The sequence below is a fragment of the Paenibacillus sp. B46(2026) genome (assembly GCF_056786355.1).
Map to the genome: position 1 here is coordinate 3,460,291 of NZ_CM165907.1, position 57,671 is coordinate 3,517,961.

General features: G+C 45.2%; 44 protein-coding genes and 1 riboswitch (1 of these 45 running past the window's edge). Of the genes, 35 read left to right on the forward strand and 9 right to left on the reverse strand.

Annotation, left to right across the window (positions count from 1 at the left end; translation table 11 throughout):
* The first annotated feature begins 370 nt into the window (after positions 1-370).
* Together AC1S8V_RS15590 and AC1S8V_RS15595 are read left to right on the forward strand one after the other, a co-directional pair.
* The gene (locus AC1S8V_RS15590) at positions 371-1,957 is read left to right on the forward strand and encodes a glycoside hydrolase family 32 protein (RefSeq protein ID WP_482069795.1); all 1,587 of its coding nucleotides are present in this window, start codon (positions 371-373) and stop codon (positions 1,955-1,957) included.
* A 154-nt stretch (positions 1,958-2,111) separates the two neighbouring features.
* Complete coding sequence (locus tag AC1S8V_RS15595) at positions 2,112-5,915, forward strand: GH32 C-terminal domain-containing protein (RefSeq protein ID WP_482069796.1); 3,804 nt, start codon at positions 2,112-2,114, stop codon at positions 5,913-5,915.
* Positions 5,916-6,197: 282 nt separating this feature from the next.
* Here AC1S8V_RS15595 and AC1S8V_RS15600 read toward each other — a convergent pair whose 3' ends face one another.
* Positions 6,198-6,749, reverse strand: a complete 552-nt coding sequence (locus AC1S8V_RS15600) for a TetR/AcrR family transcriptional regulator (RefSeq protein ID WP_482069797.1) — start codon at positions 6,747-6,749, stop codon at positions 6,198-6,200.
* Between the two features lie 148 nt (positions 6,750-6,897).
* On the opposite strand from AC1S8V_RS15600, the gene AC1S8V_RS15605 reads away from it, so the two are divergent.
* The 4 genes from AC1S8V_RS15605 (at position 6,898) to licT (ending at position 12,335) form a co-directional block, all read left to right on the forward strand.
* Positions 6,898-7,803, forward strand: a complete 906-nt coding sequence (locus AC1S8V_RS15605; RefSeq protein ID WP_482069798.1) for a ketopantoate reductase family protein — start codon at positions 6,898-6,900, stop codon at positions 7,801-7,803.
* A 208-nt stretch (positions 7,804-8,011) separates the two neighbouring features.
* Positions 8,012-9,970, forward strand: a complete 1,959-nt coding sequence (locus AC1S8V_RS15610) for a beta-glucoside-specific PTS transporter subunit IIABC (protein WP_482069799.1) — start codon at positions 8,012-8,014, stop codon at positions 9,968-9,970.
* Between the two features lie 59 nt (positions 9,971-10,029).
* Positions 10,030-11,472 carry a glycoside hydrolase family 1 protein gene (locus AC1S8V_RS15615; RefSeq protein WP_482069800.1) on the forward strand — a complete coding sequence of 481 codons (1,443 nt, stop codon included), beginning with the start codon at positions 10,030-10,032 and terminating at the stop codon, positions 11,470-11,472.
* Positions 11,473-11,489: 17 nt separating this feature from the next.
* Positions 11,490-12,335 (forward strand): BglG family transcription antiterminator LicT, encoded by an 846-nt coding sequence (gene licT, locus AC1S8V_RS15620; protein WP_482069801.1) that lies wholly within the window; start codon positions 11,490-11,492, stop codon positions 12,333-12,335.
* A 347-nt stretch (positions 12,336-12,682) separates the two neighbouring features.
* On the opposite strand, the gene AC1S8V_RS15625 is transcribed toward licT, so the two are convergent.
* The 4 genes from AC1S8V_RS15625 to AC1S8V_RS15640 form a co-directional block, all read right to left on the reverse strand.
* Positions 12,683-13,204 (reverse strand): NUDIX domain-containing protein, encoded by a 522-nt coding sequence (locus AC1S8V_RS15625; protein ID WP_482069802.1) that lies wholly within the window; start codon positions 13,202-13,204, stop codon positions 12,683-12,685.
* A 3-nt stretch (positions 13,205-13,207) separates the two neighbouring features.
* On the reverse strand, positions 13,208-14,941 hold the full coding sequence (locus AC1S8V_RS15630) for a ribonuclease J (protein WP_482069803.1): 1,734 nt from the start codon (positions 14,939-14,941) through the stop codon (positions 13,208-13,210).
* Positions 14,942-15,048: 107 nt separating this feature from the next.
* On the reverse strand, positions 15,049-15,468 hold the full coding sequence (locus tag AC1S8V_RS15635) for a universal stress protein (protein ID WP_482069804.1): 420 nt from the start codon (positions 15,466-15,468) through the stop codon (positions 15,049-15,051).
* Between the two features lie 16 nt (positions 15,469-15,484).
* Entirely contained in the window at positions 15,485-16,948 is a 1,464-nt protein-coding gene (locus AC1S8V_RS15640; RefSeq protein ID WP_482069805.1) for a SulP family inorganic anion transporter, read from the reverse strand.
* Between the two features lie 178 nt (positions 16,949-17,126).
* Here AC1S8V_RS15640 and AC1S8V_RS15645 point away from each other — a divergent pair, with 178 nt between their 5' ends.
* Together AC1S8V_RS15645 and AC1S8V_RS15650 are read left to right on the forward strand one after the other, a co-directional pair.
* Entirely contained in the window at positions 17,127-17,654 is a 528-nt protein-coding gene (locus AC1S8V_RS15645) for a recombinase family protein (RefSeq protein ID WP_482074495.1), read from the forward strand.
* A 56-nt stretch (positions 17,655-17,710) separates the two neighbouring features.
* Positions 17,711-17,770: riboswitch (Fluoride riboswitch) on the forward strand.
* A 112-nt stretch (positions 17,771-17,882) separates the two neighbouring features.
* Positions 17,883-19,193: a voltage-gated chloride channel family protein gene (locus AC1S8V_RS15650; protein WP_482074496.1), complete on the forward strand. Its 1,311-nt coding sequence runs from the start codon at positions 17,883-17,885 to the stop codon at positions 19,191-19,193.
* Between the two features lie 344 nt (positions 19,194-19,537).
* On the opposite strand, the gene AC1S8V_RS15655 is transcribed toward AC1S8V_RS15650, so the two are convergent.
* Positions 19,538-20,077 (reverse strand): cupin domain-containing protein, encoded by a 540-nt coding sequence (locus AC1S8V_RS15655; protein WP_482069806.1) that lies wholly within the window; start codon positions 20,075-20,077, stop codon positions 19,538-19,540.
* Positions 20,078-20,306: 229 nt separating this feature from the next.
* The gene (locus AC1S8V_RS15660) at positions 20,307-21,209 is read right to left on the reverse strand and encodes a LysR substrate-binding domain-containing protein (protein WP_482069807.1); all 903 of its coding nucleotides are present in this window, start codon (positions 21,207-21,209) and stop codon (positions 20,307-20,309) included.
* Between the two features lie 160 nt (positions 21,210-21,369).
* Here AC1S8V_RS15660 and AC1S8V_RS15665 point away from each other — a divergent pair, with 160 nt between their 5' ends.
* From AC1S8V_RS15665 to AC1S8V_RS15730, 14 genes are all read left to right on the forward strand, one after another.
* Entirely contained in the window at positions 21,370-22,464 is a 1,095-nt protein-coding gene (locus AC1S8V_RS15665) for an extracellular solute-binding protein (RefSeq protein WP_482069808.1), read from the forward strand.
* Positions 22,465-22,476: 12 nt separating this feature from the next.
* Positions 22,477-24,264, forward strand: a complete 1,788-nt coding sequence (locus AC1S8V_RS15670) for an ABC transporter permease (RefSeq protein WP_482069809.1) — start codon at positions 22,477-22,479, stop codon at positions 24,262-24,264.
* A complete protein-coding gene (locus AC1S8V_RS15675) occupies positions 24,248-25,333 on the forward strand; it encodes an ABC transporter ATP-binding protein (RefSeq protein WP_482069810.1) in 1,086 nt (361 codons plus the stop codon). Before AC1S8V_RS15670 ends, AC1S8V_RS15675 begins: the two co-directional genes overlap by 17 nt.
* On the forward strand, positions 25,326-25,958 hold the full coding sequence (locus AC1S8V_RS15680; RefSeq protein ID WP_482069811.1) for a metallophosphoesterase: 633 nt from the start codon (positions 25,326-25,328) through the stop codon (positions 25,956-25,958). Before AC1S8V_RS15675 ends, AC1S8V_RS15680 begins: the two co-directional genes overlap by 8 nt.
* A 379-nt stretch (positions 25,959-26,337) precedes the next feature.
* Complete coding sequence (locus AC1S8V_RS15685) at positions 26,338-27,405, forward strand: flavin-containing monooxygenase (protein ID WP_482069812.1); 1,068 nt, start codon at positions 26,338-26,340, stop codon at positions 27,403-27,405.
* Between the two features lie 47 nt (positions 27,406-27,452).
* A complete protein-coding gene (locus tag AC1S8V_RS15690; RefSeq protein ID WP_482069813.1) occupies positions 27,453-27,911 on the forward strand; it encodes a MarR family winged helix-turn-helix transcriptional regulator in 459 nt (152 codons plus the stop codon).
* Positions 27,912-27,993: 82 nt separating this feature from the next.
* On the forward strand, positions 27,994-29,397 hold the full coding sequence (locus tag AC1S8V_RS15695; RefSeq protein ID WP_482069814.1) for an NAD(P)-binding domain-containing protein: 1,404 nt from the start codon (positions 27,994-27,996) through the stop codon (positions 29,395-29,397).
* A gap of 133 nt (positions 29,398-29,530) precedes the next feature.
* Complete coding sequence (locus AC1S8V_RS15700; protein ID WP_482069815.1) at positions 29,531-29,857, forward strand: ArsR/SmtB family transcription factor; 327 nt, start codon at positions 29,531-29,533, stop codon at positions 29,855-29,857.
* A gap of 65 nt (positions 29,858-29,922) precedes the next feature.
* The gene (locus tag AC1S8V_RS15705; protein ID WP_482069816.1) at positions 29,923-31,224 is read left to right on the forward strand and encodes an arsenic transporter; all 1,302 of its coding nucleotides are present in this window, start codon (positions 29,923-29,925) and stop codon (positions 31,222-31,224) included.
* 38 nt (positions 31,225-31,262) lie between these two features.
* Positions 31,263-31,682, forward strand: a complete 420-nt coding sequence (gene arsC, locus AC1S8V_RS15710) for an arsenate reductase (thioredoxin) (RefSeq protein ID WP_076215280.1) — start codon at positions 31,263-31,265, stop codon at positions 31,680-31,682.
* Positions 31,683-31,739: 57 nt separating this feature from the next.
* On the forward strand, positions 31,740-32,105 hold the full coding sequence (gene arsD, locus AC1S8V_RS15715) for an arsenite efflux transporter metallochaperone ArsD (protein ID WP_482069817.1): 366 nt from the start codon (positions 31,740-31,742) through the stop codon (positions 32,103-32,105).
* Positions 32,106-32,124: 19 nt separating this feature from the next.
* Positions 32,125-33,906: an arsenical pump-driving ATPase gene (gene arsA, locus AC1S8V_RS15720; RefSeq protein ID WP_482069818.1), complete on the forward strand. Its 1,782-nt coding sequence runs from the start codon at positions 32,125-32,127 to the stop codon at positions 33,904-33,906.
* Between the two features lie 17 nt (positions 33,907-33,923).
* Positions 33,924-34,205: an adhesin gene (locus AC1S8V_RS15725; RefSeq protein WP_482069819.1), complete on the forward strand. Its 282-nt coding sequence runs from the start codon at positions 33,924-33,926 to the stop codon at positions 34,203-34,205.
* A gap of 27 nt (positions 34,206-34,232) precedes the next feature.
* Complete coding sequence (locus AC1S8V_RS15730; RefSeq protein WP_482069820.1) at positions 34,233-34,670, forward strand: protein-tyrosine phosphatase family protein; 438 nt, start codon at positions 34,233-34,235, stop codon at positions 34,668-34,670.
* A gap of 113 nt (positions 34,671-34,783) precedes the next feature.
* Here AC1S8V_RS15730 and AC1S8V_RS15735 read toward each other — a convergent pair whose 3' ends face one another.
* Complete coding sequence (locus AC1S8V_RS15735) at positions 34,784-35,287, reverse strand: arsinothricin resistance N-acetyltransferase ArsN1 family A (RefSeq protein ID WP_482069821.1); 504 nt, start codon at positions 35,285-35,287, stop codon at positions 34,784-34,786.
* A 383-nt stretch (positions 35,288-35,670) separates the two neighbouring features.
* Between AC1S8V_RS15735 and AC1S8V_RS15740 the strand changes: the two genes are divergently transcribed.
* From AC1S8V_RS15740 to vcpD, 8 genes are read left to right on the forward strand one after another with little or no spacing between them, the layout of a single operon-like run.
* Positions 35,671-35,976 (forward strand): carboxymuconolactone decarboxylase family protein, encoded by a 306-nt coding sequence (locus AC1S8V_RS15740; protein ID WP_482069822.1) that lies wholly within the window; start codon positions 35,671-35,673, stop codon positions 35,974-35,976.
* A gap of 12 nt (positions 35,977-35,988) precedes the next feature.
* The gene (locus AC1S8V_RS15745; protein ID WP_482069823.1) at positions 35,989-37,257 is read left to right on the forward strand and encodes an ATP-grasp domain-containing protein; all 1,269 of its coding nucleotides are present in this window, start codon (positions 35,989-35,991) and stop codon (positions 37,255-37,257) included.
* Positions 37,254-38,468, forward strand: a complete 1,215-nt coding sequence (locus AC1S8V_RS15750; protein WP_482069824.1) for an MFS transporter — start codon at positions 37,254-37,256, stop codon at positions 38,466-38,468. The genes AC1S8V_RS15745 and AC1S8V_RS15750 overlap by 4 nt, the downstream gene beginning before the upstream one ends.
* Positions 38,461-39,285 (forward strand): putative arsinothricin biosynthesis methyltransferase ArsM, encoded by an 825-nt coding sequence (gene arsM, locus AC1S8V_RS15755; RefSeq protein ID WP_482069825.1) that lies wholly within the window; start codon positions 38,461-38,463, stop codon positions 39,283-39,285. Before AC1S8V_RS15750 ends, arsM begins: the two co-directional genes overlap by 8 nt.
* A gap of 36 nt (positions 39,286-39,321) precedes the next feature.
* Positions 39,322-40,596, forward strand: a complete 1,275-nt coding sequence (arsL, locus tag AC1S8V_RS15760) for an arsinothricin biosynthesis radical SAM protein ArsL (protein ID WP_482069826.1) — start codon at positions 39,322-39,324, stop codon at positions 40,594-40,596.
* A 15-nt stretch (positions 40,597-40,611) separates the two neighbouring features.
* On the forward strand, positions 40,612-41,325 hold the full coding sequence (locus tag AC1S8V_RS15765) for an MIP/aquaporin family protein (RefSeq protein WP_482069827.1): 714 nt from the start codon (positions 40,612-40,614) through the stop codon (positions 41,323-41,325).
* A gap of 32 nt (positions 41,326-41,357) precedes the next feature.
* Positions 41,358-42,473 (forward strand): GTP-binding protein, encoded by a 1,116-nt coding sequence (locus AC1S8V_RS15770; protein WP_482069828.1) that lies wholly within the window; start codon positions 41,358-41,360, stop codon positions 42,471-42,473.
* Between the two features lie 15 nt (positions 42,474-42,488).
* The gene (gene vcpD, locus AC1S8V_RS15775) at positions 42,489-42,893 is read left to right on the forward strand and encodes an ArsD-related vicinal cysteine protein VcpD (protein ID WP_482069829.1); all 405 of its coding nucleotides are present in this window, start codon (positions 42,489-42,491) and stop codon (positions 42,891-42,893) included.
* A gap of 122 nt (positions 42,894-43,015) precedes the next feature.
* Here the strand turns inward: vcpD and AC1S8V_RS15780 are convergent, their stop codons facing one another.
* Positions 43,016-43,465 carry a MarR family winged helix-turn-helix transcriptional regulator gene (locus tag AC1S8V_RS15780; protein WP_482069830.1) on the reverse strand — a complete coding sequence of 150 codons (450 nt, stop codon included), beginning with the start codon at positions 43,463-43,465 and terminating at the stop codon, positions 43,016-43,018.
* 377 nt (positions 43,466-43,842) lie between these two features.
* On the opposite strand from AC1S8V_RS15780, the gene AC1S8V_RS15785 reads away from it, so the two are divergent.
* From AC1S8V_RS15785 to AC1S8V_RS15805, 5 genes are all read left to right on the forward strand, one after another.
* The gene (locus AC1S8V_RS15785; RefSeq protein ID WP_482069831.1) at positions 43,843-44,124 is read left to right on the forward strand and encodes a hypothetical protein; all 282 of its coding nucleotides are present in this window, start codon (positions 43,843-43,845) and stop codon (positions 44,122-44,124) included.
* 470 nt (positions 44,125-44,594) lie between these two features.
* Positions 44,595-47,876 (forward strand): ACP S-malonyltransferase, encoded by a 3,282-nt coding sequence (fabD, locus tag AC1S8V_RS15790; RefSeq protein ID WP_482069832.1) that lies wholly within the window; start codon positions 44,595-44,597, stop codon positions 47,874-47,876.
* A 54-nt stretch (positions 47,877-47,930) separates the two neighbouring features.
* Positions 47,931-49,172: an FAD-dependent oxidoreductase gene (locus AC1S8V_RS15795; protein WP_482069833.1), complete on the forward strand. Its 1,242-nt coding sequence runs from the start codon at positions 47,931-47,933 to the stop codon at positions 49,170-49,172.
* Between the two features lie 43 nt (positions 49,173-49,215).
* The gene (locus tag AC1S8V_RS15800; protein ID WP_482069834.1) at positions 49,216-54,486 is read left to right on the forward strand and encodes an SDR family NAD(P)-dependent oxidoreductase; all 5,271 of its coding nucleotides are present in this window, start codon (positions 49,216-49,218) and stop codon (positions 54,484-54,486) included.
* 35 nt (positions 54,487-54,521) lie between these two features.
* Positions 54,522-57,671, forward strand: the 5' portion of a protein-coding gene (locus AC1S8V_RS15805; RefSeq protein WP_482069835.1) for an SDR family NAD(P)-dependent oxidoreductase. Its footprint extends 2,646 nt past the window's final position; 3,150 of the gene's 5,796 nt are visible here — the first part of the coding sequence; it begins with the start codon at positions 54,522-54,524; its stop codon lies beyond the right edge, outside the window.

Here is a 57,671-nt window from a genome sequence, read left to right on the forward strand (position 1 = left end):
AAATATGATTGCTGTGAATATGAGCGCTAGATAATGCAGGCTCGCTAATTTGGATCAACGCTTATAAACTATATTTTCAATGTGCATTTGTAAACCATCTGGTTGTCCAATAAAGAAGTAAGAGTTGATAAACTTAATAAAAAGCTGTCATCTCCAATTAATTTATAAAAAAATGTGCAAATGTAAAGTTTAAAAGTTAAAAAACAAAAAAATATGTGCATTAAACAGAAAATACTTTGACAAATGCACTTCGTAGGATTATTTTGTTAATAGAGATGAGTTTTATAACTCTTCTAAGCAATTATCTTCCAATCTGGTTGTTAAGTTAGTTGAAATACTTCTATTCAGATTTCAGAAAATTAGATGGAGAGTGATTAACATTAAAGAATTACATTTATCAGGAGATATGAGCAGTAGAAAAGAATCAGAGAATATTTTTTTCAAGAATAGATACAGGCCGCAATTACATTATTCGCCTAAGAAAAATTGGATGAACGACCCCAACGGTATGGTTTACTATGAAGGAGAATATCACCTTTTCTACCAACATACGCCTCATGATACTAAACCTGATTTTGGCAGCATGCATTGGGGGCATGCGGTAAGCAAGGATTTAGTGCATTGGGAGGAACTTCCTCCGGCCATTCTTCCTGGTGAAGATGGAGCAATCTTCTCGGGAAGTGCGGTGGTCGATAAAAACAATACAAGCGGATTTTTCAACGAAAACGGATCAGGATTGGTTACCATTTATACTAATGATGGCAACAATGCTCAGAACGGAAAACCGCAGGTGCAAAGCATTGCTTATAGCAGGGATAAGGGACGAACCTGGACAAAATATGAAGGTAACCCCGTATTATTCCCAACGAAAACGCTAGATTTCCGTGATCCGAAGGTATTTTGGCATGATGAATCCTCAATGTGGGTAATGGTTCTTGCTGTAAAGAACCGTGTCGAATTTTACATCTCACCGAATCTGAAGGAATGGTCTTATGCAAGCGAATTCGGTTCCGACATTGCTGGTATTCACCGAGGAGTATTTGAGTGTCCTGAGGTATTTCAAATTCAAGTAGATGAGGAACCTGATGTTACTAAGTGGATTCTGATACTAAGCGTCGGGGACAGAAATGGTGTGAATCCAAAGGATCCAGAACCACCGGCTGGCGGTTCCGGTATGATGTATTTCATAGGGAACTTTGATGGCAGGTCATTCACACCAGATGATACGTTGGAATCTAAAGATGCTATCAGATGGATAGATTATGGATCTGACTTTTACGCGGCTGTTACATGGGACGGCATTCCGAAAGAAGACGGGCGAAAGATTTGGGTCGGCTGGATGAACAACTGGCGTTATGCCTCGACTCTTCCTTCAAAGGAATGGCGTGGCCACATGTCCATCCCTCGAGAGATTCAGCTTAAGACATATCCGGAAGGAATTCGCTTAATTCAAGTACCTATAGATGAGCTAAGTCAACTTAGAAGACCGATTATGTCTCTGCAAGATTTAACGATTAAGCCAGGTATCAACGTCTTATCTGATATTTCTACTGCAAAGGCCGAAATTATTGCGGAATTTGAAATCGGTACTGCAGAAGAATTTGGGTTCAAGGTAAGAACATCTGCCAATCAGGAGACAATCATCGGATACAGTATCTTGAAAAAGGAGTTGTTTGTTGATCGGACAAAGTCGAACGACACGGATTTCCATCCTGACTTTGCTGCAAAACACAAGGCCCCCATGAAGCCAGAGCATGAACGAATACAATTGAGCATTTACGTTGATTGGTCCAGTGTCGAGGTCTTCGGCAATAAAGGAAAAGTAATCGTTTCAGACATGATTTTCCCCGACTTGGAAAGTAGAGGATTAGAACTCTATACTCTGGGCGGAGAACTAAAGGTCGTTTCGCTTCAAATCAATGAGCTTGTAAGCATTTGGGGAAATGAATGCGTTTAGAGTAAAGGCAAAGCTGTGGATTATCATACATCTCATTCCGCTCCAGCTCGCTCACCTTAACGTGAAGGAAGTTCCTACGTGGGCTTCTTTCGCACTCCTACCTATGATTTTGTCCTCAGTTGCTTCACCAACTCATTAGAAAAGAGGGTAAGGAATGAAAGATAAATCTAAATTGTCAATATGTCTTCTGATGGCAATGGGATTAGCTCTGACTTCAAACGGTATTTTTACATCTAAATCAAATGCGGCTAAGGCTATGTTCGCTGATTGGGAAACAAGTAAACAGACAAAGGAGGAGCTTGATATTTTTGAAAGCGCAACCAAATCCAACGCCAATGTTACAGGCTGGCAAGTGAAAGGAAAAGGGGTATTAAAGGAGACTTCAGAAGGAATCTTACTGACTTCACAGCCTAAAGAAAATGTGACAGCTATCTCCGAGACGGTATCCGATGATTTTATCTATGAAGCTGATGTCATGATCATGGATACGAGGTCAGATGCAACATTGTTGTTCCGTTCTAATGAGGACGGCTATAGCTCGTACATGCTCCAAATCATTCCGGACACAGGTCTGATTCGGTTAAGAGATTCAAGGAGTGGAGATGGGAGATTAAAGGAGGAGCGTAAAGTTTCTGTTGAAATGGGGCAGATCTATCATCTCAAAGTGAAGGCAGTGGGTTCCTCGCTAAAAGTATATTGGGGCAATCAGTATAAACCATTGATTGATGTTCAGGACAACTCGTATCAAAGAGGGAAACTGGGACTCCATGTATGGGATGGATCCGCCTTGTTTTCGAACATCATGGTGAGCGATCTGAATGGTAATCTGGGTACGGTAGTCGCAAGTAAGGGAAGTTGGCAGCCTGATATTAGCGGTAAAAGAGGGACGATAGCGCATGAGAGCAAAGCACAGCAAATCTATAATAAACAGGCAGCCGACATGGTGTATGAAGGGAATATTATCCTTCGTCCTAATTCTGTTGCAGCTCTTGCATTTCGTTCTTCCACTGATGGAGCTGAAGGATATGAAGCTACTCTTACGAAGGAAGGAGATCAGGTCCGTGTAAGTTTGACGAATACAAAAGGAACAGTAATTGCGAGTTCTCTACGTACTTATCCGAGTCAGATGGGAGCCAAACATCATGTGGAAATCAAGGCAAAGGGAGATCGAATTCAGGTCTTCCTGGACGGATACACTACGGCCGCAATTGACGTGAAAGATTCAACCTACCCGAATGGAAATACCGGAATCATCGTCAAAAAGGGGACGGCTTATTTCCAGGATACTTATGTGACGGAATTGGACCAATATTATAACGAAATATATCGCCCTCAGTATCACTACACACCAATACGTGGTTCAGCAAGTGATCCGAATGGACTTGTCTACTTCGAAGGAGAATATCATCTCTTCCATCAGGATGGAGGCACATGGGCGCATGCTGTCAGTAAAGATATGCTGAACTGGAAGCGGCTTCCGATTGCACTTCCGTGGAATGATCATGGACATATCTGGTCTGGATCGGCTGTTGCGGATATGACGAATGCATCCGGTTTATTCGGGGATTCAGGAGGCAAGGGCCTTATTGCATACTACACTTCCTTTAATCCGGATAGCCCGAATGGGAACCAGCGTATAGGTCTGGCTTACAGCAAAGACCAAGGTCGTACTTGGGAATATTCGAAGGATCGCCCGATCGTGATCGAAAACCCAGGTAAGAGCGGAGAAGACGCTGGGGATTGGGATTTCCGCGATCCGAAAGTAATCCATGATGACGAGAATAACCGATGGGTTATGGTTGTGTCCGGAGGAGATAATATTCATTTCTATACATCAACGAATTTACTTGACTGGACATTGACAGATCATTGGGGATACGGGGATTACGTCCGCGGAGGAGTATGGGAATGCCCTGATTTGTTCCAGCTTCCGGTAGACGGAACGTCACAAAAGAAGTGGGTTATGATGATCAGTACGGGAGCGAATCCAAAAACAGGCGGATCAGATGCCGAGTATTTTATCGGTGATTTAACAGCTGATGGTAAATTCGTGAACGATAATCCGGCGGGTAAAGTGCTAAGAACAGATTTTGGTAAAGAATTTTACGCTTCGATGTCTTTCGCTAACATGCCTGATCATTGCACAGTGATGATGGCGTGGATGACGAATTGGGATTATCCGTTCGCTTTCCCAACGTCGAATTGGAAAGGTGAACTAACCATTCCGAGAGAAGTATCATTGGTAACGACCAAAGATGGAATTCGGATGGTGCAAAGTCCAATTAAAGAATTGGAATCACTGCGTAAACCTTTGTATTCTGCTTCTAACAAGTCGGTGAGTCCTTCTTCCGGGAATCTGCTAAAAGGTATTATTTCTGGTGCTTACGAAATTGAAGCTGAAATTGAAATCCCTGAAGCCAGCACAGTGACCGAGTTTGGCTTTAACATTCGTGAGGGTGCAAATCAGAAGACGGTCGTGGGTTATAAGGCAAGCGATAGTAGTATGTTTGTGGACCGAACTGCATCCGGTGAAACGGATTTTTCCAGCCTTTTCAGCAAGAGACATGAAGCGCTTACACAAATGGAGAATAATCGAGTTAAGATGCGTATTCTTGTGGATGAGTCTTCCGTTGAAGTCTTTGGTAACGGCGGCAAAGTCGTCTTTTCAGATGTTATATTTCCGGATCCGGCTAGTAGAGCGATGAGTTTTTACGTGAAAGGCGGGAATGTGAACGTTGTTTCCTTGATAGTGTATCAACTTCAATCTGTCTGGAATGAGGACATTCCTGCAAAAGCTCAGATAAAGATGGATACGAGGGTTCGGGAACTGGGTATAGGGGAGTCGGATACACTGCAGGCAATGGTCGAGTATGGACCAGGTTTTGGTGTTCAACCGCTTAAGTGGGAGTCCAGTAATAAAGAAGTAATAGCCATAGACATGGTAGACAAATCACAGGCAGTTATTAAGGCGAAAAAAGAAGGGGAGTCCACGATCACCGTATCTACTCCGAATGGCAAAGCTTCCACTAGTGTGCTCGTTAAAGTCACAGGTGGCGAGTTCCGGACAAACCTGAGTGGATGGACTAAAGATCTGTCTGCTGCTTCATGGTTAGTTAGTGAAAATGGGATTCGTGGTAAATATTTTAGCGATGCGAATTATATCGCCAAAGAGAAAGCTGGAAATTTTACGTATGAAGCAGACATGATGCTTGGTGAAACAGGAGGGGCAGGTTCTATTTTGTTCAGGGCTAGCGAGGATGGTCGCAGTGGTTACTATCTGAATCTAGACCCTAACATGAAGGCGATCCGTCTGTTCTATAAAATCAACGGAGGATTTGAAGAACGGCAGGTTCTTGCGGAAGTACCCACTTTCATTCAGCCAGGTCAAACTTATAAGGTGAAAATAGAAGCGAATGGTCCGCATATTATAGTTCACGTGGATAGCCAAAAAGTCATAGATATAATGGATGGTACTTTTGCAGAAGGCCACTTTGGACTTCATGTATTTGGCGGCTACGCATTTTATCAAAACGTCAATGTGAGCAACGGCGATCCTGCAAACATCATCAAGTCCAGCCTTGTAAATACCGCAACACAAAAATCCATTTATACACTTAACCTTGTCAATGGGGAGTCCATTTCCTTGCAGGATTCAAGTACAGCTTCCACCCAAAAGTGGGTATTTGTTCCGACAGGCGATGAAGCAGGTTCGTATTCGATTCGTACTACGGCCGGTCAGACGCTTGATTTGGATATAGGGAAAAACAAACTTCAGCTGTATCATTACTTAGGGTACAACAACCAGCGTTGGGTCCTTCACCAGAACGAAGACGGATCTGTCCATATTACCTCGGTTCATCATCAAAAAGCGCTGGAAGTGTCGCAAGATGGGACCGAACTCTTCCTAAGTGAACTGAATCCATCTCTTGATCGACAAAAATGGATATTAGCGAAATAATAAAAATTTATTCCATGATGCCGTATCTCATAGATATTCCAATTATATTGGTTGGGATAGACTCAAAGAGGACGGCAACTGGGGGTTTTTATCAAAGCACAATACAGGGCCATCCGACAAAGGATGGCCTTTCAACAGAAAAAATTTTAGAAGTCTGTATTTGCATGATGCGGACCCTTAAGAGTGGGTTAGGTCAGTTTTTATGGAGTTTATTGTGTAAACAAGCTTATGCGGCCTTTTTTATTGTTATACAACCTTATGGATTTGGTTTGAAAGACAGACTCATTCTTTAAAATAGGGTGTAATCCCTCTTGAATATAGGTTCTCCACTAACTTGAAAAATTCTTCTGACGATAAATCCTTTTGACGTTGGAGCCAAAGACGAAATAAAGAAAGGGAAGTTGTCAGGTAAAACTCAATTAAGTATGGCGTTAAAGAATGGTTTTGCGGAACATTTAATTCTAATTGACCCAGTGCGATTTCTTTTTTTAAGTGTTTCAAAAAACGAGCACTTCCATAATCACCCAAAAGGGCATTAAGAACCAGGAGATGTTCTCTTTTGTCCAGACAATAGAGCGTATCTTGAACCGTATGCATCGATAGCTCTTTATTCGCCAATTCTTTTTTTATCTCATTTAATAAGTCATTTTCAACAGAGTCTAACAATTCGTAAATGTCAGTAAAGTATTGATAAAAGGTGCTGCGGTTATATCCTGACTTATTTGCAATTTCCTGAATCGAAATTTTCTCAATCGGCTTTTGGCTATATAACTCACAAAAAACTTCTACAAACTTTTGTCTTGTTTTCTCCGTTATTTCAGGTTGCTTTTTCATGTTTCCCTCCTACTTAGCAAATAAGAATATCATCCGACAAATACTAAAAAACTGATGGTTGATCAAGGAATAATAAAGATTTACAATCACATCATACAACATGTTGTCTGATAATAAAAAGAAATGTTAATAAGTAGAGGTGGTTTTAATGTCAGCAAAAAAAGATCGAATTTTAATTTTTGGTGCAGGTGTCATTGGGAGCATGTACGCAATTAAGTTTATTGAAGCAGGGTTTGACGTTACCCTGTTTGCACATTCTAATAGATTTAAATCATTAAGAGAAAATGGCCTGCAATATATAGAAAAAGGTACAGTTCGATCGATACAAGTGAATGTCATTGATACGCTCGAAAATGACGATGTATACGATTTTATCTTCGTTACCGTTCGTTATGATCGGTCTGAATCAGCGTTGTTAGCGCTAAAAGATAATCAAAGCAAAAATATAGTTACGATGACTAGTAATTCAATTGGATTTTCTTCGTGGCTGGATATCGTAGGGGATAGACTTTTACCAGCTTTCCCCGGCTTCGGCGGACAGATTAAAGATGGAGTATTGCATGCTCGATTTCTACCAAAGATTATAGTGGCAACTGTATTTGGAGAAATTAATGGTGTAGTGACAGAACGCATAGAAAACCTCGCAAAATTATTTAAAATAGCAAAGCTTCCCTACGTTATTAAAAAGGATATGCAGGCGTATCTAATCACACATTCCGTATCAGACATTGCGATGTTGAGCGTTTTGCATTCTGAGAATAAGATCATTGACAAAAAAACAGCCAGAACCAGAAAGACGGCACGCAAAATAACAGTCACTTTAAAAGCGTATCTAAGGGCAATACAAAAAGCTGGCGTTTCCATTGATCCACCAATGCTTATAATGGTGCTTAAATTTCCAAACTTATTTTTAGATCTTTTCTTTATGGCATGGCTACGAACTAAAATGGTTAGGGATATGATGTTGCCGGATTATGCGAATAATGCTAACAATGAGATTGTGCAGCTGCGTGATGATTTAATGAAATTTTTAAGTCTAAATGTAGAAAAATGACGAATAAAGTGATTGCTAACTGACTTATTGTGTGATATTATGGGTCCAGTAAACGTTTACATCAATAACGAATTGAATATTAGCAGTGTTTGGCTGTTACTGGTAAAGCAGGCATGACCAAAATGATTTTGCATTTTCCTTATGTGAGTAGGGGAAGGCATATCGTTTTGGTCTTTTTTATATCCAAATTCAGAAATGGGGCAAAGGTATGGATTATCGCAAGTTGGGACAAGAGATTACGGAATTGGTTGGAAAGAAGGATAATATCGCTCGGCTTACGCACTGCGCAACGCGACTTCGGTTTGAATTGCACGACATCTCCAAAGCGGAGACAGAAAAACTCAAAGCCCTTCCAGGCGTGATTACCGTTGTGAACAATGGTGGACAATACCAGGTTGTCGTGGGTAATGAGGTGCAGCAAGTCTATCGCGTTATCACTCAGCAGATGGGTTCAGCAACTGGGAATGGGGACTCCACATCGGATTCCGGCAAAAATAACGGACCAAAGCAAAAACAGAGCTGGATTTCCAGATTCATCAGCGTGATCTCGACAACATTTACTCCGGTAATACCGGCAATCATTGGCGCGGGTATGATCAAAGCGATATTAGCTGTACTTGTACTGACAGGTCTCGTAACGACGGAAAGCCAAAACTATTATATCCTTAACACCATTGCGGATGCGGCGTTTTATTTCATGCCCATTCTGCTGGCTTATGGAGCTTCCATCAAATTTGAGACAAGTCCAATTCTGGCGATGACGGTTGCTGGCGTGTTGTTACACCCGGGATGGAGCGCCCTGATGGCGGAAGGAAAAGACGTGTTTTTCATCGGTGTTCCAGTTCGATTAACCGACTATGCAGGCTCCGTACTGCCGATTATTATTGTCGTCTGGCTCATGTCCTATATTGAACGTTTCGCAGATCGGGTATCACCTTCCATGATCAAATTTTTCACAAAACCAATGCTTGTGCTATTGATTACAGCACCACTTGCATTGGTGGCAATCGGGCCTTTCGGAACGTATCTGAATGATCTGGTTGCGATGGGTGCAGAAGCGATTAATGCTAGAGCCAGCTGGCTGATTCCTTTGTTAATGGGTACTTTGCAACCGTTCCTGATCGTAACAGGTACCGCATGGGCCATGACGCCGATTGCAACTAGCCAACTGACTAAAAATGGATATGAAATGATCAACGGTCCGGGAATGCTCGCATCCAATATTGCGCAAGGTGGGGCTACGCTTGCTGTAGCCTTAAAAACAAAAAATAAAAAACTGAAACAGCTCGCTGCTTCATCCGGCTTCACCGCTGTACTGGGCATCACGGAACCATCCTTGTACGGCGTAACGCTTAAACTGAAGAAACCCTTGATTGCAGCAATGATTGGTGGTGGCGTAGCTGGGGTATACGCTGGTCTGACCGGATTAGTACGTTATGCCTTCGTTTCTCCGGGGCTTCCCGCGTTACCGGCTTTCATTGGCAGCAATCCGATGAACATCGTTCATGCCATTGTGACTTGTATAATCGCCTTTGTCGTTACCTTTGCTCTGACATGGATCATTGGTTTTGATGATCCAGTAGACGATGAGGAGGAAGGCAATAAGCAGGTTAACGATGACAAAGTGCTTTCTTCACAGCCTGTTAAAGACAACACCCCAGACACGCAGTCTGCTGTAACAACAAATGCAAATGTACCGAGCTCAAATGAATCAGGCCCAATTACGATCGCCAGCCCGATGCAAGGGGAATTAGTCCATCTGGACCGTGTACCAGACGATGTCTTCTCTTTGGGATTACTGGGTAATGGCGCTGCCATTATTCCTGCAAAAGGAGAACTGTGTGCACCAATCGCAGGTGAAGTTACGGCTTTCATGGACTCCAAACATGCGGTCAAATTAAAGGGTTATGATGGAGAAGAGGTACTCATTCATATTGGAGTGGATACCGTCAACCTGAAGGGGAGACATTTCGACTCTTCCATTAAAGTGGGGGACCGGGTACAACGGGGTGACTTGTTGATCCGCTTTGATATCGACGCCATCAAGGCGGAAGGTTATGAAGTCATAACCCCGATCATTATCGCCAATTCGGATCGTTTCCCGGACATTAAGCTGGAGAAGCAGAGTCCTGTGGAGGTTGGAGCGACCATTATCCACCTTTCGTAACAACCGTAATACGGTCCGTCATATATCTTGATCAACATTAAAATGAAGGAGTGCTTGAGATGTTATATCAACACATCAAACCATTCCCCAATGAATTTCTGTGGGGAGGCTCTACCTCGGCCTATCAAGTGGAGGGAGCCTGGAACGAAGATGGCAAAGGCCTGTCCGTGATCGATATGTGTGATCATCCGGCTGGAACCGCTGATTTCACGGTTGCGAGCGATCACTATCACCGATTCAAAGAAGACGTGAAGCTTTTTGCAGAACTGGGCCTCGAAGCGTATCGTTTTTCGATTGCATGGACTCGAATCTTGCCTTCAGGCACAGGGGCTGTTAATGAGAGAGGACTCGATTTTTATCACCAATTGATTGACGAATTGCTGCTCCATGGTATTGAACCGATCGTGACCATGTACCATTTCGACTTACCCTACGAGCTTGAGAAAACGGGAGGATGGAACAACCGGGAGACGATGGATGCCTTTGTCGAGTATGGGCGTATCTTGTTTGAGCATTACGGGCATAAAGTGAAATATTGGTTGACCATTAATGAGCAAAATACGATGATTCTCCATCCAGGTGCCATTGGTACACCAAAAGGCGGACGTTTGCCTTCCAGTAAGGAACTGTATCAGCAAAATCATCACATGTTTGTAGCTCAAGGCAGAACGATGCGACTATTCCATGATATGCTCCCGCACGGCAAGATCGGTCCTGCATTAAACATGACTTCCATGTACCAGGCAACCTCCAGACCAGCAGATGCAATCGCTGCACATAACTGGGAGACGATTCGTGGATGGGGGTTTCTCGACTTATCGGTGTGGGGACGGTATAATCCATTATTCTGGAGTTATTTGCAGGAACGTGGCATCGAGCCGGTTATTGAGCAGGGCGACATGGAGGACATCAAGGCAGGCCGCCCGGATCTTGTAGCAATCAACTATTACTCGACGGCAACCATTGCCGCCAGTACGGGCGATGCGTCGGATGTTACACCTCGTGCAGGTGATCAGCAAATTATGCTTGGCGAGCAGGGAGTCTACCGGGCCGCGGAGAATCCTTATACGGAAAAAACGAAATATGGCTGGGTCATAGATCCGGTTGGTCTTAGGTTAACATTGCGTAAAGTATATGAACGATACGGTCTCCCGGTTTTAATTACGGAAAATGGCATAGGAGCTCCGGATGTACTGGAAGCAGATCACACGGTTAACGACACGTACCGGATTGATTTTATCGAGAAACACCTGGAACAGATCAGACTGGCTCTGACGGATGGGGTGGATGTGATTGGTTATTGCCCTTGGTCCGTTATTGACGTGGTAAGCACTCATCAAGGTTATGGGAAACGTTATGGAATGATCTATGTAAACCGCGGTGAACAGGATCTGAAAGACTTGAAGCGCTTGAAGAAGAAAAGCTTCTCGTGGTATCAGGAGGTCATTAAACAGAATGGCAGATGTATCGGAATTTCGGATCAGGCGGTCACGAAAGAATAAAGGATCGTGATGAATGCATGAGAGTAATCAAAATATTGAATAACAGCTTGCTTCTGACCAAAGATGAACAGGGGCAAGAGATGATTGTCATGGGAAAAGGTTTGGCCTTCAAAGGCAAAGTCGGCGAGCGTCTCGAAGAGGAGCACATCCAGAAACGATTCATTTTACAAAATAATCCGTCTGCCCAGGCTTACGTACGAACCATCGAAAACATGCCGGAATCACATGTGAATGTCATTAACAAACTGATTTCCAATGCAAAAGAAAAGCTCTCACTCGACGATCAAATCTTTTTTACACTTATGGATCACTTGTCGTTTGCCATTGAACGATGGAAAAAAGGTGTATCATTACAGAATCGCATGTTATGGGAGATCCAGAGGTTTCATCCTGTCGAATTCGAACTGGGGGTTCAAGCCGTTCAGATGCTGAATTCAGAACTGGGTATTGAACTGCCCGAAGAAGAAGCAGGGAATATCGCTTTTCATTTCGTGAATGCCCAAACACATGAGCAGAATATGGAGCGCACGATGCAATCCGTTAAAATGTTAAAAGATATTTTTAACCTGATTCAATACACCTTTGATATGCAATTGAACAAAAATTCCATCCATTATGTCAGACTCGTCACACACCTGCAATTTTTCATCCAGCGTTTACAAGAAGGCCGCCTGGGCAATTCGCCGAAAGATTTCATCTTTCAGCACATGGTGAAGGAGCATCCACTTGAATACAAATGCGCGGAAATGATCAAAACCTACGTGCAAAACATGTTGGATATCTCCATATCGAACGAGGAATTATTATATTTGATGATTCACATTGCTCGAATTGTGCAGGAGGAGCAGGGTGACGAAGTTTAGGACGTTTCTTCAAACCCAAACAAAGCCATTCCCTGGGGACAGCAAGGAGATGACTTTTGGAACCCAGAAATGCTCATGTTGTGATTGAACCAAGTGTCCCAAGTGAGCTCGAAAAAAAAGGATATAAAATTGAACGAATTTATTAACTTGGTCCACAGGAAGTTATAAAATTTGTAGCTGCTGCGGTTTTTATTTTGGGGTAGAATATTGGACAGAAGAATCACATTTAAGAGACGAACCGATGTCGCGGGCAAGAACATTGTTCCATTGAAAGTCGCTATTTTAGCGGCTTTCGTATTATCAGGTTAGCCAGTAATTACTGATTAACCTGATTAACTGGCATTTCATTAGCTTATTAATTCAGATGCAATAAGCTCCAAAACAATCGTCTCTCTTTCAATAGAAAACCCCATAGAATCCTCTTTATTCAATATCACCTGTCGATTATGCAAGATAGCCTGATGAATGTCGATCCAGACAGCAGACATACCATTGTTCATTTCATAATCTTCGAGTTTGGCTTCACCGAGTTGTTCATGAATGTTGCAAACATAATAATAAGATAACATATGAATCAGATCATATTCGGGTTTGTAATGGGGACGATACTCTTCAATGTAGCCGAACTCGCTTGTCACCTCAACCTGGGTAGCACCGGTTTCTTCGGCAATTTCTCTTCTTAGCCCACGAAGTAGGTCCTCATCCGCTTCCACACCACCTCCGGGAAAACTGTAGTCATTGTATCTACGGGTATAGAGTAGCAGAATCTCAGAACCACGCATAATAATGCCACGTGCTGCTTTTCGTTCAAACATTCGGCCATTTAGGTCAGGTGTATCGGGATGAATTAACTTTTGAATCATTCTCATTGTTTAGACTTCCTTTACTTGAATAGGTTGTGAAATGCTATGAATGGAAGAGAAAATCACAGGAGTACGTTTTAATTGTGAATAAAAGAAGTTCTGAAGTACTTCTGAGATTTTATGTTCCCAGATTTCACAGCGGGCTTCTTTTTTCTGCTCTAGTCCATATAGTGCGGATTTCAAATGCGATTCTGCTGTTTTCATCAGTTCGTTAGCATCACGGATATAAACAAGTCCCCGGCTAATCAGGTCGGGACCCGATATCATTTGGCATGTCTCATTGTTCAAGACAAGTGCAACAATAAGTACACCATCCTTAGCCAATCCATTGCGTTCATCAATGAGTTCAGGCTCATGCCTCTCAACTTTTCCACGTATCACAAATGATGATCCCGAAGGGAGACTTCTTCCTTTTCGAGCATGATATTTAGTAATGAGGAGAGGCTCTCCAATATTCAATACATAGATTCTGTTGGAGGGTATTCCAACTTGCTCAGCTAATTTTTGATGGCTTACCAGCATTCGATATTCTCCATGGATCGGTATGAAATATTTGGGACGCATGGTCCGTATCATCAGTTTTAAATCTTCCCGTGATCCATGCCCGGAAGTATGAATGTCATACTCCGCTCCGTAGATGACAGCGGCTCCAGAACGCATCAGCATGTCTATGTTTCGATTGACTTGAATTACGTTACCAGGAATGGGAGAAGAAGAAAAGACAACCGTATCTCCTGGGAATATTTGAATGTGACGGTGGGAGCCGGATGCAATACGGGTTAATGCTGCATTAGGCTCTCCTTGACTACCCGTGCATAAAATGATGACTTGATGATGTGGAACGGAGTGGATTTCCTTCATATCCATTAGCATACCTTGAGGTACATGAAGGTGTCCAAGTTCTTGACCGATGGAGAATATTTTTTCCATGCTACGACCCAATATTAAAATTCTCCGATCACACTCCGAAGCAGCATGAATAACTTGTTGTAACCTGTGGACATTGGACGCGAAAGTTGCAAACAAAATTCGGCCTTCACATTGCTGGATTAATTCCAAAACAGACTGACCCACTGTATGTTCTGAAAGGGATTGACCTTCACGTTCACTGTTTGTACTATCAGACAGCAAAGCAAGTACACCTTTTTCACCTAACTGCATCATTTTATGAATATCCGCTGTCGTTCCTTCAGGTGTCATATCAAATTTGAAGTCAGCTGTGTGCACAATAGAACCATAGGGTGTATCTACAACGATACCAAACGTATCGGGTATGCTGTGTATTGTTCGGAAAAAATGAACAGAAAGATGCTGAAATGATACTCGTTCGTGATCCTGAATTGTATGATACTCTACTGAATTCGTTAACTTGTGCTCTTCCAACTTGGCTTTGACCAAGCCAAGCGTCAGTGCACCGCCATAGATTGGAAACGAAAGATGTCTGAGCAAGTAGGGGATAGCACCAATATGATCTTCATGTCCATGGGTAAGGAAAAGAGCTTTGATCTGTTGAGGTTTATCCAGCAAATAACTTATATCAGGAATAATGTAATCTACACCGTTCATATGGGCATCCGGGAATTTCAGACCGGCGTCAATTAAAATGATTTCATTTTTATATTCAATCCCATACATGTTCTTTCCAATTTCCCCGAGACCTCCAAGCGCAAAAATACGTACAGCAGGAGGACGATAGCGTGATGTTTTTTGTGCTTTTTGAGTCTTTAATAAGGAGTGTTCCAAGATTTTCTCCCCTCCAGTCAACATTTAAATGATCTAATCTAATTTCTTCATAAAAAGAAGCGAGACCCCTGCAAATTGCAGAGGCCCCTGTGCTTCATATCCATCGTTTATTTCACAATCATGACTGGACAATGAGCCCTCTTGACGACTTTATGACTTACACTTCCAAGTACGAATTCCTGTAAAGAGTTCAACCCCCGGCTACCGATTATGAGCAGATCAACGCTGTTCTTATTCGCGTAATCAACAATCGTAGGGCCGGGATCTCCATTTACAAAGGTAACTCGATGTTTTACATTTTTCTGGGTAAGCTCTTGTTGAACAGGGATTAGTTTCTGTTTACGTTTCAGTTCAATCTCCTCATGATTTTGAGAATGGAGAACTTCCTCTTTGACCTTGGATAGGTCTACAACAAACAGAATCTCGACTTCAGCATCAGGGACCAATGATGTAATATAAGCGGCTTCTTTCGCTGCACGAATGGCATTATTAGAACCATCTGCAGCAAGTAGAATATGTTGATACATATTATTCGCTCCTATCTCAATGTGATTTTAACTGTGCATTTGGATCATGATGCACCGCTAATGTATGGATGAGTTTTTCACTAGAGGTATTCAGCCCTTTAATCGTGACACGGTTATGATTCTCCCGATATCTAATGACCACTTTATCGACAGCGCCTACACCTGAATCATCCCAGATGTGTGCATTCGAGAAATCAATGATAATATCCGAATCAGCAATCTCGAAGTCAAAAGCCTCGATAAACCCTTCCACTGAAGCAAAGAACAATTGACCCGTCACATCAAATCTTACGTTTTTCTCCGTGGAGAGATGCTTCACATGAACCTTCGAAATTTTGGAAGCAAAGAATATGGCACTAAGAATGACGCCGACAATGACACCCAGTGCAAGGTTATCCGTTGCCACAACAACAATAACGGTGACTAGCATAACCAGTGCATCACTTTTAGGTGCTTTTCGAAGATAAGAGAAGGAAGACCAGTCAAATGTTCCGACGGCTACCATGATCATGATCCCGGCGAGTACAGGCATAGGGATCTGAACAACGACACCGCCAAGTACAAGGATAAGGAACATGAGGAATACGCCTGCCACGAGTGTGGATAATCTCCCTCGCCCGCCAGACTTGACGTTGATCACAGATTGTCCAATCATGGCACAGCCTGCCATTCCGCCGAAGAAACCGGTAATGACGTTGGCAATTCCTTGTCCGCGAGCTTCTTTGTTTTTGTTACTGTTCGTTCCCGTCATATCATCCACGATGGAAGCCGTCAGCAGGGATTCAACCAATCCTACAATCGCCAGTGAAACCGAATAAGGGAATATAATTTGCAATGTTTCGATATTAAAAGGAATATCGGGAATAAAGAACGAGGGCAGAGATTGCGTGATAATCCCTAGCTCTCCAACCGTTCCTAAATTCAGGTTGCCCCAAATGGCAGCTGCTGTTAGAACCACAATGGCAATGAGAGGTGCTGGAATGGCTTTGAAGAATCGGGGTAAAACATATACAATAAGTAAGGTAACTGCAACGAAAATGTAGGTCAGTGTGGATATGCCTACAAAATGAGGAACTTGTGCCATGAATATCAGAATAGCGAGAGCATTCACAAAGCCGATCATGACAGCCCTCGGGATGAATTTCATCAGTTTACCGATCTTGAATACGCCAAAAAGCAATTGGATAACGCCAGTGAGAATAGTGGCAGCCAGCAAATACTGAACGCCATGCTCCTTGACCAGAGGAACCATTAGTAAGGCCATAGCTCCGGTAGCAGCAGATATCATCCCTGGCCGGCCACCAATAAATGAGATGATGACAGCAATGCAAAACGACGCATACAAACCCACCATAGGGTCTACACCAGCAATAATGGAAAATGCAATGGCTTCGGGGATGAGTGCCAATGCTACTACAATCCCTGCTAATATGTCCCCTCGAATATTAGAGAACCAATCTGTCTTAATCCGTTCAATCACGTGTACGTCCACTCCTTATCTTTTTTTATGACTCTTACTCGACTAAAAGTCATATCCGGTTGAAGTACATTGATCTTATCACGAACAGTTCCAAAATGGAACCTTTTCGGTTCTTTATTTGTGTTATAATTTATTAAAGTCATTCGCAGTTAGGAGTTTTAACATGATTATTGGCTACATGAGACCGTCGCAGGATGATCCGAAATGTCAAAATCAACACGAAATTTTAAAACGGAAATCCTGCGATCGGTTCTTGAAGGAAGAACATTCGTCTGCAAAGCAAAGAACTCAACTAGAAGCCATGATGAACGGGCTCGAGGCAGGAGATGTCGTCGTTATTACTCGGTTATTCTCCTTAGCTGACTCCACAAGACATCTTGCTGATCTACTGAAGGTGTTTCAACAACGTGAGGCCCATCTGTACTCTTTAAATGAGAATTTGAATACCCAGGATCGTTCTGGTCGTATTTTTCTGGAGCATGTGAAGGCTTTACTTGATTTCCAAGGGGACTTGAGTAGTGAAAACACAAAGAAAGGTATGGATGAAGCGAAGGAAAAGGGGACGAAGTTAGGTCGTCCTCGTAAATTGGATGGAAATGTCATGAAGGCGATACAGATGTATGAAAGTAAAGAGTACAGTCTTGCTGAGATCCGTGAAGAAACAGGCATCAGCAAAACAACGCTGTATCGATATTTAGGTTCCTGATTATAGTGTATAGAAAAGGATTGACCTGGCAATCATTTAAGAGTATTATATCATCAAGTTCATAAGGCGATGGAGTTCGCCTTAACCGCCGTAAGGCTAATGACTCCTACCAGTGAGAAGTTTCTATTCCCCTGGTAGGAGTCTATTTGTTTTCCTGTTCTGGCATAAATATTATCACATTGGAGAGGAACGAACACAATGAAACAGTGGAAATCAAGATGGTCTGTTATGTTTAAAGAATGGAGATTCTTAGTGTTATGTCAGTCTCTCATCAAATGGATTGTTCTCGGCAGTGGAATTGGTATTTTGACAGGTACTGCATCGGCTTTTTTCCTACATATATTGGACAATGTGACCCTTTTAAGGACAGAGCATACATGGTTGTTATTTTTGCTTCCCGTTGGTGGTGCTCTGGTCAGTTTTCTATATTTAAAATATGGCGAAAACAGTGTTAAAGGCAATAATTTGATTTTGGAACAAATTCATGACGGTAAAGAAAGCATCCCGTTAAGAATGGCTCCGCTTGTTCTAGTTGGCACAGTCATTACTCATCTATTTGGGGGATCCGCGGGCCGCGAAGGCACTGCTGTACAGATGGGAGGTAGCTTGGCGGAATGGTTTGGAAAACTGTTGCGTGTTGGACCGGTTGATCGAAAAATTTTGCTAATCTGCGGTATCAGTGGTGGATTTGGTTCAATCTTTGGGACACCCTTAGCAGGAACTGTATTTGGATTAGAGGTACTCGCTATTGGTTTAATACGTCATGAAGCACTAATTCCGGCTTTTATCGCAAGTTTTGTAGGGAATATAGTAGCTACTTCTTTTTGGGGCGTTACACATTTGCACTACCCTATTGGTGAAATCCCTGCGTTGTCGTTAATCGTAATACTCAAGGTCGTTTTAGCTTCAATTTTGTTTGGATTGACGAGCATTGTTTTTAGTGAATTGACGCATACACTCAAAAAGCTTTATACACGTTTATTTCAGAACCCTATGATCAAAAGTGCTGTTGGTGGGGTGATCATTATCGCGTTAGTTTATCTTCTCGGAACAAGAGATTACCTTGGTTTGGGTATCCCGTTAATTGAAGATTCGTTTACTGGCGAAGTTAATCCATTTGCCTTTTTAGGTAAACTTGTGTTTACGTCTCTAACTCTCGGAGCTGGTTTTCAAGGGGGTGAAGTAACACCTCTTTTTGCAATCGGGGCCACTTTGGGGCACACGTTAGCTTCATTTCTAAATCTCTATGCTCCATTTTTAGCGGCTTTAGGTTTCATTGCTGTATTCTGTGGAGCAACCAACACTCCTATTGCCTGTTTCCTCATGGGGATTGAATTGTTTGGTTCAGAGGGGGCGATTTACCTCTTCATCGCTTGTATTGTAAGTTATTTATTTTCTGGACACACCGGAATTTATACCTCGCAACAAATCGGGGTATCTAAAAGTCACCTCATTTCAATTCCTGAAGGAACAACTCTGGCTTCTGTGAAGAATCTGAAGAAAAAAACGAATCAATCCATTGGAGTTGAAGATAGATGAGGTACATTTATCTTTTCAGATTCTTCTTGTTAGTGGTTGCATGGATCTATGTTGCAAGACGTCTCTCCATCAGACAGTAAACAGCCATACTATGATTTAGAATCAGGTACGTATCAATTGAAATTCAACATACGTAACAATTGTGGAAAACTGGACCATATAATCTTGATTAATGTTAAATTCCGGGAGGATGCGCTATTGAAATATACATTGGAGTCCGCAGTTTTTTAACCTTTTATTTACGGGTAAACTTACTGGTAGGCAATTATTTCTATAGAAAATCTGCTATCAGAACATGATTGGGATAGTTGGAGAGAAATGAATTTTATTCTCTCTAACGATAGTTATTCTTCTGCAGACATGGCGATATCTTTGGTTTCATGAACTGTCCCATAAGGGTGCTCTGGGGGCGCATATATAACATATACCTTAAGAGGGATATCACCTTTATTAGTAATATTGTGCCATTTTCCAGCAGGTACCATAATGGCATAGTCCTTACAGGCCATAGTTTGAAAATTCAATTTGTCTTTCTCATCTCCCATTTGCACAAGTCCCTGACCTTCTTCAATACGAATGAACTGATCGGTTGTCGGATGGACTTCCAATCCGATATCTTCACCAACACGGACAGACATCAGAGTCACTTGAAAATGTTTACCTGTCCATAGGGCGGTACGATAATTTTGATTGTGTTTTGTTGCCTGGTCCATATTAATAACAAGTGGACGTTGTCCATAATCTTTTACTCCTATGTTTGCACAGGGATGACTAACGGTTAGATTGCCATTGCAACATGAAGAGGGAGCGGCATGGGCAACGTTATTCCAGCTGTCGGGCATCGGATTATGCCATTGATTGTGGCGATATAATTTTTTGTGCATGTTCATTCTCCTCTAATATTGAGTTTAGTCTTTAGTTGCATCCTATGCAGTTGCCTATATAAAGGACTATAACACATGTAATAATGGGCAAGGACCCACATAATAACCGCGAATCAAATCCAAATCTGATTTTAAAAAACCAAGTTCTAATCCTTGCTGGGGAAAAGAACTTGGTTTTTTGTCGTTGAGGGCCGTAAATTCGATAGATATCGTTCATGCTAATGTGACTTTAACTTTGCAATGGTGAAGAAAAACGCTCTGACAGCATACGCCAGAAGAGATTCAGCGAAGGAGTGAGAAGCTTGTTACGATGTCTGACTGCGTAAATCGTTCGGATGGGATTCCAGTTGGGGATCGGACACGACTTCAATTCTCCCTTCTCCAGCTCTCGTATGATCGAAGCCTGTGAAACCATCCCAATACCCATGTTTAGACGTACAAGAGACTTCAACGCCTCTGAACCAGAGACTTCGATGGCTTCCGTAAACTGAACATCGTGTTTGGTAGCCCATTGATTGATGACTTCGCGACTGCTGGACCCTTCTTCGTGAGCTACAAGTGGAAGACCCTGCAGGTCATTCGGTACAATGACCGGTCTGCTGGCGAGGAAATGATCAGGATGAAAGATAATGACAAGATCGTCCTTCAGTAAGGGCTCAAAAATGAAATCGGGATCATCGGGTTTCGTATGCGAGATAATACCAACATCCAACTCAAAATTTTTGATTTTCTCCATAATGTGAGCAGCAGGCTTCACATCCATGCTTAAACAAAACAGATGTTCTTTTTTGAATGCAGTCAACAATTCCGGAAGAATATACGTTGCAGGCGTATGTGTGCTTCCAATCAACAAGCGCCCCGTCGCTGTCCCCCTGTGATCCTCGATTGTGCGAAGCATCTCTTCGTTCAAGGCCACAATTTGCGTAGCGTAGTGATACAACGATTTACCAGCCTCAGTTAATTTAATGACATGATAAGTTTTGGTGTGGAATAAGGCTATTCCGGCATCTTCCTGAAGTTTGTTCAGATGAAACGTCACCGTAGGTTGCGTAATATTCAGCTTCTGAGCAACCAAATATAATTTCTTCATTTCCACGACATGCACAAACACTTTTAATTGCTGCAGATTCATGAGTAATCCCCTCGCGTTCAAAAGAAATAGATATCATCTATCTTATCATACAAATCATTAATACTATTTTATTTAGGCTTAACCTCAATATAATACGAATCTTCAACATGCTCTTTAGAATGAATATAGATTCACAATCAGGATTCAGAGGGGGAGAAACATGAAATTCGGTTGGAGTAAAAAATTAAGTGGATTCAGCATTCTGCTTGTGCTTATGATCACAGGGTGTGGCGGACCAGTTGCAAGCAGCAATACTTCTGCAGGAGTACCTGACACACCTGCATCCACAATGGCAGACAACAGTGTACGTTCTTCAGACGAGGACACGGGGGAGACGATTTATTTATATGGCAATGACTTTGTCGATATTGTAGCACCCGAATTCACCAAGCAGACAGGCTACAAGATGGAGGCGGTTCATTATGGCGGAGGAGAAGCGTTGGCCAAGATTGAAGCAGAACAGGGGAATCCGCAATGGGATGTGGTCATGATGGACGGCCATGGTTCCATTCGAAATCTGGCGGACAGAGGTTTTCTCATGAAAGACTGGGTACCGGAAAACTTAAGCAACCTCAATGAGTATGGAACGTCGCTCGTTCCTGAAGACCACGCCTATGTTCCTGTTAGCATTCATGCATCAGCGGTTATTGCCTACAACACGAATCGTCTAAGCAAGGAGCAAGCGCCTGCAACATGGGAGGAATTTTTTGAGTATGAGGGCCCAGCAGGACAGGCTGATCCAGCGGTTGCGGCACCTGCATACCCGCTCGTTTCGTCTCTGTTTAACTACTGGGGCTTCTCCCAAGCAGAGCAAAAATACGCTCATATGATGGATAAGGGATTGCGGGTATATCCTAAAAACGGACCATTAGGAAAAGCTTTGGTATCAGGAGAAATTGATATTGCCGCTCTGCAGGAGAGTAACGCTTATGATCTCAAGCAGTCCGGAGAACCCGTAGATCTCATCTGGCCGAAAGAAGGTGCTCCCGGAAGCCTTCGAGTAGCTGCGATTAGCCAACACACCAAAAATCCCGCAGCTGCCAAAGCCTTTGTCGAATTCATGTTGAAGCCGGAAACACAAGTGATGCTGGTATCACTGGAATCGTCAGACAGCTTCTTTTCACCGCTCGTACGAGGTGTTGAAGCACGAAAAGATCGTGAGCCAAATCCGTCTTTTATGCTCCCGCCTGCCGAATGGGCAGCAGCGCACGAGGTGGACATCAAAACATGGTTTGCAGACCAGAACGTTAAATAAGAGGTGCATGCAATGATGAATTCCGGTACTCGTTGGGGTGTAAGCATCGCGTTATTATTATTCATTGTGATCTTCTTACCGTTACTTGCTGTTTTGTTGAATGCTGTTTTGCCTGGTTTGTTTTTTGGTGAGATGCAATTCCAGGGGTTCGGATTGCTCGGGGAGATGTTTCGGCGTCCGTTATGGAGGCAGTCATTCACAAACTCGTTGTGGTTGGGGCTGGGAACAGCCCTGTTAGGTACCATATTTGGTGCATGTCTTGCTATGGTCAGGGCCCGCTGGAATTTTGCGACAGGGCGGGTGCTGGATGCAGGGGTGTGGCTCTTGCTCATTACCCCCTCCTTCATGTTAGCCCAAGGGTGGGTGTTGTTCGCCGGCGCGGATGGAATCGCAAGCCGTTCACTTGGCATGAGCTGGGTGACATCGCTCCTGTTTCAACCTACAGGACTGATGATGATTATGGCGCTCAGCAAGTTTCCACTGGCCTATCTTACCGTGCTCGCTTCAGCAGAATGGAATGTCAGCCAGTATGGACATGCTGCTCGTCTAAACGGTGCGGGGCCCTGGACGGTATGGCGCACCGTAGAACTTCCACTTTCGGCTCCTTCTATCATTGCGGGTGCAACACTTGTGTTTATCGATACGGTGGGTGACTTCGGTTTACCTGCGGCATTGTCAACGGTTTATCGCTTTCCGACCTTGACCTATTCAATCTATTCCGCCATCTACCAATCACCGGTTCGCTTCGATATGGCAGGTGTATTAGCCTTCTATCTCGTTGCCTTACTGGGTCTTGCGATGTTTGTGCTTCTAATCAGTCTTCGCAAGTCCAGATTTGATTTTCTTAATGCAAAAGCGATTAAAACCGTGAAAGTCAGACCGAATCGTACGTATGTGTTAAACGTGATAACGATTGTGTTTTTGGCGATTAGCATTGGCATTCCGATCGGAAGCAGTCTGTGTGTGTCCATCATGAGAAGGATGGGGGATGGATTTGCCTTTCGGAATTTGACGCTTGATCATTATCTGTCGTTATTTTCAAAAACTGCAACAGATCATACGCAGCTCAGTTTTATCGAAGGCATGATGCATTCTCTTGCTATAGCTGCAGTTGCAGCAGTACTCAGCATGATTACAGGTTTCATTGTGGCATACGTGCTTACGTTTACGGAATTTCCGATGAAAGGCGGGCTTCAGCTATTCTCCATCGTCTCACTGGCTGTACCCGGAATCGTTATGGGCATCGGATATATTTTTGTCTGGAATCAAAAATGGCTGGAGTATGTGAACCTGCATTTATATGGCACACCTGCCTTGCTTGTCATCGCCGTTATTGCCGGAGCCATACCCTATGCGGTTCGAGTTCAATTGGGCGCGTTTGGCACGATATCATCTTCTGTATTAAACGCCGCAGCTGTTCAGGGAGCTGGCACACTTGGGCGGATGGTACACATCGTTCTGCCTTTGGTACGGAGGTCATTGCTTCTTGCTGTACTGGCTGCTTTTGGTACAAGTGTATTTGATTTAGCATTGGCTTCAATGCTTCAGCCAGCAAATTATATACTTATGCCTATTGTGATTGATCAGGCCTTTGAATTCGGGAGATACGGCTATGCAACAGCAGCGACAATCCTCAGCGGGTCCATACTACTGCTCCTTATTGTCCTCATTCAGTTTGCAGGAGAAGCCGCTTTTCGGTGGAGTGACAGGCGGCAGCAGAAGAGTAGAGATATGAAAAATATTCCAGCAGAGAGTCATCGCAGATCACATGGAGGTTCACCCTATGAATTCAATTCTTAAGCTTGAAGGGGTCCACAAGTCATTTGACAAGCAGGAAGTCCTTCGACCCTTGTCCTTTGCTCTAAATCATGGAGAGAGAATATGCATCCTGGGTCCATCCGGATGTGGAAAGTCCACCTTGCTGCAGCTGATCGCTGGTCTGTTAAGGGTGGATGGAGGCATCATTGAAATGGATGGTACACCGGTGGATGGTCAGAAGCATTATATACCTCCTGAGAAAAGACCAGTCAATATGGTGTTTCAGGATTACGCTTTATGGCCGCATATGACCATACGTCAAAATATTGAATATGGGCTGAAGCGTTCCAGAACGGACGCCACGTCAAGAAAACAACGGCTTGACCGTCTGCAAGCCATGCTGCAGCTGGAAGGACTTCTGGATCGGTTGCCCAGCCAATGCTCTGGTGGACAGCAGCAACGGATCGGGATGGCCCGTGCGCTCGCAACCGAACCCTCGATTCTGCTCATGGATGAGCCTTTGTCCAATCTGGACGTGAAGCTTCGTACCGAGATGCGCAGCGAATTGGCTGAGCTTTTGTCTGATCTTGAGACAACCGTCCTGTATGTGACACATGATATGCTTGAGGCCTTCACATTGGCTGATCGAATCATGGTGCTGAGAGACGGGGGAATGGATCAATTTGCGGAACCCCATCAGTTATTTCATCGTCCGGCTACTCCCTGGGTCGCCCAACTGATGGGATATCACAATAGCCTGCTTAGCATGTTCACGTTAGATGGCTCGGCTGTTTTGATAGAGGGACAGTGCATTTCAGGCCAGAAGATGGACCGTGGCAGGGGTGGGCAGCAAGCCATCGTCATGATTCACCCGCAGCAGATTACAATCAGCCTGAACAGGGAAGAAGTGCCGCATAATCAAATCGAGGTGAGAGTGAAGCAAGCCATCTTTGAAGGCATCCACTGGAGAATCATGATGCGAACCAAAGATAATCAGAGCATTCAGGCATTCAACGCCGAATATATTGAACCAGGGTCTGCATGCTGGCTGCAATTTTCTCCAGAGCAAACCATGATCTACGAAGGAGGAGCAGATACGATCAATGGGTAGACTTCTTGCTGTGTCCGATATTCATGGGCATGGAGATCTTTTGAAAAAATTACTTATAGCCTCTGATTATCACCCGGAGAAAGACCGCCTGGTTTTACTTGGCGACTACGTTAATAAGGGACCCGATTCCTGGGGCACCCTTGAACTGATCCATGACTTGACCCAACAGGGAGCCATCGCCTTGCAAGGTAACAATGAGCGGAAATGGATGAATTCCATGCCAAGCGTACCTACTGGCCTCTTTGATCAGGGTGAGCACTATCGAGAGTTTCTGTATGGTTTACCTCTTTATTTCAGAAGCGATTCATATTTGTTTGTACACGCCGGATTACGCCCCGGGGTTCCATTGAATCAACAGACACCCCAAGATTTGACTGAAATTCGAGAGCTTTTTTGGGAAAGTCCAGCCCATCCGAATTACACGATCGTTTTTGGACATACGTCAACGTTCCGGTTTCACGTGCCTCCTTGGGAATTATGGATGGGAGAAGGGAAGTTGGGGATCGACACTGGCGCAGGTCATGGATATTATCTTAGCCTGGTGGATCTTACAAATCGAGTACGCTGGTTTATATCCGTACAATTTCCTCATAAGATTCAATCACAAGGGATGAGTACAAGATAAACTATCTTTAGTTCGCTATGCTAGCGCAAAAAAATTGAATGAAAGAACTCATGCGGTATCATAAGAAATGGCTCGGCAGAAGAGAAGACAATGACGCGGGACAAGAACATAGAACTATTGAAAGTCGCTTTATATTGGCGACTTTTTTCTTTAACGGACAAAGCACAAATTTGATTAATCATTTCAAGCTAATGTAAGTTCGCAACCCAGTGAATATTCGAGATTCATAAAATTATAGTTGTATTTTGCAAATAAATTATTATAATGAATAGAGTACATACCAGAAAGGGGAGCAGTAACTAGTAGTTGAACCGAAGTGAAAAATACAATTCCCGTTCCTATACTTGCAAAATACAATTATTTATAAAGGAGATGCATTATGAAAACCATCTGGGATGTCATTGTGATCGGTGGAGGTCAGGCAGGACTTGCTTCAGGTTATCATTTGAAAAAGAGAGGGCTGTCTTTTTTGATTTTGGAGGCAGGTGGAGAAGCAGCAGGAGCGTGGCCTCAGTATTACGGTAATTTGAAGTTATTTTCACCGGCCAAGTACTCGTCTCTGCCAGGGCTTCCGATAGAGTCACCAGGGGATCGCTACCCACATCGTGATGAAGTCATTCAATACTTGAAGGGCTACGCTTCTCATTTTGACTTGCCTTTGGTTTATCATAGGCGTGTAGATCAAATCTCCAAAGAATCCGGGATATTTAGAGTAACAACCTCATGTGGAGAGAAATACATGGCTCGCAATCTAATCTCGGCGACAGGGTCTTTTAGCCGACCCTATACCCCCTCGATTCCTAAGCAGGAACGATTTAAGGGAACCATCTTGCATTCCGCGACGTATCGTACACCTGCCCCTTTTCAAGATCAATCGGTCATTGTGGTAGGAAGAGGCAATTCCGCAGTTCAGATTGCGATGGAACTATCCGAAGTAGCTGATACAACACTTGCTGTGAGAGAACCGGTAACATTAATCCCGCAACGTCTCTTGGGACAGGATATTCACTTTTGGTTTAAGCTAACGGGGATCGATTCGTTTTGGAGATTTGGAAAGTCATTTGCGAATGGTTCATCCGTTCTGGATTTGGATGGATATAAGCAGCGACTTCAAGCGGGGAACCCAAAGCAAAAGAAAATGTTCACCGCATTTTATGATAATGGGGTTATCTGGTCTGACGGAACACAAGAAGAGGTCCAAACCGTCATTTTTGCGACAGGATATCGTTCTAACGTTTCTTATATCGATGCATTAGGTGGATTGGATGGTCAAGGAGAACCCGGGCAGAAGAACGGGATCAGCAAGAAGATCCCCGGACTTTATTTTGTAGGTTTGTCTGGACAGCGCTCCTTTGCATCAGCGACCCTTCGGGGTGTGGGACCAGATGCTGAATATGTCGTCAAGCATATTCAAAACAATCTGGAAAAGCAGAAGAATATACATTAGTTGCAATATACAAATAATATGTTTATAATAGTCACCAAGAGGTGATCATGTTGCCAGATAATCAAAACCCAAGAGAGCTATTGCAAATCATGGTACGTCGCTTCGGCTTGCTGGATAAAAATTGTTGCACGGTTGGAGAGCAGGAAATATCTTTGATCCAGAGTCATATTCTATACGAAATTGACCATCAGCATGAGCCATCCATGCAACAAATTGCCGAAACGCTTGCGATGGATATTACAACCTTTAGTCGTCAAATCCAGACGTTAATTAAGAAGAACCTGGTTCGAAAAACAGCTCATCCTGATGATCGAAGAGTATACATTCTCCGTTTGACAGTTGAGGGGAAGTTTGTGACGACAGCGATAGATCATCGGATGAATACGCATCTGGAAGAGGTTTTTTCGTTCATGACCGATACAGAAAAAGCAATCGTTATGCAATCTGTTAAACTGCTGAATGAGAGTATGTTAAAATCGAAAATGTGTTGCACGCCAGTGGGGTAATGAACGGTGTTACCCCGATACATTTCTCTAGTACTTGTAATTTGCAAATATATATTTAACCAACTACTGGAGGTCATTTGACATGAAAAACATTGAATTCAAACAAGTCGAGTCTTGTTGTACACCTACGCTCAAGGAAAAGCAGGTCTCCCTTCAGGAGCCTATGGACCAACAGGAGTTAGCTCATTTACCTGTAGCGATCATTGGTGCTGGGCCTATTGGTCTGGCTGCAGCCGCACATCTGATCGAAGCGGGCCAATCATTTATCATTCTGGAGGCGGGGAGTAAAGTCGGCGAGAATATCTCCAAGTGGGGCCATGTTCGTCTGTTTTCGCCATGGCAGTATAACGTGGATAAAGCGGCCGCTCGGTTATTGGCCAAGGCGGGATGGATTGCGCCAAGTTCTGATGGTTTACCAACAGGCCATGAGCTGAGAGATCAGTATTTACGACCACTTGCTGAGTTACCTGAGATTAAATCTTACCTTCATTTGAATACACGCGTAGTCGGTATCAGTCGCAAAAATGCAGACAAAATGAAAACTGCAGACCGTAAGAAGCAACCTTTTTTGATCTATGTAGAAGAAGAGGGCAAGGCCAAGCGGTATGAGACAAGAGCTGTCATTGATGCTTCCGGAACCTGGGGGAATGCAAACCCGGTGCTTTCCAGCGGCGTATTAACTTCTAGGGAGAAAGCCCTTCATAAGCAAATATTTTATGGCATCCCGGATGTGCTAGGGGAGGATCGAGATCGCTATACAGATAAACATATTGCTGTCGTAGGTGGCGGCCATTCAGCCTTAAATACCTTACTTGATTTAGCTAAATTGCAAGAAACGAAATCCCATACGAAGCTGACCTGGATAATGCGGAGAGATCGTGTAGAAGATGCTTATGGCGGAGAAACAAGTGATCAGCTTGAAGCCAGAGGTGAGTTAGGCAGTCGTATGCATGAGCTGGTGGATTCCGGAAAGGTTAGTGTGGTCACTCCGTTCCACATTCAGGAGTTGAAACAGGATGGGGGGAAAATTACTATTGGTGGGGAGCAACGTGCCATTGCTCAGGAAATAGCGCAAGTGGATGACATTATTGTGAATGCTGGAAGCCGTCCTGACTTTTCCTTTCTAGGGGAACTACGTTTGAGCATTGATCAGGCAACAGAAAGTGTGGAAACGTTGGCTCCGCTGATTGATCCGAACGTTCATAGCTGCGGTACCGTTCGACCTCATGGGGAGAAGGAACTTCGTCATACAGAACAAGGTCTGTATATCGTGGGTATGAAAAGTTACGGTCGCGCGCCGACCTTCCTGATGGCCACCGGTTATGAGCAGGTCCGATCCGTCGTTGCTTTTCTGGCGGGTGACCTAGAGGCAGCTTTAAAAGTAGAGCTGGATCTACCGGAGACCGGTGTATGCAGTGGCAATCGCCAGCAAGTGAAGTTAGCTGAGGAAAAGAGTCTCTTGTACCAATTAAAAATGAAGAGTTGAGGAACACATGAAGCGATGGTTCGAATTCGAACCATCGCTTTTTTTATGTTACTTCTAAATTTAAGAGGTTGACTTCATAATTTTTATATTATAATATAAGCATGCACTTATATATACGGAAGGAGGAAGTAATATGGATTCTATTCAAGAAGCAGCCGATAAGATTAAATTGCTGGGCGATAAAACACGTCTTACGATACTTACACTCCTCAAGGAACGTGAATGGTGCGTGTGTGAATTTGTAGAGATTTTAGACATGTCACAACCTGGAATTAGTCAGCATTTGCGCAAGCTGAAGGATCAAGGCTTGGTTAAAGAGAATAAACGAGGCCAATGGGTATACTACTCTTTAAATGTAGAGAATGCACCCTATATTAAGTCTGTCTTGGAATTCATGCCGGATGCGGCAACCATTCTTAAGTCTTTAGATAAAGAGAACTATACGTCGGTGTGCAATTAATTTTTTGGGAATTATATAAGTATATTGTTATATACAAATAAACTTAAATGAACTAAAGGAGGTGTATGTATTTGTTTTCTACGCTGTTGGCTTGCATTATCTTTTTAATTACGCTAGTCCTCGTCATCTGGCAGCCTAAAAACCTGTCCATTGGTTGGTCTGCTTGCGGCGGAGCAATTCTTGCTTTACTTGTGGGTGTGGTCAATTTCCAAGACGTATGGGATGTGACGCAAATCGTTTGGAATGCCACGCTTGCGTTTGTAGCGATCATTCTGATTTCGTTAATTCTGGATCGTATCGGCTTTTTCGAATGGGCTGCCTTACATATGGCCAAGGCTGCTCACGGCAATGGTGTCCGAATGTTTGTTTACGTCTCGATCTTGGGAGCTGTCGTTTCTGCTTTCTTTGCCAATGACGGAGGCGCACTCATTCTGACGCCGATTGTTCTAGCCATGGTACGCGCACTGAATTTCGATGAGAAAAAAGTGTTCCCATTTATTATTGCCAGCGGATTTATTGCGGATACGACTTCTTTGCCACTGGTTGTAAGTAACCTGGTCAACATTGTATCTGCCGACTTCTTTGGCATTACGTTTATGGAGTATGCAGGCAGGATGTTTGTTCCGAATCTGTTCTCACTGGTGGCGAGTATCGGCGTATTGTATCTCTTCTTCCGAAAGAGTATTCCCAAACGTTTTGATGCCAGTGAATTGAAACCTCCGGTATCTGCCATTAAGGATATGAAGATGTTTCGATTGTCGTGGGTGGTGTTGGGGGTTCTGCTCATTGGATACTTCGCCAGTGAATTTATCGGAATTCCCGTATCCATTGTAGCAGGTGTTGTCGCGATATTCTTCCTGTTTATGGCTTCCCGCAGTTCTGCTGTGCCGACTACATTGGTTGTCAAAGAAGCGCCTTGGGCCATCGTATTCTTCTCCATCGGCATGTATGTCGTGGTCTATGGTCTGCGTAACGTGGGGATGACCGATCTGTTGGCCGTAGTCATACAGGCCGTGGCCGATCAAGGCTTGTTTGCGGCAACGATTGGCATGGGCTTTATCGCGGCAATCATTTCATCTCTGATGAACAATATGCCTACCGTGTTGATTGATGCGCTTGCCATTGATGCAACAACGGCTACGGGAACGGTTCGGGAGGCGCTCATCTACGCCAATATTATTGGATCAGACCTGGGTCCCAAGATTACCCCGATCGGTTCACTGGCGACACTGCTCTGGCTTCATGTACTTAGCACGAAAGGCGTCAAAATCTCATGGGGCACTTACTTCAAGACAGGTATCATTATCACGGTTCCGACTCTGCTTATTACGCTATTGGGTCTGTATCTGTGGTTAAGCATTATATAAAAGAATTCAATCATTCAAACAACGAGGAGACGATGAACATGAGTAAAAAAACACTGTACTTCCTATGCACAGGCAATTCTTGCCGGAGCCAAATGGCCGAAGGCTGGGCCAAGAAATATTTGAGTGAGGACTGGAACATTTATAGTGCAGGTATTGAGGCTCACGGTCTGAATCCAAAAGCAGTTGAAGCCATGAAGGAAGTCGGCCTGGATATTTCCACTCAAACTTCCGATATCATTGATTCCGAGTTGTTGAACAACGCTGATTTTGTAGTCACATTGTGTGGAGACGCTGCGGATAAATGTCCAATGACACCACCACATGTGAAGCGGGAACACTGGGGATTCGATGATCCTGCCAAAGCGCAAGGTACAGATGAAGAGAAATGGGCTGTATTCCAAACGGTTCGTGACCAGATTGGGGAGCGCATTAAAACGTTCGCTGAAACCGGCAAATAATACAAACCGCCGGGAGAATGTTTCCCGGCTTTTCTAATTTGGAGAGGGGTGTTCGCGTTGAAAACAATGGAGATCTACGATCCTGCCATGTGTTGTTCTTCCGGCGTGTGTGGTCCAGGTGTTGATCCGGAACTGATTCGTGTATCTGCTGTCGTCCATAATTTGCAAAAGAAACAGTTTCAGGTATCACGTTATAACTTAACCAGTGAACCTGATGCTTTTGTGGCAAGTCCGCTTGTAGGACAGCTTCTGGCTGAAAAGGGTCCTCAAGTGCTGCCCATTATCATTGTAGATGGTCAAGTGGTCAAGGAAAATGGGTATCCAAGCAACGAAGAATTCGTTCAATGGACCGGTCTGAAGGAAGAAGAACTGGTGGCTAAGCCGAGAATACGTCTTGAAGTCAAAACCAAATCCGAGCTTTAGGAAAGAAGGTCCTCTCAACATGTTAAACCGATTTGAACCGAAATCCATGTCGTTAACCCCTTATCTGTTTTTTACCGGAAAAGGGGGCGTAGGCAAGACGTCCACGGCTTGTGCAACAGCCGTATCCCTTGCCGATTCGGGGAAGCGTGTTTTGCTGGTGAGCACCGATCCAGCTTCTAACCTACAGGATGTTTTTGGTATGGAGCTTTCTAATCACCCCGTACCTGTAATTGGAATGAAAAATCTGGATGCCGCCAATCTCGATCCTGAAACCGCTGCTAATGAGTACAAAGCTGTAATGGTTGGGCCTTACCGCGGCGTGCTTCCAGATACAGTAATCGCGACGATGGAAGAGCAATTATCTGGAGCCTGTACGGTTGAAATAGCTGCCTTTAATGAGTTCAGTTCCATGCTGACTAATCAAGAACTGCGAGAGCAGTATGATCACATCTTGTTCGATACGGCTCCGACAGGGCACACGCTGCGTTTGTTGCAATTGCCGACTGCCTGGAGCGGGTTTTTATCTGAAAGTACACATGGGGCTTCCTGTCTGGGACCGCTTGCCGGTCTGGAAGCGAAAAAAACATTATATGAGGATGCCGTCCAGACCTTGTCTGATTCCAACGAGACGACACTTGTACTGGTGACTCGTCCGGATGATTCGCCGCTGAAGGAAGCTGCGCGGGCATCGCAAGAGCTTGGAGAGATCGGTATTCAGAATCAGTTGTTGATCGTGAACGGGATGCTTTCTTCGGTTATGGAGCAGGATACGGTTTCTTCTGCTTTTTACGGTCGACAGGTACGTGCATTGGAGAAACTTCCTGATGCTGTTCAACAGCTTCCAATCTATCAAATTCCTTTAGCGCCGTTTAACATCACTGGCATTGAGCATTTGCGACATTTCTTCGATGCCCCGGAGGTTAGGCGGGTAAAAGAGAAAAATGTAAATTCTTCGTTGGTTTTCCCTTTGCAACATCTCGTAGATGATATGGAGAACAAGGGGATCCGAGTGATTTTCACCATGGGAAAAGGCGGCGTAGGCAAAACAACGGTTGCATCGGCTATTGCAGTTGGCCTAGCAGAGAGAGGTCACCGGGTACATCTGAGCACAACCGATCCCGCTTCCCATCTGAGTCATGTGCTCGAACAAGAGACGGACAACATCACCGTGAGTTGTATCGATCCGAAGGTTGAACTGGAACGATATAAACAGGAAGTCCTGGAGCAGAACAAGGATTCTTTGGATGAGGATGGTCTGGCTTACCTGGAAGAAGATTTAAGATCACCTTGCACTGAAGAAATTGCAGTTTTCCGTGCATTTGCCAATCTGGTTGAACGAAGCAGCGATGAGATTGTCGTTATTGATACGGCTCCAACAGGGCATACGTTACTTCTTCTCGATGCAACAGAAGAGTACCATAAAGAGATTTCCCGTTCTGCAGGTGTCATACCCGCTGCGGTTCAGCATTTGTTACCACGACTTCGTGACCCGAAAGAAACAAGTGTTGTCATTGTTACACTCGCAGAGGCTACACCATATTATGAGGCTTTTCGTTTGGAACAGGACTTGCAGCGGGCCAGTATACCAACCAAGTGGTGGACCATTAATCAAAGTTTTGCCGTGACAGACACCACGGACCCCATACTTAGCGGACGGGCCATCGCTGAACAGGAATGGATTCAGCAGATTCATAAAGCTTCGGATGGAAACACTGTGATTATACCATGGGAATCCAGAGAAGTAGTGGGTTATGACAGCTTAAAGACCTGGACTGAAGCGGGAAGTACAAGCAAAGTATAGAGAGGAGACAACTGACAATGATCATTACTGATGGTGCCAAAACCTATATTGAGGCAATGATGAGAGAAGCAGGCGTGCATACGCTTCGGTTTGCCATGGTTGGCGGCGGATGCTGTGGACCCAGTTTTCAACTAGGGCTCTCTGATCCTGCAGAGAACGATGTGGTACAGGAAATCAATGCGATACGCGTAGCTATCGATCCTGAGATTGTAGCTACCATAGAATCGATTACCCTGGATGTGGAACAATCTGCTGATGGACCTGGACTGGTCGTTAGTGGAGGCTCAAGCTGCTGTTAAGTACAACTAGAGAAGGAGAGGATAACGATGTCTAACTATCATGAACTCGTTAAAGGTAAAGTATATATTGGAGGAGCAGATGCTGCGCTGAGTGCGATCAAGGAGCAAGGTGTCACTGAAGTATTTGATCTCCGGGATGACGGTAAGGCGCAAGAGGGGTTTCCTGATTCGGCCAAGCGACATCATTATCCGATTGTTGAAGATCGGAATGATCAGGAGGAATCCATCAAGTCAGCCATTCAAGCCGTGACGGAGGCAGTTCAAGCAGGTAAAAAAATATTCTTTCACTGTGCTGGTGGTCGGAACCGTACCGGAACCGTAGCTACAGCTCTGTTGATGAATCTGGGTGAAGCCGCTACAGTTGAAGAAGCTGAAAAACTGGCCATGGAGAGACGTCCGGATATTTCAATCAAACCTGAAATGCGTAATGTGCTGAAAAATATGTTCGAGGCAAAGAACAGTTAATACCGCTTCTTCATCAGGGGACGTTGTCATACTCCATGACAACGTCCTTTTAGCATTTTCAGGAGAGCTCTGAGGTATGCTGAACTCTTCTTTTTAATCAGTGTACAGTGTATTTAAGCTTGTTGAATGAGTTTTTCCATAATCATAACGTCGATCAGCTCCCCATCCATCATACCTTGTTGTTCAAAAACGCCTACAGTGCGGTATCCCGACTTTTGGTATAAACCCTGTCCAGCCTTATTAAAGGAGAAGGTGAACAACACAATTTTATGAAAGTTATGCTTCCTCGCTTCATCCTCCAACTCCAGAAGGAGCGTATTTCCAATGCCTTTTCCACGATACTCTCTATGAATATATATCGACAAATCAGCGACTCCACTATAAGCACATCGGTGGGAGTATGGATTCAACGACGCCCATCCAATGACTTGATCTGACACCTCAGCCACCAGTACGACATGTCTTCCTTGATGCTCGTTAAACCACTTTTGTATGTATATCATATCTTTTGTTTGCGTTTCCAGTGTCGCAATTCGATCTTCAATGCCTTGATTATAGATGCTTAGTATATGGGTTAAATCGTTCACTTTGGCTTGTCGGATGAATACCGTTTGCATAGAACAATCCCTCCCTTTTATTCTACCTAATGTAAATAAGGATAGATTCATGAACAAACTCTAGCATGACTACTTTTGGAAATCAACACTTGAATTACATGCTGAAGAACGAAAAATAAAGTTGCTATTTGCAAATTAACAGAATATAATAAAGGAAAATTATTCAAGTAAATGGGTTTTTAATCCTTATTATAAGGTGAAAAAACTTGAATTATGAAGATTTTTCAACGATTCGGTCGAATTCACTTTGGTTCCAAATATATAACAGGACATGTAAATACTTGCGTTAAACAACTATTTCCGGCATGCTATCATGTCTGTCTTTACATAAAAGATGGATTGATATAAATGAGCAACCCATTCTAATGCGAGGTGAGTTTAACATGCTCCAATTACTGCCTGAGTTACATCAAAAGTACACCGATTTTGTGGAAGAAGCTCTGAAAGCTGAACACCTTTCAGCCAGGGATCGAGCGTTAGTACAACTGACGAGTGCGATGATCGCTGGTGATCAAGAAGAGGTAAAGAAGGCACTGATATCTGCCAAGCAAGAATTCATAACGAACGAAGAAATCGGCCAGGTAGCTGGCATCATCGCCGCGACCCAAACGAGGAAATTGTTCAATGTGGAAAGCTCCAGTCATGCAGTTAACCTGCCACAAAGTTCCCAATCGGAGTGTTGCAGATAAGGAGGGATTGAAATGGTAAATCATCCTGCAGTTCTGCTTATTGGTCGGCGAGATGATGTTGAAGAAATCCTTTTCGTCAAGGAACAGGGGTATAGGATTATTCTCCTGAATACACAGATCCCTCTTGAAGATGCCATCATTGCAGATTTTCCTATCGAAATGGACTTGAATCAGGAAGACGATGTAGTCGCCAAAGCGCTCGAGATATCAAAAAGGATTCCCATAACTGCGGTATACACGAACAATGAATATCGCATCGTTCTGGGTGCGAAAATAGCTGAGGCCCTGGGTCTGCAATACCACTTATCTTCAGAGGCCGCTCAAAATTGCCGCAGCAAAGCGCAAACCCGCGCATGTTTAACCCGACATCAGGTATCCCCCATTCAATACGCATTAATCCAGTCACCTGCAGAAATACTCCTTGTTCTTAGCGAAATGAATTTACCCGTAATCGTAAAACCTTCCAATGATGCAGGCAGTCATATGGTACAGAAGTGCAATACATTAGAAGAAGCATGGACCGCTGCAGAACTGATCAGCACGAAGGTTCAAAATTGGGTTGGGCAACCTTTGGAGAAGCATATTCTCGTAGAGGAATATATCGAAGGACCTGAATTCAGTGTCGAATCATGTACGATCAATGGAGCCACACATATCATTGCCATTACCGCTAAAAATACATCCGCTTTAATTGAAGAAGGACACTTGGTTCCCGCTCGATTATCAGAGCAGGACGCCGCCTTGATTCGTGAACTTGTCATTCAGGCCTTGACAGTCCTGGGAGCAGATTATATTGTCGCCCACACGGAGGTTAAGCTGTCACCTCAAGGACCGAAAATAATTGAGGTGAATGCCAGGGTAGGCGGAGACCAAATTCACCGCTTGGTGCATGCAGTTACCGGATATGATCTGCGTAAATTGGCATTTCATATCGTTACGGGTGGAGCCTTTGCGAGCGCTCCTCGTGACACACCCGTAACAGATTCTGCGCAAATTCAGTTTTTGCTTGCAGATCAAGAAGGATATGTTCGATTGGACAAGCAAGTCGCTCAATCGATAGAAGGTATTGAACAAGTAGAATGCTCTGTTCAAGATGGAGATCACGTCGTTATGACGGAAAGCAACTATAATCGATTGGGTTATATGATTGCTCATGGTGTAGATGGAAAACACGCATCTCTAATCATGGATACTGCGAAAGAAGCCATGCATTTTTTCATAACAAAGGATCAAGATGGAAAGGTACCCTCGTCCACAGATAGACGTATGGGTGTCTTATGAAAAAGAATATCATTTTCCTATGTTTATCTGTCTTTATATTGGTCGTAGGTACTGGAATTGTTGCTCCTTTACTCGCTCCGTATGCGAAAAATTTAGGAGCCACGGGTCTGTGGGTCGGCACATTGTACAGCGGTTTTTACGTGGTTCGTCTTGTAATCGGCACACCGATCGGTCGATTGGCTGACAAGAAAGGGCCAAAAGCCATCCTGATCTATAGCCTGATACTTTATCCCTTTATAGCACTAAGTTATGGATTGGCAAGTAGTATAGCGGGTCTTCTGGGGGCACGGCTACTTCACGGTGTAGCTTCAGCCATGATGCTGCCTATGGCTATGGCCTACATGGGAGAGATTAGCCCTAAAGGACAAGAAGGCAAATATATGGGGATTTACAACACAGCTATTTTTCTGGCAAATGGATTGGGACCGTTGCTCGGTGGATATATTTCGGATCAGTATGGGACACAGAATGCATTTTTCTCCTTACTCGGCCTTGCGGTGATCGCCTTAATTATTGTTTTTGCCTTACCTTCATCACGGACGAAGAAAGATATCGATGTGGCTGATCCGAACGAATCCGTCTCAGAGAGTACTCATCTGAAGGGTTCTCCCTGGCGACATCCCGGGATTCTGGCGTTATCCTCCGTCAATGTTATTGTTGCTGTTCTCTCCATGTTCATGATTTCATTCTTCACCCTATACGCCCAGAGCAGAGGGCTTAATGCCCTGATGATCGGTTTTTTAATTGCCTTGAACAACATCATCATAGGTGCTACACAGGTCCCACTGGGCTGGATCGTTGACCGTTTTAACAAAATGAAATTAATTCTGATCTCATCCATGTTAACCACGGTTCTTTTGGTGCTGTTTCCTTCCATGCATTCGCTGTGGACAATCGCCATACTGATGGTTGGAACCGGACTAACGTCTGCAGTCACGCTTGCTGCCTCTTCGGCACTGTCCACTGTTCTAGGAAGAGAGGCGGGAATGGGCGCGACGATGGGCTTCCTGGGTTCGGCGACAAGCCTGGGAATGATTGTGGGTCCACTGACGTCTGGCATTCTAATGGACACATTTCATATTGACACTACATTTTATTTCTCAGGTTTCCTTTGGATTGTAGGCACCCTTGTTTTCTATATATTGTGGTCTGCCTATGTCCGTTCCATAAAAATACAAAGCATCTCGAAGGGAGAAATAACAAATGTCTAAACAAGAACTGGTTGTTTCCAATGTTTCAAACTGCTGCTCACCTGGTCCAGCTGAAATGGATGCCGCAACGCAAGCGATTAAAGACTTTTACAACGCTGTAGCTGAAGGGGAAGGAAGCTACTCTGAAGGAACGGATAAATTTTCTCCGTCCGGACCTACAGAACGTATTAAAGAGTTTGTTCTTGCTTCAGATCAACAGCGAATTCTTGATATTGGTTGTGGTATGGGGACAACGCTGCTCTCTTTGGTGGAGTCGCATGAACAAGGAAAACAGTTTATTGGCGTAGATTTCAGTGAGAGTATGATTGCCCGTGCCAGAGAAAAAAGCAGCCAATTACCGGATGAATCACGTAAAAAGATGGGCTTCTTTGTTGCAGATGTGCAGTCTCTTCCGTATATGGATGCCCAGTTTGATTTGATATACAGTGAGTGTGTTCTCAACCTGATACCTGATCGGCTTAAGGCGATCCAGGAAATCACACGTGTGTTAGCACCCGGGGGAACCTTGATCTATACGGATTTTGTTTCGTATGCGCCCGTTCCGTCCTCCATCAAGAATGATTTGTCTTTGGTCAGTGGCTGCCGTGCCGGGAGTATCCAGTTAAGCGAAAACATTGCCCAAATTGAAAATGCGGGTTATACCGATTTGGAAGTAATCAATTTTACAGATGACAAAAACAAACGTTACATTGAACTGATGGAATCAAGTCAGGAGTATAAAGATGAATATCTGCAATTTCAGCAGAATCATGCTGAGGCTCATCATTTTCTGGAAGAGAACGTGGGCTATTACTTGATTAAAGCCACGAAGGCTTAACCGAAGGAGAACCTTGAAAGAAAGGGAGGAAGGCTCATGAAGGTCCTGTTGGTTTCTAACTTTGAAGGTGGCTATCAACCAATGACGGTTGCTACCGCGTTGACCGCTTTTTTACATGCAGGTTTCGATGTGGCGGTGCTGGATACCTACGTTGAAGGAATAGAAGAGGAACGTTTTCTCAATCAAGAGCTTATCGCTATTTCCATTCCATTATTTGATGCTGTGCAAGCGGCCACCGAGCTAACGCATATCATTCGCCGGGTTAATCCGAAGGCACACATTACGTACTTTGGCCAGCATGCAACCATTAATGCCAGCAGGCTTGCCGGGACGTATAGCGATTCCTGTGTTTGCGGGGAGTGGGAGAGGCCTTTGGTCAATCTCGCGAAGTATTTGTCTGGAGATACCGATTGCACCTTGGATGGCATTCTCATCGGACGTGATGCTCTGCAAGGCAAAGAAATTCATCCGTATATGTCGAGAGATCATTTGAGTGTTCCCACACGGCATATGCTACCGCCTCTCTACAAGTATCCTCAGAAGCAAATCAACAAACTATTAGGTTCTGAACAAATCGTGGGCTCGACTGAAATCGCACGTGGTTGTCATCATAAATGCCTGTATTGCTCGGTGTATGCCGCCTATGAGGGTAAAGTGATCCTGGTACCTGAATCGATTGTACTACAGGATGTCAGGAACCTTGTGGCAGGAGGAATGACACATTTATCTTTTATTGATGCAGACTTTTTTAATGCCAAATACCACGGTATCAAGATATTACGTCAGCTGCACGAGGAATTTCCGAATCTCACCTATGACTTCACTACCCGGGTAGATCACATTCTTGAAAATAAGGAAACATTAGCCGAAATGAAAGCGCTCGGTGTGAAGTTCATTACCTCAGCCTTAGAGTTCCCATCCGAAATTGTGCTGGATGCCGTAGCCAAGGACACTTCTATTCAAGATATCGAACAGGCGATTGCGTATCTCCGCCACATCGAGATCTCACTTAATCCAACCTTCATCATGTTCAACCCCTGGACCAATACCGATGATTTAACGACTTTCCGTTCTTTTGTAGACGATAATCAACTAAAAGACATTATTGATCCAATACAATATGAAACCAGACTGTATTTGTATAAGGGTTCTCCTTTATTAAGACAAGCTTCCATACAATCGCTTGAACTGATTGAACATGAGTTCTATTACGAATGGAAACACCCTAACCCCGATATGGATGAACTCTTTCAAGAGATCGTTACGGTTCCTGAAGACGGTATTTTTAAACGCTGCTGTTTAAAATGTTAAGAGGGGGACAACCGTTTGAATGCGACAGAAGTCAAAGATGGTTTTCCAATGATAAACTTTGAAACCAGTCGCAGTTCTCTACTACTTGATCTCCGAAAAAAATGGATCGCCGAATGGATCGGAAGTTATTTTCTGGTGTTTGCCGGCACAGGTGCCGTAGTGGTGGATACCACCACACGGACTTTAACCCATATTGGGGTAGCGATTACCTTTGGACTCGTTGTCATGGTGTTAATCTACGCCTTTGGGCATGTATCAGGAGCACATTTTAATCCGGCGGTTACAATCGCTTTCTATTTTTCGAGACAAATCACAGCAATTGAAGCCTTCTCTTTTGTTCTCATCCAATGTATTGGCGCATACGCCGCAAGTCTTACTTTGTTATTCATGTTTGGTAATGTAGGGCGATTGGGGGCGACAATTCCTTCGGGACATTGGCTGCAGAGTGCCATTCTGGAATTCATTCTATCCTTTATTTTGATGATGGTCATTTTAAGTTCTGCTGTCCATGCCAAAGCTTCAAAATCATTTGCCGGGATCGCTATAGGAGGCACCGTCGCCTTGGAAGCGATGTTTGGAGGTCCTGTAAGCGGAGCATCCATGAACCCTGCACGCTCTTTAGGTCCAGCCTTGGCCTCCGGACACTTTGAGTTTTTATGGATATATATCGTATGGACGACCATGGGCGCGATCACAGCTGCTTATGTCTACAGAATCATTCATGAATAATCCATTTTGAATGAAAGAGGAGGCACTTTTACATGAAAAAGGTCCAAATGGTGTTGCTTGGCGGATTCCTCGGAGCGGGCAAAACAACAACAATGATACAAATGGCCAACGTTTTGCAAGAGCAGGGAAAACAGGTAGCGATTATTACCAACGACCAAGGCAAAGAATTGATTGATACGGAACTCGCACAAACCAGTGGACTGGATACCAAAGAAGTAACCGGGGGATGTTTCTGTTGTCGATTCGAGGACCTGTATGAACATTTAAACCAACTTGCAATGGATAAAAAGCCTGATTACATCATTTGTGAAGCCGTTGGCAGCTGCACGGATCTCGCCGCAACCGTCATTCAACCCTTAAAACAGAATTATGCGAATGAGTTCACAACGGTTCCCTTAACCATCGTGGTTGATCCGGCCAGGTTATTGGTTGAATTGAATGACGAAGAGGGAGGCAAACTTCTGTTTTCTCAATCGGTAAGTTATATTTTTGAAAAACAGTTGGCCGAGGCCGATATTATCGCCGTAAATAAGTTGGATCAGTATACGGAAGAAGAGATGGATAAAGTAGTCACCTATCTTCATCAGCGCTATCCGAATTCATTCATACAGCCGATCTCGGCGACTACAGGTACTCACTTAGCCACTCTACTCGATTTATATAATAGCACGATTCCAAGCGGTCACAAACTTTTGGATATTGATTACAGTGTATATGCTGAAGGCGAAGCGAAGCTTGCGTGGATGAATGTGCTGGGTGATGTGAAGCATCCGAATGGAAAAACATTTGATCCTCAGCAGTGGGTAAATGGACTTCTAAGTAAATTAAACGGGCATTTTTTGAGGGAAAAGATGGCCGTAGCGCATTTGAAAGTACATGCTGGTAATGATACAGGCTATGTCAAGGCAAGTGTCGTTCAGACAGGTGCACACCCCGTATACACTAACAGTTATTCACATAAGGGAAATCAGTATCGGGTCGTTCTCAACATTCGGATTGAAGCTTCACCGGGACTATTGGATTTGGTAGTAGCGGATGCAATTGCCTCCGTGGATCAGGAGCTTGGGACGGTTTGGGAACAAACGTATCACGAATGCTTTAGTCCACTGCCTCCACAACCGACGCATCGGCTGAAAGTAACTTCTTAACGTCAGGAGGAATATATGTTGAACACAAAGAACTCCATTGAACTTTTTCCAAATATAAATGTACAGCAAGCAACGGATTGCTGCGATGTGTATGGGATGGAATCCGCTGAATGTTGCACTGCTCCAGACGACTCTGCTTCTTTGGATGAATATACGGAACTCAAGCGAAGGTTAAAAGAGACTTTCGAACACGAGGTAATGATTCACGTATATGATTATTCCCTTCCGATGGATCGGGCGCTTGCAAAACGGAAATTAAAATCTCTATTTGAGGAGCGAGGCTTTGCGCATATTCAGTCAGATAAGATCTTCGAGTTTGCTACACCTGCGGTGGTCATTAATGGTGAGCTTCTGAGTTTTGCCCAGCATGTTGAATATGAGTCGCTTGAGAAAGCGCTGCGCTCCATGAATACAATGTAATAATATAAGAAGACCACCGTGGGATCTCGGTGGTCTTCTTATATTATGTAACATACATGTAGGAAATTATTAGCTATATTAAACCACTGTCTCTATTGGACGCGTCGGAGTATGATGTGAGATTACCCCTTTACAGGTTGACAACAGTTGTCAGATTGAAGCATTGCATTATTCAATAGTTTAATTGAATTAATCACCATCTCTTTCTCGAATCCACTCATGTGCGAAAAAATTTCATCGAGATAGGCATTCATTTGCTGATCAATGGTTGTTGCTACAAATTTCCCCTCGGTTGTAAGTGACAGTAGATATACACGTCGGTCTGTGGAATCCGGTGTTTTCATAAGCAATTTAAGCTTTACCAAGGATTGGACCTGTCTACTGAAGGTTGTAATATCTGTTCCTAAAGTGTCGGCAATTTGCTGCATGGAGGGATTGTGCTGACGATCTACCTCATACAAAATATGACTTTGAACCGGAGACACATCGATGCCTCCCACGGTACAACAATTCTTATTGAGCAGACCAAACCGCCTGGTCATGATTTGGAATAACTCGCGTACATTTTCCATGTTTTAATCACCTCATCTCAGTTATATCTTATGACATGACAAATAACAATTGTTTATTTGGATTTTCGCTAGTGGGAAGTATTGACATATTATAGTGAATGTCGAGGGACAAGAACTTATACCGATTACCGTAATGGACAGGAACATAGTCCGATTACCGATTAGGCATGTATCTAATCAATTTTCGCCTGTTAATTTGTTAAGCTAACAGGCGATCAATCAAGCGGCGTGGCTCAAACCAGGAACTCACTAAACCTTGTTGTTAAAGGCTTTGTTACTCGAAGTATAAATTGTTGAGGCAGAAGAGATTCCTTAAAATATAGAACGGACGAACTCTGGGAAGTTTGGAGACAGGAGATTAAGAAAAACTTGATGACATGCGTGGAGAACCAGGATACACAAGTTGGCCCCCCGGCTATTCTCCTGAGCCGAAAGGCGTGGGTGTGACACTGAATGAGCTGGTCAAAGTACGTTGGGGAAACGTGGAGGACGGGGGAATTAAACTCAAAGTTGGAACACTTGAAGGGGTGAAATCGTGGAGTAAAAGTCGTTTTTATATAGACTCCAGTAGTAAACGCTTCGAGATTACGATGCTTTTTTTGAACAAGCAATCTACATGTCGAGGGACAACATGGTACAATTATAGATTCGATGAATAAGTTTAAAAAGTTCGTTAAAGTATGTGAAAACGGCGGCAGCTTTAATATAGCTTTTCTTCAGATAGACAAAGCATAAAAGTGACATCAATTGTTAGTTATTCGATTGTGTTCTATCCATTTAATCTTCCGAGATTCTGATTTATGGAAAAAATAATGACACAAAACTACACCATTTTTCTATTTTTATATTTATAATACAATGTTATTCGTCATTTTACGTTGCACAATGACTTTTTACAAAATCCATCATTTACAAAAATTACAAAATTGTTTATAGTATATTCAACAAGCTTTTCAACTAATTCAATCGTTGTTTCGGCACGTTGAAGATAGGAAAATGCATATATAATGATAGTTTTGTGTTAAATTACATTCTTCTGTCCCTTGTACTTGGGATAGCGGAGTTTATTTGATATGTCTATTGATGCGCTTGTAAGGAGGTGCTCACGCTGAGCGATCCCGTAGTTTTTATGTTTTCTGGACAAGGATCGCAGTATCCGCGGATGGGGAAGGAGCTGTTTGAGCAGGATGCATTGTTCAGGGAAACGATGCTTGCTCTGGATCAAACGGTTTTGGAATGCGGGGGCGAGTCAATCGTCCAGTATATGTACGGCGAATCGTCAACCGATGAGGACCGCTTCGAACGTACAATTCTGTCGCATCCCGCCATCTATATGGTGGAATATGCACTTGCCCAATCGTTATTGACTCGTGGCGTGATACCTGATTACGTCCTTGGCAGCAGCCTTGGCGAATTTGCCGCCGCTGCCATTGCGGGCATATTCAGTGCAAAAGATGGCTTGCGCTGTGTTATGAAGCAGGCAATACGATTCGAGCAACATTGCCCTTCTGGCGCGATGCTAGCGATATTGGGAGATGCATCTCTGTATCCGGAACTTCCGGAAATTGAATATTGTAGCTTGGTGTCCGTCAATTACGACGGGCATTTTGTTATTTCCGGACCGGTTCATGCACTGACAAAAGTGCAGGAGTGGCTTACATCGCATGCTGTGCTATGTCAGATGCTCCCGGTTTCTTTTGCCTATCATTCTCAATGGATTGATAGCGCAGAGGCAGCATACACGGAGGATTTGCAGGCCTTTAAATTTGCTGCCCCCCAAATCCCTTTAATCTCCTGTATGACTGGAGGGCAGGCTGCCCGAATTGCACAAAATCATTTCTGGCAGGTTGCGCGAAAACCAATTCTCTTTCGCGAAGCAATACAAAAGCTTGAATTTGCCGGACCGCATCACTATATCGATATCAGTCCGGGCGGCACGCTTGCAGGTTTTGTGAAGCGGCTTGCAGACAAACGAGATTCATCAGCGGCGGTCATTTTGTTATCTCCCTTTTACAGGGATAAGGAACAGTTGGAGAGCGTGGCCAGGCAATATCAACAGCCGTCCATGAACATTCAGAGGGGGGAGCAGAGCATGAGGGCTTATGTATTTCCAGGGCAAGGCTCGCAGTTCAAGGGCATGGGGCAAGACGTTTGGAATCACTATCCGGACCTAGTCCGCACCGCAGATGAAATATTGGGATATTCCATACGTGAGCTGTGTCTTGAGGACCCCGGAGACCGACTCAAACGTACGGAATACACCCAGCCGGCCCTGTACACCGTCAATGCCCTGATGTACTACAGGGAACTTGAGCAACAGGGGAAGCCAGACTATGCTGCGGGACACAGTTTGGGCGAATTTAATGCATTGCTGGCTGCAGGTGTGTTTGATTTTGCAACCGGACTTCGTATCGTCCAGTTCCGCGGTGAATTGATGGGAAGGGCAGAGGGCGGTGGGATGGCTGCTGTGATTGGCCTAAATGCGGATGTGGTGCGTAAGATTCTTTTGCAGCATGGCCTTGACCACTTGGATATCGCCAATATCAACAGTCCCAGTCAGATCGTTATTTCGGGTCCGCAGGAATTGCTAATCCAGGCGAAGCCTGTGTTTGAGCAGGAAGGTGCATCGAACTACGTCATCTTGAATGTGAGCGGCGCATTTCACTCCAGATATATGGAAGCAGCCAAGCAGCAATTTGCTGCATATCTCAAGCAATTTCAGTTTGCTGCCCCGACGCTATCCGTTATTTCGAATGTCGAGGCGAGACCCTATACCATCGATCATGTGCAGCACAACATGGTGGAGCAGATGACGTCCTCTGTGCAATGGACCGATACCATTCGATACCTGATGGGAAAAGGGGTTAGCGACATTGTGCAGATTGGACCCGGCAAAGCTCTAAGCAAACTCGTACAAGCTATCCAGACTCAGGCTCAGCCACTTTTTGTGGAGAAATTATCCGTTGAATCACCTGCGGCTTCACCCGCAGTGATAAAGGACGTACCTACGGATGAATCACTGCGGGTGTCTGAGACCGCTGCCCATCCGTTCAGCAGTTCGCGGCGTTTCCGATCTGAACGGATGGGCAGCGCTGAATTCAGGCAGGATTACGGCGCCAGGCTGGCGTACGTTGCGGGTGGTATGTTTGGCGGAATTTCGTCTGTGGCGATGATCACAACACTTGCAAAAGCTGGCATGGTCGGCTTTCTCGGAACAGGCGGACTACGCACTGAAGAAGTGGAAGAGGCGGTGATGTCCATCCGCCAAGAATTGACTGTCCAACCTTGTTGGGGATTGAATGTGCTTCATGATCCTCTCCACCCTCAGCGCGAGGAAGAGATGATCAAGTTAATGCTTAGATTGGGCCTGAACAAGATGGAAGCAAAAGGATTTCTGGGCATGACTTCGGCACTTGTCCACTATCGGGTCAAAGGAATCTATCGCAGATCCGATGGTACTATGGCTTCATCTCATCTTCTTCTCGCCAAATGCTCCCGTCCAGAGGTGGCAGAGCTGTTTATGAGTCCAGCTCCGCAGCATATGCTGGATCAATTGCTGGCTGAAGGACGCATTTCCGCTGAACAGGCCCAATGGGCGCGGCAATTGCCGATGGCGGATGACATCTGTGCAGAAGCCGACTGTGCCGGATATACCGATGGTGCAGTATCCATGACCCTGCTGCCTGCCATGCTGTCCCTGCGCAATCAGATGATGAAAAAGCATGGCTATGCCAAAGCAATTCGGGTCGGTGCAGCTGGAGGTATTGGTACACCCCAAGCGGCCGCGGCAGTATTTGTCATGGGGGCGGACTTTATTCTGACCGGCTCCATTAATCAATGTACGGTCGAAGCTAATACTAGCCAAATCGTAAAGGAACTGCTTCAGCAAATCAATGTCCAGGATACCGGATATGCGCCCGCAGCAGGCATGTTTGAACTGGGAGGCAAGGTACAGGTGCTGAAGAAAGGGGTTTATTTTCCTGCGCGTGCCAACAAACTGCATGAACTGTATCGTCAGTACGACAGCATCGACGAGATCGATGATAAAACAAAAACAAGGCTCCAGGAGCAGTATTTCAAAAGAAGCTTTGACACCATTTACGCGGAGATGGAATCCGTTCTGACCACACAGGAGAGAGCACTTGCTGAACGTAGTCCCAAGGCCCGAATGGCCGTTATCTTCAAATGGTATCTGGAGCACTCCGCCAAACTGGCGCTTCAGGGGGATGAGAATCATCAGCACAGGGTGGACTTTCAGGTGTATTGCGGTCCGGCACTCGGTGCTTTTAATCAGTGGGTACGAGGAACAACGCTTGAATCCTGGACACAGCGGCATGTGCACCTGATCGGAGAGAAGTTAATGGAAGAAACAGCCCAACTGCTTAACGAAAGCCTGCTTCAACAGGTATAAGACGGTCCAGCACAATTGGACGAGCAGTGAAACAAGCCAATAAGGAGGAATCGAATGGATATTGAAAGTGAAGTGCTTATAGTGGGAGCGGGCATTGCAGGCGTGGCGCTGGCACTGGCCATGGGCAGAAAAGGTCGACAGGTGGTGCTGATTGAACGCTCAAAACAATTTCCCAACATTCCAAAAGGCGATTTTCTTCAGCCGGTAACGATCGATCTGCTGGACAAGCTTGGCGTTCTTCCTGAAGTAACCAAACACTGCGCTCATGTAGCACGAGTAAACTATGGCACGCTTGGGGGTGTCAACTGTTTTACGGGTAGCTATGAGGAAATGGACATGCCTGTGCGTTATGCGCTGAACGGGGACCATCACCACATTCATCAAAGCCTGTTTAATGCCATTGAGGAAATGCCCAACGTACGCTTCTACCCCGGCATGAATGCAGGCAAGCTGTTGTTCACCGATCATTATGTGAGCGGAATCGAAGCAGATTCTGCGGGTAAAAAGGTACGTATCGGCAGCAAAATCCTTGTCGGGTCAGACGGCATCAAGTCCAAAATTCGTGATCAGCTGGGGCTTAAATATCACCTTTATCCCTATGAGGAAAAGATGGCAAAAATGTTCGCTTTTACTTTTCACGATGTCACACAAACCAGGGAAGAGGCCAGCTTTTTCTTTGGCGAAGGTGTAAGCTGCGGAGTCTTTCCTTTGCCCGGCCAAAGGCTGCGGATCTACCTAGCTTTGCGAAAGGATATATGGCAGCGCATCCGGGAGGACGGTATCGAATCGTTGCGTGGCATGCTGCTGTCCCTCTGTCCACACTTGCAGCAAGAAATATCACAGATCGTGGATTTCAAACAGGTTCAGTCCATTCCAGCCTTTTATCTGCATACCGAAAAATGGGCAATTAACGGCGCCGTTCTGCTAGGAGATGCATGCCATGCTCTAAGTCCGGCACTGGGACAGGGAATGAATCTGGCGATTCAGGGTGCTGTCGAACTGTCGAATACGTTGGAAGAAGCGCTCATTACCGATGACTGCTCGGAAAGTCAGCTTCGCCTGTATGAGAAAAAAAGAAGGAAATATGTGCGTCTCATCCAGCGCAACAGCACAGCTCATACCTATTGCTGGTTTGTGAAGAACCGCGCTTTTGTGACGCTTCGCAATGCTGCTTTTCGTCGAATCGGCAAATGTCCCAATCTGCTGAAGGAACAAATGCTGACTACGTCGGGATACAGTGACAAACCGCCGTCATTTTCACACATGCTGCGCTTTGCGGGACTTATGAAGCCTTGATGAAAGGTCAGTATGCCGATACAAAAGGAGAGGAGACATTCAGATGGGAAGCAAAAGGACGGAAATTGCCGTTGTGGGTATGGCCTGCCGTTTCCCGGGAGCCGGCGGATATGATTCATTTTGGGAAAACCTGATTCAAGGCCGCAATTCCATCTCCGAGATTCCCCCGGAACGCTGGGACTTGGAGCAATTTTATTCGCCAAACTTGAATGACACAGGCAAAACCTCAAGCAAATGGTGCGGGGTGGTGGAAGGAGCATATGATTTTGACCACAGTTTTTTTAACATTTCCCCGCGCGAGGCTGCAAGCATGGACCCACAGCAGCGTCTGCTCCTCGAAGATACATGGCATTGCATCGAAGATTCGGGCATTTCTCTGTCGGAGCTTCAGCAGAAGGTGACAGCTGTTTATACCGGCGTGATGACAGCGGGTTATTTGCAGCAAATGGAAGCCTCACAGGCGGACAGCTATGCCTGTATTGGCAATTATGAGAGCTTGCTTGCGAACCGGATCTCCTACGCGTTTAATTTGAGTGGCATGAGCCTGCCGATTAATGCGGCCTGCGCTTCCTCACTCGTGGCTATTCACGAGGCGAGACGTGCCCTGATTTTGGGAGAATGTGATTATGCCTTGGCTTCTGCCGTGAATTTGAATCTCGACCCGCTCAAATATGTTTCCTTTTCCCAATCGAGAATGCTAAGCCCGACAGGGCAATGCAAAACATTTGACCAGAGCGCGGACGGATACGTCCCGGGAGACGGGGTTGCTGTTTTGCTCCTGCAGCGATTGGAGGAAGCCGTTGAGCAAGGAAATACGGTTTATGGCATCATCAAAGGCTCTGCTGTCAACCACACGGGGAAAAGCTTGTCCATTACGGCACCTCGCATGGAGGCGCAGCGTGATGTCATTTTAGCTGCATGGAAGGCTGCGGATATTGATCCTCGCACCATTACCTATATCGAAGCACACGGGACTGGTACCTCGCTCGGGGACCCGATTGAGGTAGAGGCATTAACCCAGGCATTTCGGCACTATACCCCGGATCGGTCATTCTGCAAGATCGGATCGGTTAAAACAAACATCGGTCATCTGGAGAGTGCAGCGGGCATAGCTGGCCTTATTAAAGTGATGATGATGATGAAACATCGGAAAATTCCGGCCTCCCTTCATGTGAAGACACTGAATCCGATGATTCCTTTTTCACGTACCCCGCTGGAGGTTGCACGAAAACAAGAGCCTTGGCACAGTCGGGAGCAGGGACAGCCTTTGCGCGCAGGGATCAGTTCATTCGGTTTCGGAGGTGTAAACGCCCACGTTGTGGTCGAACACTACGAATCTGCTACCAAACCATTTGTTCCCTCCAAGCTATCCGTCCAGCAGGAATCCAGAGAGTCCTCCCGATTATTTCTGCTGTCTGCCAAGTCGGCAGCGAGCTTGCAGGAGCATGTCGCAGATTGGCAGCAGTGGTTCGACAGGCATTCTAATACAGAAGATACTTTACGGGCCATCAGCCTGTCGCTGCTTAAAGGAAGAGAGCATTTCAAATATCGGTTTGGCGGATGGGCTCATACCCGGGAAGAGCTCAGGACATTGCTGAATTCCGACTGTTACGGCAGCACGCAAATTGGAGCATCCGCAGCGTATCTGAACATTCAAAGTCCCACATGGGAGGGATACGCCCAATTGAAATGCTCTGGACATACGTCTCAGTTATTACTGAGGAAGGTGGAAAGGCAAATCGAGGCAGCATTAAAAGCAAACGGCATGAGGGAAGAATGGGAAGACTTGATGGCAGGATTCTATCAGGATACGTGGCATGAAGATCGGCGAGAGCTGTATTGTTTTATAGCTGGATATGTTCAAGCTGCTTCCTTGATTCAACTGGGTTTTGCCCCTCGGTGGATTCAGGGAACAGGAATTGGCATGCTGATTGCATGGGTCGTTGGAGGTCACATTTCTGTTGAAGATATGATCTCCGTTCTGCTCAAGCAGAAGCGTGCCGAAGAAGTGAGACTGTGTAGCCCCATATGGCCTGTCATGCAAGAGGGAAGCTCATCCCCAATCATGCCCTTTGCTTTTGATGATTCCTATGTACATGATTTGATTCAATCTGTACGGATCGTGGAGGAACAGGCTTACAACGGGTTCCGAGACGAATTGATGGATCGCGCGCATCGCTTATACACCCATCAGTATACGTTCAGGAACTACATAAATGAATGGAATGACGAATGGCAGGAGAGTACGGGAACAACCATCCCATGGCAGTTGCAACCAACGTCTGACAGTAGCAGTACAAGCGAATCTTCCCGTTCCATGTCGGCTGTGTTATGCATTGCAGTCATGGATGCGCTGCGCAGGGTGAAACGAAAGTGGCAGCTTCAGGTATCTGAAGAGTCAGACATTCCGGCTGTACAGGAACTGCTTGATCTTCTGGCGGATAAGGTTATTACCCGGAGAGACATTATCGAGATGTTGTTGAACGAGACAGGGGAACATCATAAACTTTCACGGATCACAGCGCAGTTGAACCAGAATTCGGGACTCATGCTGCCAGAACGCGCGTACACACTCATTCGTCAGCATCAACAGCGGACAGGTGGAATGCACAACGCAGTCCAATTTCTACATGATTTCCTTCAACCCGGTAGTGAAAATGAAAAGGAACCCAAAATACCTCTACCTCATTCAGAAAAAGCCACAGACTGGATGAAGCAGGCCGGACAAGAAGCAGAGGAAGTGACCTTGGAATTACCATTTCACGAAAATGTACTGCGGTTATGGCTGTCCGGCATGGAGCTCGATATGCGTCAGCTTGCGGAAGAGGAGCCTTATCAGAAAGTACGGTTGCCACGTTATGCATTTCAAAGAAAAACATTCCGTTGGTCTGCCAACTTTGGTAGAAAAGCGAAGGATTCCTTCCAAGAAACGGAAAGTAAAAGAGCAAAGGATTGGCTTCATCCAATGCTTCACCGCAATCTTTCGGCAAATCAGGAAACGAGGTTCTGTTCGGACTTTACAGGGCATGAATTCTTTCTCAACGATCATCGGGTTCGAGGGCAACGGGTACTTCCAGGTGTGGCTTATCTGGAGATGGCCCGCATGGCTTTGCACAGTGTAAACGAATCGGCTTCTTCCTCCTTTGCAACGTTCCAGATTAAAAATGCAGCCTGGACAAGTCCGATTTTCGTGAATGAAAGTCCGGTTGAGGTATCCGTTCGACTGCATTACGAAGACACAGAGCGGGGAATTCTGCGATATGAAATCAGTGCGGAAGGCAGTGAACCCCTAGATCGTCTGAGCTGCGGAACAGGACGTGTCGCCTTGAAATCGTTGGACCCTGTTGATCGTCTCGATATTTCGTCTCTGATTGCAGCAATGCGAGAGGAGAGGTTGTTTGATCGTGAGACCATCTATGGTCGGTTGCAAAAACAGGGGCTGGAATATGGACCAGGTCATCAGGCGATTGAGCGAATGTACATCGGTTCAGGTCAGGCCCTGGCACATCTGAACATACCTTCCCATATAGAGCATACATTAGGGGATTATGCACTGCATCCCAGCATGATGGATGGCGTCTTGCAGACGGCGATGTTATTGCTTGACGATAACGCCACCCTGCAGGATCAAGAGAAGGAAACGAAGCTCCCTTTTTATATGGAAGAAATGGATTGCTTGTTACCATGTACAGCGGAGATGTGGGTGCATGTACGTCTCAGTGATGCTGGTCCAATGGGAGGGAACGTGGCGAAGTTGGACATGGATCTAATGGATGCTGAGGGAACCGTCTGTGTCCGGATTCGGAATTACATGTGCCGCAGCATGCCGGGAGAGAAAAGGCAGCAGCACGTGATACAGGATGCGGAGCGGGCAACGATCACCAGGGATTTGCACGAAGATTTTCCACCTGGTACAGCGTTGCTGGCTCCTGTGTGGAGTGTGCTTCCATCGGAGAAAGACAGCAGGATTTCTTTCGAGAGCCTCAGAACGGCCCTCATTGTTGCACAGACAGCAGAAGTGAGCGGATACCTGGATGAGGTGAGACAGCACTATCCGGGGGCTTCGCTGATAATGATGAAGCCTGGCGAAACTGTGGAGCAAACGGCCCAAAGACTGGAAAAATGCGGACAGCTTGACCATCTGGTGTGGGTCTCGGGTTTGGGCAGCGCAGAAGGGAAGGATGCCAGCGCGATCACTCAGAGCCAGGAGGAAGGCGTGATTATTTTATTCAGTTTGGTCAAAAGTCTATTGCAGCTGGGGTACGACAGAAGCCCTCTCCAATGGACCGTAGTTACTTTTAGTGCCATAGCCATTCATGCTCAGGATGAAGTGCATCCGCTTCATGCAAGCATACATGGCTTTCTTGGTTCTTTGGCCAAAGAATACAAAAACTGGACGTTCCGGGTAGTCGATCTGGATTTTGCAGATCGAAGTCTGCCATCGCTGAGTGACATGCCCATTGTGCCTGAGAACACTTGGAGCAATCTGACTGTCTATCGGGCCAAACAGTGGCATCGCTGCGAACTGCTGCCTGTTAAGCTGCCTTCCATCCAGCAATCGGCTTATCGCCGCTGCGGCGTATATGTCGTTGTAGGGGGTGCTGGCGGATTGGGTAAAGTATGGAGTGAGTATATGATTAGTCGCTACAACGCTCAGATCATTTGGATCGGACGAACACCGCTTAACCCCGATATTGTCAAAGAGCAGGAAAGACTTGCTCTAACGGGTCCGGCTCCAGAATATATATCAGCAGATGCAGGCAGTCCTGAGGCCTTGCATGAGGCTTACAAGCTGATCAAACAACGCCATGGAACCATTCATGGTGTTATTCATGCTGCCATCGCACTCAGAGACAGCAGTGTAATGAAAATGGACTTGTCACAATTCAATGAAGGATTATATGCAAAAGTCAACGTATGCGCGGGAATGCTCGAGGTCTTTGAGAAGGAACCGCTTGATTTTATGCTGTTTTTCTCCTCCATCAATGCGTTTGTCACACCTGCCGGGCAAAGCAATTATGCGGCCGGGTGTACATTCAAGGACTCATTCGCCCAGTGGCTTCATCGTCGTCTTCATTACCCTGTTAAAACCATGAATTGGGGGTATTGGGGAAGCACCGGAACAGTGGCTTCTCCAGCTTATCGTGAGCGGATGACCAAACAGGGCATTGGCTCGATTGAGCCTCCCGAAGCGATGGCTGCGCTTGAACTGCTTCTGGCCAGTTCACTTCCTCAACTGGGACTGGTCAACATCATTGGTGAGGCAAAACCATACGCGATCAGCGAGCAAGAATTCATGACAGTATATCATTAGGCATGAAACGTGTAATCCAACAGGAGGGCGAAATCATGCAAGATAACGAGCGGTTATCCTTACAGCACAAGCTGTGGAATTCATTAAACCAGATGCTGATGCAACTGTTGATTGTTCAGATGGAACAGCTTGGAGATGTTAGAACAATGGCAGGAGCTTCGCACTGCACTTCTTATCCAGGACTGCTTCCTGCATACCATCGATGGATGGACCACACACTTCGCATTCTTCAGCGTAACCCCGAACTTGGTGAATTCGAACGAAACACCATTTGGTCTGAATGGGAAGAACACAAGGAACGCTGGATTACACAGCCAGAAATGAGAGCAAGGGTGGATCTCGCTGACGTGATGATCCGGGCGCTGCCCGACATTGTTACAGGCAAACAGTCCGCAACAGAGATCATGTTTCCGGGTGGCTCCATGTCAAGAGTGGAGGGAATATACAAGCAAAATTCAATTGCAGATTATTTCAATGCACGGCTTGCAGATGAGGCCACCCAGCTGATCAGGGATTTCTCCAGGCATGGAAATCGCAAGATCCGCATTCTTGAAATCGGCGCGGGAACTGGAGGGACAAGCTCCATGCTGTTTCAAAAGTTCGAGCCCTACCGTGAACTTATTCAGGAATACTGTTACACGGATGTCTCCAAATCTTTTCTGCAGCATGCAAGGAAACAATATGGGCCGTATTACCCCTACCTGACGTACAGCCTGCTCAATATTGAAGAGCCCTTGCATTCTCAGGGAATTGAAGCGGGACGATATGACCTGGTCGTGGCTACCAATGTACTGCACGCCACACGTCAGATCCGTCATACTTTGCGCAATGCCAAAGCGCTGTTGACCTTGAAAGGTAAACTGCTAATCAACGAAATTATTGAGGATTCCCTGTTTAACCACGTCACGTTTGGCTTGTTGACCGGGTGGTGGCTGTTCGAAGACGAACAGGTGCGTATTCCCGGCACTCCGCTGCTGCATCCCGATCAGTGGAAAGCGGCACTGGAACTGGAGGGCTACTTTGACGTACAATTTCCGGCATCCACCGCCGAAGGACTGGGCCAGCAAATTATAAGAGCAGCGAGCGACGGAATGGTCCGGCAGAAACTCGCCTTTTCACCAGCGGCTGAGACGCAACCCACAGCTGGAAGGGAAGAGCCTCTACAGCCACAAGAAACGATTACAGTTCAAAAACTAGAACCAGCCCTCAACACGTTAGCCCAGGAAGACCCTCCTGTAGATGACAGGGAATTAAAGCAAGCATGCATGATGTATTTACAAAAGATAATCGGTGCCATTCTGGATGTGGAGCCGGAGCAGATCGATCCCGCGGAAGCTCTAGAAATGTATGGGCTGGATTCGATTCTCATTATTCAGTTAACTGAACAACTAAATAAGGAAATGGGGGAGCATGTGAGCAGCGTGCTCTTTTTTGAATATACAACCCTTGACGCATTGGTCAACCATTTTGTGGAAAAACGCAAGTTTGAACTGATCTCGATGCTTGGGTTAACGAAAATGCAACATGACCCGGAGCCTGAACTGAATATGGGTGAATTTTCGGCAGAAGCTGCCCTTCCCCTAACTGAAAGTTACAAGCAGCAACGACCATCTGAGGCAACAGGTGAAGTAGCCATCATCGGGCTTGCCGGGCGTTACGCTCAGGCTGATGATATGGCAGAATTTTGGAATAATTTGATGCAGGGCAAAAATTGCATTACTGAAATACCTTCACAACGTTGGGATTGGAGAACCCACTATCATTCGGAGAAAGGACAAAAAGGAACGTCTTACAGCAGGTGGGGAGGATTTATTCGTGGTATCTATCACTTTGACCCGTTGTTCTTCCACATTTCTCCTAAGGAGGCCGAACAAATGGACCCTCAGGAGCGGCAGTTCCTGCAAACGGTCTATGTTGCCATTGAAGATGCAGGTTATACGCCTCAAGCTCTTGCCGATGCGGGTACAGTCGGTGTGTACGCAGGCGTAATGAATGGCAACTATCCTACGGGAGCTTCCTTTTGGTCCGTAGCCAATCGGGTATCCTACACGTTTAATTTCACGGGTCCAAGTCTGGCCGTGGATACGGCATGCTCTTCCTCCTTGACGGCCATTCACCTGGCAATGGAAAGTCTGCGCAACGGCACCTGCGACCTAGCCATCGCAGGCGGTGTGAATCTGATCGTTGACCCGGTTCATTATGTCAGGTTATCCGAAAAAACCATGCTGTCTCCGGGCAACGAGTGCAGTCCTTTTGGAGAGGAAGCCAACGGTTTTGTGGACGGGGAAGGTGTTGGTGCATTGCTGCTCAAGCCGCTTCATCTGGCGGAGGCCGACGGGGATTTCATTTACGGCATCCTTAAAGGAAGCATGATTAATGCAGCAGGCAAAACAAAAGGGTACACCGTGCCCAATCCCGGCCAGCAGGCAAAGGTAATCAGCGATGCCATCTCACGATCTGGAGTGGATGCCCGTACCATCAGTTATATTGAGGCACATGGCACCGGCACTGCACTGGGTGACCCGATTGAAATCGAGGGCTTGCGCAGGGCATTTGAGAAACATACAGCGGATAGACAATTTTGTGCAATCGGCTCGGTCAAGTCGAACATCGGTCATGCCGAGAGTGCGGCCGGCATCGCCGGGATCAGCAAAATATTGCTGCAAATGCGTCACGGCTGCCTGGTGCCTTCACTGCATGCAGAGAGCAGTAACCCGAATATCCGGTTCAGTCAAACTCCATTTCGCGTTCAGCAGCACATGTCCCCATGGGTTCGTCCCGTATTGGATACACCTGAAGGCAGGCGAGAATATCCGCGGATTGCGGGCATCTCCTCATTCGGAGCAGGCGGTGCCAATGCCCATGTCATCCTTGAAGAATACAGGGCGAACAACCACATAGACCAGGAATCGGCAGCGGTAGGAGATTTCAATACACCAGTAATGATTGTCCTATCCGCAAAAAGCGAAGATCGACTCAAGATAAGGGTGAGACAGCTTGCGCAGGCCGTTCAAGATAACGCTTATACGGACTTACATCTCGCCCGGATCGCCTACACGTTGCAAACCGGAAGAGAAGAGATGGAATGCAGATACGCTTTCGCGGCGCATACCATCAAGGAGATGCTAGTCAAATTGCAGGCGTATCTCACTGGGGAAACGGCACATGAACAGATATTCACCGGA

Coding starts and splice junctions, on each gene's coding strand:
- AC1S8V_RS15725 (WP_482069819.1), top strand. CDS start 33,924: ATGATCATTACTGATGGTGCCAAAACCTATATTGAGGCAATGATGAGA.
- AC1S8V_RS15625 (WP_482069802.1), bottom strand. CDS start 13,204: ATGAGAATGATTCAAAAGTTAATTCATCCCGATACACCTGACCTAAAT.
- AC1S8V_RS15730 (WP_482069820.1), top strand. CDS start 34,233: ATGTCTAACTATCATGAACTCGTTAAAGGTAAAGTATATATTGGAGGA.
- AC1S8V_RS15795 (WP_482069833.1), top strand. CDS start 47,931: ATGGATATTGAAAGTGAAGTGCTTATAGTGGGAGCGGGCATTGCAGGC.
- AC1S8V_RS15600 (WP_482069797.1), bottom strand. CDS start 6,749: ATGAAAAAGCAACCTGAAATAACGGAGAAAACAAGACAAAAGTTTGTA.
- AC1S8V_RS15735 (WP_482069821.1), bottom strand. CDS start 35,287: ATGCAAACGGTATTCATCCGACAAGCCAAAGTGAACGATTTAACCCAT.
- AC1S8V_RS15745 (WP_482069823.1), top strand. CDS start 35,989: ATGGTAAATCATCCTGCAGTTCTGCTTATTGGTCGGCGAGATGATGTT.
- AC1S8V_RS15780 (WP_482069830.1), bottom strand. CDS start 43,465: ATGGAAAATGTACGCGAGTTATTCCAAATCATGACCAGGCGGTTTGGT.
- AC1S8V_RS15700 (WP_482069815.1), top strand. CDS start 29,531: ATGGATTCTATTCAAGAAGCAGCCGATAAGATTAAATTGCTGGGCGAT.
- AC1S8V_RS15800 (WP_482069834.1), top strand. CDS start 49,216: ATGGGAAGCAAAAGGACGGAAATTGCCGTTGTGGGTATGGCCTGCCGT.
- arsL (WP_482069826.1), top strand. CDS start 39,322: ATGAAGGTCCTGTTGGTTTCTAACTTTGAAGGTGGCTATCAACCAATG.
- AC1S8V_RS15665 (WP_482069808.1), top strand. CDS start 21,370: ATGAAATTCGGTTGGAGTAAAAAATTAAGTGGATTCAGCATTCTGCTT.
- AC1S8V_RS15690 (WP_482069813.1), top strand. CDS start 27,453: ATGTTGCCAGATAATCAAAACCCAAGAGAGCTATTGCAAATCATGGTA.
- AC1S8V_RS15650 (WP_482074496.1), top strand. CDS start 17,883: ATGTTTAAAGAATGGAGATTCTTAGTGTTATGTCAGTCTCTCATCAAA.
- AC1S8V_RS15750 (WP_482069824.1), top strand. CDS start 37,254: ATGAAAAAGAATATCATTTTCCTATGTTTATCTGTCTTTATATTGGTC.
- arsM (WP_482069825.1), top strand. CDS start 38,461: ATGTCTAAACAAGAACTGGTTGTTTCCAATGTTTCAAACTGCTGCTCA.
- licT (WP_482069801.1), top strand. CDS start 11,490: ATGAGAGTAATCAAAATATTGAATAACAGCTTGCTTCTGACCAAAGAT.
- AC1S8V_RS15610 (WP_482069799.1), top strand. CDS start 8,012: ATGGATTATCGCAAGTTGGGACAAGAGATTACGGAATTGGTTGGAAAG.
- AC1S8V_RS15670 (WP_482069809.1), top strand. CDS start 22,477: ATGATGAATTCCGGTACTCGTTGGGGTGTAAGCATCGCGTTATTATTA.
- AC1S8V_RS15635 (WP_482069804.1), bottom strand. CDS start 15,468: ATGTATCAACATATTCTACTTGCTGCAGATGGTTCTAATAATGCCATT.
- arsC (WP_076215280.1), top strand. CDS start 31,263: ATGAGTAAAAAAACACTGTACTTCCTATGCACAGGCAATTCTTGCCGG.
- AC1S8V_RS15615 (WP_482069800.1), top strand. CDS start 10,030: ATGTTATATCAACACATCAAACCATTCCCCAATGAATTTCTGTGGGGA.
- AC1S8V_RS15660 (WP_482069807.1), bottom strand. CDS start 21,209: ATGAATCTGCAGCAATTAAAAGTGTTTGTGCATGTCGTGGAAATGAAG.
- AC1S8V_RS15695 (WP_482069814.1), top strand. CDS start 27,994: ATGAAAAACATTGAATTCAAACAAGTCGAGTCTTGTTGTACACCTACG.
- arsA (WP_482069818.1), top strand. CDS start 32,125: ATGTTAAACCGATTTGAACCGAAATCCATGTCGTTAACCCCTTATCTG.
- fabD (WP_482069832.1), top strand. CDS start 44,595: ATGTTTTCTGGACAAGGATCGCAGTATCCGCGGATGGGGAAGGAGCTG.
- AC1S8V_RS15655 (WP_482069806.1), bottom strand. CDS start 20,077: ATGCACAAAAAATTATATCGCCACAATCAATGGCATAATCCGATGCCC.
- AC1S8V_RS15645 (WP_482074495.1), top strand. CDS start 17,127: ATGAGACCGTCGCAGGATGATCCGAAATGTCAAAATCAACACGAAATT.
- AC1S8V_RS15685 (WP_482069812.1), top strand. CDS start 26,338: ATGAAAACCATCTGGGATGTCATTGTGATCGGTGGAGGTCAGGCAGGA.
- AC1S8V_RS15770 (WP_482069828.1), top strand. CDS start 41,358: ATGAAAAAGGTCCAAATGGTGTTGCTTGGCGGATTCCTCGGAGCGGGC.
- AC1S8V_RS15675 (WP_482069810.1), top strand. CDS start 24,248: ATGAATTCAATTCTTAAGCTTGAAGGGGTCCACAAGTCATTTGACAAG.
- AC1S8V_RS15705 (WP_482069816.1), top strand. CDS start 29,923: ATGTATTTGTTTTCTACGCTGTTGGCTTGCATTATCTTTTTAATTACG.
- AC1S8V_RS15605 (WP_482069798.1), top strand. CDS start 6,898: ATGTCAGCAAAAAAAGATCGAATTTTAATTTTTGGTGCAGGTGTCATT.
- vcpD (WP_482069829.1), top strand. CDS start 42,489: ATGTTGAACACAAAGAACTCCATTGAACTTTTTCCAAATATAAATGTA.
- AC1S8V_RS15595 (WP_482069796.1), top strand. CDS start 2,112: ATGAAAGATAAATCTAAATTGTCAATATGTCTTCTGATGGCAATGGGA.
- AC1S8V_RS15680 (WP_482069811.1), top strand. CDS start 25,326: ATGGGTAGACTTCTTGCTGTGTCCGATATTCATGGGCATGGAGATCTT.
- AC1S8V_RS15785 (WP_482069831.1), top strand. CDS start 43,843: ATGCGTGGAGAACCAGGATACACAAGTTGGCCCCCCGGCTATTCTCCT.
- AC1S8V_RS15740 (WP_482069822.1), top strand. CDS start 35,671: ATGCTCCAATTACTGCCTGAGTTACATCAAAAGTACACCGATTTTGTG.